This is a genomic window from Micromonospora sp. NPDC002575, assembly GCF_042889525.1.
In the GTDB taxonomy this organism is placed as follows: domain Bacteria; phylum Actinomycetota; class Actinomycetes; order Mycobacteriales; family Micromonosporaceae; genus Micromonospora; species Micromonospora carbonacea.
Genome location: NZ_JBIARA010000003.1, coordinates 5645 through 62569 on the forward strand (window position 1 = coordinate 5645; position 56925 = coordinate 62569).

General features: G+C 74.1%; 52 protein-coding genes, 1 pseudogene and 1 CRISPR repeat array (1 of these 54 running past the window's edge). Of the genes and pseudogenes, 38 read left to right on the plus strand and 15 right to left on the minus strand.

What is annotated here, in order from left to right; translation table 11 throughout:
* Positions 1-615: 615 nt before the first annotated feature.
* A CRISPR array of direct repeats spans positions 616-881; the repeat unit is 28 nt; unit sequence CTGCTCCCCGCGCACGCGGGGGTGATCC.
* Positions 882-1108: 227 nt separating this feature from the next.
* Positions 1109-1240, plus strand: coding sequence for a hypothetical protein (locus ACFYWL_RS05640; protein ID WP_386967824.1), 132 nt, complete (start codon positions 1109-1111; stop codon positions 1238-1240).
* 54 nt (positions 1241-1294) lie between these two features.
* Here ACFYWL_RS05640 and ACFYWL_RS05645 read toward each other — a convergent pair whose 3' ends face one another.
* The gene (locus tag ACFYWL_RS05645) at positions 1295-1594 is read right to left on the minus strand and encodes a hypothetical protein (RefSeq protein WP_386967826.1); all 300 of its coding nucleotides are present in this window, start codon (positions 1592-1594) and stop codon (positions 1295-1297) included.
* A gap of 475 nt (positions 1595-2069) precedes the next feature.
* On the opposite strand from ACFYWL_RS05645, the gene ACFYWL_RS05650 reads away from it, so the two are divergent.
* A complete protein-coding gene (locus ACFYWL_RS05650) occupies positions 2070-2888 on the plus strand; it encodes an RICIN domain-containing protein (protein WP_386967828.1) in 819 nt (272 codons plus the stop codon).
* Positions 2889-3093: 205 nt separating this feature from the next.
* On the opposite strand, the gene ACFYWL_RS05655 is transcribed toward ACFYWL_RS05650, so the two are convergent.
* Entirely contained in the window at positions 3094-3282 is a 189-nt protein-coding gene (locus ACFYWL_RS05655) for a DUF397 domain-containing protein (RefSeq protein WP_386967831.1), read from the minus strand.
* A pseudogene (locus tag ACFYWL_RS05660) lies at positions 3269-4065 on the minus strand (helix-turn-helix transcriptional regulator). Before ACFYWL_RS05660 ends, ACFYWL_RS05655 begins: the two are co-directional and overlap by 14 nt.
* Before the next feature lie 118 nt (positions 4066-4183).
* Between ACFYWL_RS05660 and ACFYWL_RS05665 the strand changes: the two are divergent.
* From ACFYWL_RS05665 to ACFYWL_RS05695, 7 genes are all read left to right on the plus strand, one after another.
* Positions 4184-4312, plus strand: a complete 129-nt coding sequence (locus tag ACFYWL_RS05665; RefSeq protein ID WP_386967833.1) for a hypothetical protein — start codon at positions 4184-4186, stop codon at positions 4310-4312.
* Positions 4309-6246, plus strand: coding sequence for an amino acid permease (locus tag ACFYWL_RS05670; protein ID WP_386967836.1), 1938 nt, complete (start codon positions 4309-4311; stop codon positions 6244-6246). The genes ACFYWL_RS05665 and ACFYWL_RS05670 overlap by 4 nt, the downstream gene beginning before the upstream one ends.
* 23 nt (positions 6247-6269) lie before the next feature.
* Positions 6270-7634: a glutamine synthetase family protein gene (locus ACFYWL_RS05675; protein ID WP_278132990.1), complete on the plus strand. Its 1365-nt coding sequence runs from the start codon at positions 6270-6272 to the stop codon at positions 7632-7634.
* A gap of 137 nt (positions 7635-7771) precedes the next feature.
* The gene (locus ACFYWL_RS05680; RefSeq protein WP_386967840.1) at positions 7772-9136 is read left to right on the plus strand and encodes an aldehyde dehydrogenase family protein; all 1365 of its coding nucleotides are present in this window, start codon (positions 7772-7774) and stop codon (positions 9134-9136) included.
* 1 nt (position 9137) lies between these two features.
* The gene (locus tag ACFYWL_RS05685; protein WP_386967843.1) at positions 9138-9905 is read left to right on the plus strand and encodes a 3-oxoacyl-ACP reductase; all 768 of its coding nucleotides are present in this window, start codon (positions 9138-9140) and stop codon (positions 9903-9905) included.
* Positions 9906-10004: 99 nt separating this feature from the next.
* A complete protein-coding gene (locus ACFYWL_RS05690; protein WP_386967846.1) occupies positions 10005-10553 on the plus strand; it encodes a pyridoxamine 5'-phosphate oxidase family protein in 549 nt (182 codons plus the stop codon).
* A gap of 150 nt (positions 10554-10703) precedes the next feature.
* Positions 10704-14438, plus strand: coding sequence for a SpoIIE family protein phosphatase (locus ACFYWL_RS05695; RefSeq protein ID WP_386967849.1), 3735 nt, complete (start codon positions 10704-10706; stop codon positions 14436-14438).
* A gap of 64 nt (positions 14439-14502) precedes the next feature.
* On the opposite strand, the gene ACFYWL_RS05700 is transcribed toward ACFYWL_RS05695, so the two are convergent.
* Positions 14503-14817, minus strand: coding sequence for an STAS domain-containing protein (locus ACFYWL_RS05700; RefSeq protein ID WP_386967852.1), 315 nt, complete (start codon positions 14815-14817; stop codon positions 14503-14505).
* Between the two features lie 127 nt (positions 14818-14944).
* On the opposite strand from ACFYWL_RS05700, the gene map reads away from it, so the two are divergent.
* Entirely contained in the window at positions 14945-15802 is an 858-nt protein-coding gene (map, locus tag ACFYWL_RS05705) for a type I methionyl aminopeptidase (protein WP_386967855.1), read from the plus strand.
* Positions 15799-16512: a VIT1/CCC1 transporter family protein gene (locus ACFYWL_RS05710; protein ID WP_386967858.1), complete on the plus strand. Its 714-nt coding sequence runs from the start codon at positions 15799-15801 to the stop codon at positions 16510-16512. The genes map and ACFYWL_RS05710 overlap by 4 nt, the downstream gene beginning before the upstream one ends.
* 66 nt (positions 16513-16578) lie before the next feature.
* On the opposite strand, the gene ACFYWL_RS05715 is transcribed toward ACFYWL_RS05710, so the two are convergent.
* From ACFYWL_RS05715 to ACFYWL_RS05745, 7 genes are all read right to left on the minus strand, one after another.
* Positions 16579-17289, minus strand: coding sequence for a nucleotidyltransferase domain-containing protein (locus tag ACFYWL_RS05715; RefSeq protein ID WP_386967861.1), 711 nt, complete (start codon positions 17287-17289; stop codon positions 16579-16581).
* Positions 17290-17392: 103 nt separating this feature from the next.
* Positions 17393-17857, minus strand: a complete 465-nt coding sequence (locus tag ACFYWL_RS05720) for a nitroreductase/quinone reductase family protein (RefSeq protein WP_386967864.1) — start codon at positions 17855-17857, stop codon at positions 17393-17395.
* A 28-nt stretch (positions 17858-17885) separates the two neighbouring features.
* Entirely contained in the window at positions 17886-20615 is a 2730-nt protein-coding gene (locus ACFYWL_RS05725) for an FtsX-like permease family protein (RefSeq protein WP_386967867.1), read from the minus strand.
* Positions 20612-21493: an ABC transporter ATP-binding protein gene (locus ACFYWL_RS05730; protein ID WP_386967870.1), complete on the minus strand. Its 882-nt coding sequence runs from the start codon at positions 21491-21493 to the stop codon at positions 20612-20614. The genes ACFYWL_RS05725 and ACFYWL_RS05730 overlap by 4 nt, the downstream gene beginning before the upstream one ends.
* Positions 21490-22089, minus strand: coding sequence for a PadR family transcriptional regulator (locus ACFYWL_RS05735; protein WP_386967873.1), 600 nt, complete (start codon positions 22087-22089; stop codon positions 21490-21492). Before ACFYWL_RS05735 ends, ACFYWL_RS05730 begins: the two co-directional genes overlap by 4 nt.
* 91 nt (positions 22090-22180) lie before the next feature.
* Positions 22181-22630 carry a ferritin-like domain-containing protein gene (locus ACFYWL_RS05740; RefSeq protein WP_282324609.1) on the minus strand — a complete coding sequence of 150 codons (450 nt, stop codon included), beginning with the start codon at positions 22628-22630 and terminating at the stop codon, positions 22181-22183.
* Entirely contained in the window at positions 22627-23136 is a 510-nt protein-coding gene (locus ACFYWL_RS05745) for a hypothetical protein (protein ID WP_386967876.1), read from the minus strand. The genes ACFYWL_RS05740 and ACFYWL_RS05745 overlap by 4 nt, the downstream gene beginning before the upstream one ends.
* A gap of 173 nt (positions 23137-23309) precedes the next feature.
* Here ACFYWL_RS05745 and rimP point away from each other — a divergent pair, with 173 nt between their 5' ends.
* From rimP to ACFYWL_RS05830, 17 genes are all read left to right on the plus strand, one after another.
* Entirely contained in the window at positions 23310-24026 is a 717-nt protein-coding gene (rimP, locus tag ACFYWL_RS05750) for a ribosome maturation factor RimP (protein WP_386967878.1), read from the plus strand.
* Entirely contained in the window at positions 24023-25066 is a 1044-nt protein-coding gene (nusA, locus tag ACFYWL_RS05755) for a transcription termination factor NusA (RefSeq protein ID WP_386967881.1), read from the plus strand. Before rimP ends, nusA begins: the two co-directional genes overlap by 4 nt.
* Positions 25067-25082: 16 nt before the next feature.
* Positions 25083-25415, plus strand: coding sequence for a YlxR family protein (locus ACFYWL_RS05760; protein WP_386967884.1), 333 nt, complete (start codon positions 25083-25085; stop codon positions 25413-25415).
* A 93-nt stretch (positions 25416-25508) separates the two neighbouring features.
* Entirely contained in the window at positions 25509-28529 is a 3021-nt protein-coding gene (gene infB, locus ACFYWL_RS05765; RefSeq protein ID WP_386967886.1) for a translation initiation factor IF-2, read from the plus strand.
* Positions 28530-28619: 90 nt separating this feature from the next.
* Positions 28620-28913, plus strand: coding sequence for a DUF503 domain-containing protein (locus tag ACFYWL_RS05770; protein ID WP_074473882.1), 294 nt, complete (start codon positions 28620-28622; stop codon positions 28911-28913).
* 136 nt (positions 28914-29049) lie between these two features.
* On the plus strand, positions 29050-29547 hold the full coding sequence (gene rbfA, locus ACFYWL_RS05775; protein WP_386967889.1) for a 30S ribosome-binding factor RbfA: 498 nt from the start codon (positions 29050-29052) through the stop codon (positions 29545-29547).
* Positions 29544-30584, plus strand: a complete 1041-nt coding sequence (locus ACFYWL_RS05780) for a bifunctional oligoribonuclease/PAP phosphatase NrnA (RefSeq protein WP_386967891.1) — start codon at positions 29544-29546, stop codon at positions 30582-30584. Before rbfA ends, ACFYWL_RS05780 begins: the two co-directional genes overlap by 4 nt.
* 64 nt (positions 30585-30648) lie before the next feature.
* Positions 30649-31056, plus strand: coding sequence for a hypothetical protein (locus ACFYWL_RS05785; protein ID WP_386967894.1), 408 nt, complete (start codon positions 30649-30651; stop codon positions 31054-31056).
* Positions 31056-31265 carry a DUF6186 family protein gene (locus tag ACFYWL_RS05790; protein WP_386968749.1) on the plus strand — a complete coding sequence of 70 codons (210 nt, stop codon included), beginning with the start codon at positions 31056-31058 and terminating at the stop codon, positions 31263-31265. The genes ACFYWL_RS05785 and ACFYWL_RS05790 overlap by 1 nt, the downstream gene beginning before the upstream one ends.
* Positions 31266-32000: 735 nt before the next feature.
* Positions 32001-33347, plus strand: a complete 1347-nt coding sequence (locus tag ACFYWL_RS05795) for an MATE family efflux transporter (RefSeq protein WP_386967897.1) — start codon at positions 32001-32003, stop codon at positions 33345-33347.
* Between the two features lie 86 nt (positions 33348-33433).
* Entirely contained in the window at positions 33434-34318 is an 885-nt protein-coding gene (gene truB / locus ACFYWL_RS05800; protein WP_386967900.1) for a tRNA pseudouridine(55) synthase TruB, read from the plus strand.
* Between the two features lie 82 nt (positions 34319-34400).
* Complete coding sequence (locus tag ACFYWL_RS05805) at positions 34401-35336, plus strand: bifunctional riboflavin kinase/FAD synthetase (RefSeq protein ID WP_386967902.1); 936 nt, start codon at positions 34401-34403, stop codon at positions 35334-35336.
* 318 nt (positions 35337-35654) lie between these two features.
* Complete coding sequence (gene rpsO / locus ACFYWL_RS05810; protein WP_043962418.1) at positions 35655-35924, plus strand: 30S ribosomal protein S15; 270 nt, start codon at positions 35655-35657, stop codon at positions 35922-35924.
* A gap of 364 nt (positions 35925-36288) precedes the next feature.
* Positions 36289-38670: a polyribonucleotide nucleotidyltransferase gene (locus tag ACFYWL_RS05815; RefSeq protein WP_386967906.1), complete on the plus strand. Its 2382-nt coding sequence runs from the start codon at positions 36289-36291 to the stop codon at positions 38668-38670.
* An 85-nt stretch (positions 38671-38755) separates the two neighbouring features.
* Complete coding sequence (locus ACFYWL_RS05820; protein ID WP_386967908.1) at positions 38756-40171, plus strand: M16 family metallopeptidase; 1416 nt, start codon at positions 38756-38758, stop codon at positions 40169-40171.
* 101 nt (positions 40172-40272) lie between these two features.
* The gene (dapB, locus tag ACFYWL_RS05825; protein ID WP_386967911.1) at positions 40273-41040 is read left to right on the plus strand and encodes a 4-hydroxy-tetrahydrodipicolinate reductase; all 768 of its coding nucleotides are present in this window, start codon (positions 40273-40275) and stop codon (positions 41038-41040) included.
* Positions 41041-41155: 115 nt separating this feature from the next.
* Entirely contained in the window at positions 41156-41638 is a 483-nt protein-coding gene (locus ACFYWL_RS05830) for a GNAT family N-acetyltransferase (protein ID WP_386967913.1), read from the plus strand.
* Here the strand turns inward: ACFYWL_RS05830 and ACFYWL_RS05835 are convergent.
* Positions 41619-43733 (minus strand): glycogen debranching N-terminal domain-containing protein, encoded by a 2115-nt coding sequence (locus ACFYWL_RS05835; RefSeq protein ID WP_386967916.1) that lies wholly within the window; start codon positions 43731-43733, stop codon positions 41619-41621. The two genes, ACFYWL_RS05830 and ACFYWL_RS05835, sit on opposite strands and share 20 nt — an antisense overlap.
* 121 nt (positions 43734-43854) lie before the next feature.
* Here ACFYWL_RS05835 and ACFYWL_RS05840 point away from each other — a divergent pair, with 121 nt between their 5' ends.
* The 4 genes from ACFYWL_RS05840 (at position 43855) to ACFYWL_RS05855 (ending at position 48209) form a co-directional block, all read left to right on the plus strand.
* The gene (locus tag ACFYWL_RS05840; RefSeq protein WP_386967919.1) at positions 43855-44883 is read left to right on the plus strand and encodes a LacI family DNA-binding transcriptional regulator; all 1029 of its coding nucleotides are present in this window, start codon (positions 43855-43857) and stop codon (positions 44881-44883) included.
* Between the two features lie 24 nt (positions 44884-44907).
* A complete protein-coding gene (locus tag ACFYWL_RS05845; protein ID WP_386967921.1) occupies positions 44908-46152 on the plus strand; it encodes an extracellular solute-binding protein in 1245 nt (414 codons plus the stop codon).
* A 73-nt stretch (positions 46153-46225) separates the two neighbouring features.
* Positions 46226-47305: a carbohydrate ABC transporter permease gene (locus ACFYWL_RS05850; protein ID WP_386967924.1), complete on the plus strand. Its 1080-nt coding sequence runs from the start codon at positions 46226-46228 to the stop codon at positions 47303-47305.
* Position 47306: 1 nt separating this feature from the next.
* Entirely contained in the window at positions 47307-48209 is a 903-nt protein-coding gene (locus ACFYWL_RS05855) for a carbohydrate ABC transporter permease (RefSeq protein ID WP_386967927.1), read from the plus strand.
* A gap of 19 nt (positions 48210-48228) precedes the next feature.
* Here ACFYWL_RS05855 and ACFYWL_RS05860 read toward each other — a convergent pair whose 3' ends face one another.
* Together ACFYWL_RS05860 and ACFYWL_RS05865 are read right to left on the minus strand one after the other, a co-directional pair.
* Entirely contained in the window at positions 48229-49263 is a 1035-nt protein-coding gene (locus tag ACFYWL_RS05860; RefSeq protein ID WP_386967929.1) for a sigma-70 family RNA polymerase sigma factor, read from the minus strand.
* An 82-nt stretch (positions 49264-49345) separates the two neighbouring features.
* The gene (locus tag ACFYWL_RS05865; RefSeq protein WP_386967932.1) at positions 49346-49939 is read right to left on the minus strand and encodes a GNAT family N-acetyltransferase; all 594 of its coding nucleotides are present in this window, start codon (positions 49937-49939) and stop codon (positions 49346-49348) included.
* A 35-nt stretch (positions 49940-49974) separates the two neighbouring features.
* Between ACFYWL_RS05865 and ACFYWL_RS05870 the strand changes: the two genes are divergently transcribed.
* On the plus strand, positions 49975-51219 hold the full coding sequence (locus ACFYWL_RS05870; RefSeq protein WP_386967934.1) for a glycosyltransferase family 87 protein: 1245 nt from the start codon (positions 49975-49977) through the stop codon (positions 51217-51219).
* On the opposite strand, the gene ACFYWL_RS05875 is transcribed toward ACFYWL_RS05870, so the two are convergent.
* The gene (locus ACFYWL_RS05875) at positions 51141-51692 is read right to left on the minus strand and encodes a GNAT family N-acetyltransferase (RefSeq protein WP_386967936.1); all 552 of its coding nucleotides are present in this window, start codon (positions 51690-51692) and stop codon (positions 51141-51143) included. The genes ACFYWL_RS05870 and ACFYWL_RS05875 overlap by 79 nt on opposite strands.
* Positions 51693-51771: 79 nt before the next feature.
* Here ACFYWL_RS05875 and ACFYWL_RS05880 point away from each other — a divergent pair, with 79 nt between their 5' ends.
* The 5 genes from ACFYWL_RS05880 to ACFYWL_RS05900 form a co-directional block, all read left to right on the plus strand.
* Positions 51772-53001: a winged helix-turn-helix domain-containing protein gene (locus ACFYWL_RS05880; protein WP_386967939.1), complete on the plus strand. Its 1230-nt coding sequence runs from the start codon at positions 51772-51774 to the stop codon at positions 52999-53001.
* Positions 52998-53558, plus strand: coding sequence for a DUF2752 domain-containing protein (locus ACFYWL_RS05885; RefSeq protein WP_386967942.1), 561 nt, complete (start codon positions 52998-53000; stop codon positions 53556-53558). Before ACFYWL_RS05880 ends, ACFYWL_RS05885 begins: the two co-directional genes overlap by 4 nt.
* 228 nt (positions 53559-53786) lie before the next feature.
* The gene (gene thyX / locus ACFYWL_RS05890; protein WP_043964186.1) at positions 53787-54530 is read left to right on the plus strand and encodes an FAD-dependent thymidylate synthase; all 744 of its coding nucleotides are present in this window, start codon (positions 53787-53789) and stop codon (positions 54528-54530) included.
* Between the two features lie 46 nt (positions 54531-54576).
* Complete coding sequence (gene dapA, locus ACFYWL_RS05895) at positions 54577-55500, plus strand: 4-hydroxy-tetrahydrodipicolinate synthase (protein WP_386967945.1); 924 nt, start codon at positions 54577-54579, stop codon at positions 55498-55500.
* A 57-nt stretch (positions 55501-55557) separates the two neighbouring features.
* A protein-coding gene (locus ACFYWL_RS05900) for a ribonuclease J (RefSeq protein WP_386967948.1) crosses the window boundary here: on the plus strand, positions 55558-56925 show its 5' portion. Its footprint extends 321 nt past the window's final position; only the first 1368 of its 1689 coding nucleotides appear in the window; it begins with the start codon at positions 55558-55560; the stop codon falls past the right edge of the window.

Here is a 56925-nt window from a genome sequence, read left to right on the forward strand (position 1 = left end):
CGCGCGGCCGGGGGGGGGGGCCGGGGGGGGGGGGGGGGGGGGGGGGGGGGCCGGGGGGGGGGGGGGGGGGGGGTTCGCCGGGGCCCGCCCGCTCCGGGCGGTCAGGCTTGATCCCTCCGCGGGCGGGCCCCGGCGAACCCCTGACGTGCTTGCGGTCCGTACGAGCACGCACGGTCCCAGTCGACGGGTGCTTGGCTGCCGGGGGAGCAAGATCGTGCTCGATCAGGGAAAGAGTCCCCACGCTGCGAGCGGGAAGCCACTCTTTCATTGATCGAGCACGATCTTGCACGCTTGCCCCGCCCAACGGCGGCGTCGGGCAGCCGCCCGACGCCGCAACTGCGAGATCTTGGAAGCTGATGGCCCCTCCAGGGGCCCGAATCTTCCAAGATCTGAGCGGCCCTCGCTTGTCGGCAGCAACGCGATCCGTCTCTTGTGGCGGCGATCCTGCCGCCCGCTGTCTCAGGGCGGGTGCCGTGCTTCTCCGGACATCGACATGCCTATTAGGCTGCCTTCGGCTCCACTTGCCTCGAAAGTCGTCTCTCGCAGGAGGCGATCTTGCCGCGCAAAGTGAAGGAAAACGAGATAGTTGATCTTTAGCGCCCCAGGTCAGGAAGTCTGCTCCCCGCGCACGCGGGGGTGATCCGGTGCAGAAAAAGCCCCTCAAGAGAGCTTTTTCCTGCTCCCCGCGCACGCGGGGGTGATCCCGCCGTGACTGCGCCGTGTGCGCCCACGGCCGGCTGCTCCCCGCGCACGCGGGGGTGATCCGGTGCCGCCATCGCGCTTCGACGGGCACCACACCTGCTCCCCGCGCACGCGGGGGTGATCCCACGGTGGCGACATCACCGCGGCGGAAACCCTGCTGCTCCCCGCGGGGGTGATCCGAGGGCGGTCACGATCTGCTGAGCGCGCCACGCCTGCTCCCCGCGCACGCGGGGCCATCCGTGCATGACGCTGGTAGCGGCAGCAGCCGGCACCTGTTCCCCGCGTACGGGGTGATCCTGGCGGCGGCGTCGGCGCTGGTTGTACTTTCTCGTGCCGGCATCGCTGATGTGCCTTTCAAGTCTCGATGTCTCCATCAAGCTTGTGCGGGACACTCAGTCTCGATGCGGTGCTGAAGGGCATGGCTGGCAGCGCCAACCGAACGATCGGTGGGGTCGACGTCGACCAGGACGAGTTGCCGAACTGGTCGACGTCGACGAACACCAGGACACGCAGCCGCATCGATGAGCTGAGCCACTGACCTCGACGTGCGGGCCGTATGGACAGCCGTCTCAGAGCGGCTGGTAGCGGCGTGTCAGCAATCGTAGGCGTACTCCGCCCTGCCGTAAGTCGAGTCCCAGGTGAAGGTGACGGTCCGCCCAGGGGCGATGGCCTTGCAGTCGGGGTCCCACGCCCAGTCGACCGAGACGGTGGCGTGGATGTTCGAGCTGCAGATGTTCTTGACCGTCGCCCTGCCGTTGGAGTTGCCGGTCAGCGACGCGCAGCCGACGAACGACGAGATAGGGGCGGTTCCGGACTGGGCGGGGGTGGCCGCTGCTGCCGGGGCCGCGCCGGTCACGGCGAGGGTTCCCGCCACCACCGCGCCCATGGCCAAGGGCGTCAGGATACTGCGAGTACGAGACATTCTCTGGGTTCCTCCCGTTGAGGTCGCAGGATGAAGTGGTTCGTCCTGCGTTGGCTTACATCGATCTGGTGGTAAGCCTGACCTGCGGTTGGTGAGGCGGAACAGGGTCTGAGCTGTGCGGAACAGTTTCGCTCACGCCGCCCCGACGGCCGCCTCCGGCGCGGGCGAGCGATGTGATGGTGGTCACAACGAGTTCGAATGTCGATAATCTGAAAGCGTGGATGTGTAGCTGTCTGAATGCTGGTGGTCTCGGCTGAACCGAAGCGCCTTCGAGGTGAGGGAGCGGCCTGTGATGCGACCACCGGAACCCGATCCGTCCATGAACGCTGGAGAGTTTGTCGGGGCCCTGAGGGCGCTACGCCTGTGGTCGGGGCTGTCGTACCGAGAGTTGGGCGCAAAGGCGAAGGCATCGGGAGGATCGCTCCCGCCGAGCACGATCACCTCGATGCTTGGCCGCAACACCCTGCCGCGCGCCCCACTGATCGCGACGTTCGTCCTGGCCTGCGGCCTCGATCAGGACGCCGCTGACCGATGGACCGTAGTACGTAACAGCATCGCCATGAGGTCCGAACACCCGGTATCGAGTCCTCCCGAGCAACTGCAACCACCGTCCGACGGCGGAACCGAGCGGACACCAGCGGATCCCCAGGTGAAGCTACACCGCCGGTTGCGACCAATGGCGATCGGCTTGGGGGCTGTCGGGTTGGTGATCAGCATTGCGGCGTTTCTGCTGCTCAAACCGACTGGCAGCAAACATGAAGGCGTCGTCGCTGAGCCTGAGTTGCCGGCTGAAGGCTGGTTCCTCATCCAGCCTGCCCACATTCCTGACCGCGGCTTCTGCATCGGCGAGGGCCGTGAGCGCAACCGTCGTACCGATCGGCCCCTCGCCGTCCAGCGCTCATGCGCCGCGATCGTTCCGGACACGTACCTCGCCGCGACGAGCATCGGCGGCGTCTATGAGATCCGGTGGCATCACCCAGTGGAAGGCGTTGGGTGCCTCACGGTCGACGACGCGCTCACCGAGGACGAAACGCTGGTAGCGCCTACTGACTGCATCGGTGCGGCGCACCAGCGTTACCAGCTAGAGCCGACCCGGACACCGACATCGACCGGATACCGGATTCGACCAACCCACAGTGGGCTCTGCCTCGGCATTCTCGGCGGGCTGGCGGACGTCGACCAGGGAGCCGAGTTAGCTCAAGCGACATGCACCGGAGCTTTGGATCAAGTGTTCCTATTGCAGCCGACGACACGTTCCATGTGAACGAGGCTGAGCCCTGGGCTAGCTGTACTGCCCCGGAGCAGCGGCGCGAATCGCCACCGTCAGCAGCGTCTGCCCCGGGGCGCAGTGCCACCCGCGCCCCGGACAGCCTGGCAGGCGGCACGCCCCCCTGCGTGTTACGACTGTTCGGCGGCGCACGCGAGGCTGCGGTGTCGCCGGGCGGCCATGCGTGCGAGCCCGAGCGAGGCTAGGGGTGCTTGGTGTGCTCGATGAACGCGTGCCAGGTCTGCGGGGTGAAGGCGAGCACCGGACCGGAGGGGTGCTTGCTGTCGCGGACGGCGATCACATCGGTCAGGTTGGCAGCCACCTCTACGCAGTCGCCGCCGCTCGTACCGCTTCGGGTGGACTTCCTCCATCGCGCGCTACTGAGGTCCATGTTGGCTCTCCACTTCCTTCATCAGAGCGAGGGACAGGTCGCGCGGCAGGGCGAGTCCTCTCACACCCTCCCATCGTCCCAGAAGCGTAGCCATCTCATCCTCGCTGTCGGTGACCAAGCCGGAGAGTTGGTTCTCCAGGTGTCCCACCCAGCCCCCATCGGCGGACCTGGCCAGAGCGAGCGGGCCGGACAGGCCGACGTGCAGGCCGGTGTAGCTCGGGATGACGTGGCTGTGGACGTGGGAGAGGTCGGCCATTCGCAGCAGGTGGGCGAGTTGTTCGGCCATGATGGCGTCGGTGCGGCGTAGGGCTGCCTCGTCGATCACGGCGACGACCTGGGGCGGGTGTTCGCGTACCAGAATCTCCTGTCGCTCCAGGCGGGCCGCGACCTGCCGCTCGACCTCCGCCTCGGGCTTGGTGTCGTCGAAGCGCAGCACGGCGCGGGCGTAGTTCTCGGTCTGGAGCAGGCCGGGGACGAGCGTGGGGTTGAAGTATCGGAGCTGCGTGGCGTTGCGTTCGGCCTCCAGCCACGGGCGGAACCACGAGGGCTGGCCGTCCCGTTCGGCCATCCGCAGCAGGGACTCGAACAGGCCGCCCGTGTCGAGACCTCGTCCATCCGCTTGACGTGCGGCTTGTCGAGCGGCCGGGTGCCGGTCTCCACCGCCGAGATCGTCGACGCGGAGTAGTTCGCGCGTCGGCCGAGTTCCTCCTGGTTCAGGCCGGCGGTTGTGCGGATGCGACGGAGCTGCGTGCGTATCGGATCGGCGGTCTGCTCGCTTCCCATGCCTTCTCCAGATTGTCGTCGTGATCGCCAGGCGTCGCCCGGTCCTGCCGGGCGTCGTCGAGGGCTGCCGAGCGCGGCGCGGTGAGTCCGGTACGCGAACTTCCTGGCGTCGCGGTGGGTGCGGCTGGAGGGGCTGGAGCTGCGCCCCGACGGCACGCCGGGCCGGGAGCGCGTCGTCATGGTCCGGGTGCAGGCGATCCGCGACGCCGCGCCGGTCCGCCCGGGGCCGGAGGTGCGGGGGCGGTGACGGGCCAACACCCGCCGAGGTACGCGGGCGGTCCCTGCTTCACCTGCGGCAGGCCGTGGCCGTGCTTCGAGCGGCAGGTGGCGAGCCTCGTCGAGTTCGCCGGGATGGGGGACCTGATCGTGGCGTACATGGGGGACTGGCGTCGGCTCGGGGTCGAGGAGCGCAGGCGGCGCGGCCTGCCGTTCGACCCGGAGTTGGAGGCGCGGCACCTCGGGTGGCTCGACATGGTGCTGCCGGCGCGGCGCGCCCGGGGCGACAGGCCGTGGCGTATTGACCGTTGTGATCGGCGGGACGAGACTCGGGCGCACGCGTTTCCGGCAATCCTCGCCAGGAGGTGTGCAGTGGCCACGACGCCCGCGCCGACCGCCGATCAGCCGATGGACGACGACGCCCGCCGGCTCGCCGAACTCGGTTACCAGCAGGAGCTGCGCCGCAAGTGGAGCGGCTTCTCCAACTTCGCGATCTCGTTCTCGATCATCTCGATCCTGGCCGGCTGTTTCACCACGTTCGGCCAGGCGTGGAACAACGGCGGGCCGGTCGCCATCTCCTGGGGCTGGCCGCTGATCTCGCTGTTCATCCTGGTCATCGGATTTTGCCTGGCCGAGCTGGTGTCGGCGTACCCGACGGCGGGCGGCATCTACTGGTGGGCGGCGAAGATGGGCCGGCCGGTGCACGGCTGGTTCACCGGCTGGCTCAACCTTATCGGCCTGGTGGCGGTCACCGCGTCGGTCGACTACGGCTGCGCCACGTTCCTCAATCTCACCCTGTCGGCGCTGTTCGACGGCTGGGCGGGGACGCTGCGGCAGGCGTTCGTGCTGTTCGTGATCATTCTGGCGCTGCACGGGCTGATCAACATCTTCGGGCACCGGATCATCGACGTACTCCAGAACGTCTCGGTGTGGTGGCACGTGGCCGGCGCGGCGGCGGTGGTCGCCATCCTGGCGTTCGTCCCGGATCGGCACCAGAGCTTCCAGTTCGTCTTCACCGAGCGGTTCAACAATTCCGGCTTCGGCGACGGCGGCACCGGCGGGTGGACCTTCTGGTTCTACGTGCTGCCGCTGGGCTTCCTGCTCACCCAGTACACGATCACCGGCTTCGACGCCTGCGCGCACGTGTCGGAGGAGACCCGGGGCGCGTCGAAGGCCGCCGCGCAGGGGCTGTGGCGGTCGATCTTCTATTCGGCGGTGGGCGGCTGGATCCTGCTGCTCGCGTTCCTGTTCGCCGCCACCGACGTGGACGCGATCAACGCGGCCGGCGGGTTCTCCGGCGCGATCTTCGAAACGGCGCTCACCCCGTTCTTCTTCAAGGCCGTCATCATCATCTCCACCATCGGGCAGTTTTTCTGCGGCATGAGCTGCGTGACGTCGATGTCGCGGATGGCGTACGCCTTCAGCCGGGACCGGGCGGTGCCGGGCTGGCGGCTCTGGTCGAGGGTGGACCGCAACGGCACGCCGGTCAACGCGATCGTCGGCGCGACCGTGGCCGGGCTGGCGCTCACCCTGCCGGCGCTCTACGAGAGCCCGTCCGGCATCCCGGTCGCCTTCTACGCGGTGGTCTCGGTCGCGGTGATCGGGCTCTACCTCTCCTTCGTCATTCCCATCGTGCTGCGGCTGCGGATGGGCGACCGGTTCACCCCGGGACCGTGGACGCTCGGCCGTCGCTACAAGCTGCTCGGCTGGGTCGCGGTGGTCGAGATCGCGATCATCTCGGTCTACTTCGTGCTGCCGATCGTGCCCGCCGGGGTGCCCGGGCACGCCGACTTCAGCTGGTCGGCGGTCAACTACGCGCCGCTCGCCGTGGGCGGGGTGCTGCTCGTCGTCGCCGTCTGGTGGTACGCCTCGGCGCGCAGGTGGTTCACCGGGCCCCGCCGTACCGTCGAAGGGTTTGCCGGCGCGGCCGACGCGGGCATTGACGGTGATCCGGTCAGGCAGTAGACCTTGGTGATGGAGGCCCGCGCATGAGCAGAGCACCGCTGTCCCTCGAAGAGTTACGGGCGGCGGTCGCCGCCGGCAAGCTCGACACCGTGGTGCTGGCCCTGGTCGACATGCAGGGCCGGTTGCAGGGCAAGCGGTTCCACGCGCCGTTCTTCCTCGACCAGGTGGCGGAGCACGGCAGCGAGGGGTGCAACTATCTGCTCGCGGTCGACGTCGACATGAACACCGTCGACGGCTACGCGATGTCGAGCTGGGAGCGCGGGTACGGCGACTTCGCCATGGTGCCCGACCTGGAGACGCTGCGCCGGGTGCCGTGGCAGCCGGGGACGGCGATGCTCCTGGCCGACCTGGCGTGGCTGGACGGGTCCGGCCCGGTGGCCGCCTCGCCCCGGCAGATCCTGCGCCGCCAGCTCGACCGGCTCGCCGCGCACGGGCTGACCGCGTACGCGGGCACCGAGCTGGAGTTCGTCCTCTACCGCGACTCGTACGAGGACGCCTGGCGGCGCGGCTACCGCGAGCTGACCCCGGCAAACCAGTACAACGTCGACTATTCGCTGCTCGGCACGTCCCGGGTGGAGCCGCTGCTGCGGCGCATCCGCACCGAGATGGCCGGCGCGGGGCTGACCCCGGAGAGCGCGAAGGGCGAGTGCAACCTCGGCCAGCACGAGATCGCCTTCCGCTACGACGAGGCGGTGGCCTGCGCCGACCACCACGTGATCTACAAGAACGGGGCGAAGGAGATCGCCGCCCAGGAGGGCATGTCGATCACCTTCATGGCCAAGCCGAACGCGCGGGAGGGCAACTCCTGCCACATCCACTTCTCACTGCGCGACGCCGACGGGCGCTCGGCGATGCTCGGCGACGGGCCCGCGCACCTGAGCGTCACCGGGCAGCGGGTGCTGGCCGGGCTGCTGGACACGATGCGGGAGTTCAGCCTGTTGTTCGCCCCGAACGTCAACTCGTACAAGCGCTACCAGCCGGGCTCGTTCGCCCCGACGGCGCTGCGGTGGGGCACCGACAACCGCACCTGCGCGCTGCGGCTGGTCGGCCACGGCCAGGGCATGCGGGTGGAGAACCGGGTGCCCGGGGCGGACGTCAACCCGTACCTGGCGATCGCCGCCCTGGTGGCGGGGGCGGTGCACGGCATCGAGCGGGAGCTGGAGCTGGGCGAGGAGTGCACCGGCAACGCGTACGACGATCCGGCCGCCGAGCGGGTCCCCGGCACCCTGCGCGACGCCCTGGGCCTGTGGGAGTCGTCGACGATCGCCCGCGCGGTCTTCGGCGACGAGGTGCACGCCCACTACGCCAACATGGCGCGCGTGGAGCTGCGCGCCTTCGACGCGGCCGTGACGGACTGGGAGCTGCAACGCGGCTTCGAACGCCTCTGACCCACCCTTTTCTCTCCCGCGATCTTGCAGTTGGGGCCCCTGCTATGGGAGCTTGGCGGCATTTGTGGGGGCCGAAACTGCAAGATCGCGGGAGCGGGAGCGGGAGCGGGAGCTGGAGAGGGAGGGGGAGGGGCAGGGTGGGGGATGTGACGTCGGTGGTGGATCCCGCCAGCGAGACGGTGCTGGGGGAGGTCGTCGCCACGGCGGTCGAGGAGGTCGATGCCGCCATCGGGCGGGCCGCCGCCGCGTTTTCGCGGTGGCGCGGCGTCGCGCCGGGGGAGCGGGCGCGGCTGCTGCGGCGGTTCGCCGCCCTGGTCGACGCGCACCTGGAGGAGCTGGCGCTGCTGGAGGTGCGCAACTCGGGGCACACCATCGGCAACGCCCGCTGGGAGGCCGGCAACGTCCGCGACGTGCTCGACTACTACGCGGGCGCGCCGGAGCGGCTGACCGGGCGGCAGATCCCCGTGCCCGGCGGGCTGGACGTCACCTTCCACGAGCCGCTGGGCGTGGTCGGGGTGATCGTGCCGTGGAACTTCCCGATGCCCATCGCCGCCTGGGGGTTCGCCCCGGCGCTCGCCGCCGGCAACACGGTGGTGCTCAAGCCGGCCGAGCTGACCCCGTTGACCGCGCTGCGCCTGGCCGAGCTGGGCCGCGAGGCCGGGCTGCCCGAGGACGTGTTCACCGTGCTGCCGGGCCGCGGCGACGTGGTCGGCGAGCGGTTCGTCACCCATCCGGCCGTGCGCAAGGTGTGCTTCACCGGGTCCACGGAGGTCGGCACCCGGATCATGGCCGGCTGCGCCGCCCAGGTGAAGCGGGTGACCCTGGAGCTGGGCGGCAAGAGCGCGAACGTCGTCTTCGCCGACGCGGACCTGGAGCGGGCGGCGGCCACCGCGCCGTACGCCGTGTTCGACAACGCCGGCCAGGACTGCTGCGCGCGGTCGCGAATCCTGGTGCAGCGCCCGGCGTACGACCGGTTCCTGGAGTTGCTGGAGCCGGCCGTGCGGGCGCTGCGGGTGGAGGACCCGGCGCGGGAGACGGCCGAGATGGGCCCGCTGATCTCCGCCGCCCAGCGGGACCGGGTCGCCGGGTACGTCGACGGGGCGCGGGTGGCCTTCACCGGCTCCCGCCCCGACGGCCCCGGCTTCTGGTACGCCCCGACGGTGCTGCTCGCCGACTCCCCGGCCGACCGGCACTGGCGGGAGGAGATCTTCGGCCCGGTCGTGTCGGTGCTGCCGTTCGACGATGAGGCGGACGCGGTCCGGCTGGCCAACGACACCGAGTACGGCCTGTCCGGCTCGATCTGGACCCGGGACGTGGGCCGGGCGCTGCGGATGGCGCGGGCGGTCGAGGCGGGCAACCTCAGCGTCAACTCGCACTCCTCGGTGCGGTACTGGACCCCGTTCGGCGGGATGAAGCGCTCCGGGCTGGGCCGCGAGCTGGGCCCGGACGCGCTGCACGCCTTCACCGACGTCAAGAACGTCTTCGTCAGCACGGAGGAGTGAGATGCAGGGACGGCTTCAGGACCGGGTCGCGGTGGTGACCGGGGCGGGCAGCGGGATCGGGCTGGCCACCGCGCGGCGGTTCGCCGCGGAGGGGGCCCGGGTGGTCTGCGTCGACGTCGACGCGGCGGCGGGGGAGCGGGCCGCGCAGGAGGTCGACGGCGAGTTCGTCGCCTGCGACGTGGCCGACGAGGCGGCCGTGCGGGACCTGTTCGACGGGGTGGCGCAGCGGCACGGGCGGGTGGACGTGGCGTTCAACAACGCCGGCATCTCCCCGCCCGACGACGACTCGATCCTGGAGACCGGGCTCGACGCCTGGGAGCGGGTGCTGCGGGTCAACACCACCAGCGTCTACCTGTGCTGCAAGTACGCGATCCCGCACATGCGCCGGCAGGGCAGGGGGTCGATCATCAACACCGCGTCGTTCGTGGCGCTGATGGGGGCGGCCACCTCGCAGATCGCGTACACGGCGAGCAAGGGCGGGGTGCTGGCGATGACCCGGGAGCTGGGCGTGCAGTTCGCCCGGGAGGGCATCCGGGTCAACGCGCTGTGCCCCGGGCCGATCGCCACCCCGCTGCTGATGGAGCTGTTCGCCGCCGACCCGGAGCGGGCCGCCCGCCGGCTGGTGCACGTGCCGATGGGCCGGTTCGGCCAGCCGGAGGAGATCGCCGCCGCGGTGGCGTTCCTGGCCAGCGACGACTCGTCGTTCATGACGGCCGCGCAGTTCGTGGTCGACGGCGGGATCACCGGCGCGTACGTCACCCCGCTGTGAGCCCGGGCCGGGGTCGGGCGGCGGTGCCCGCCCGATCCCAGCCTTCCACAATGCGGACGGGTTATCCCACTTTTCGGTAAGCGGTGCCAGGATGGGGGCATGCAGGTTCACGAGGCCATCGACGGGCGGCTGCGCGAGTTCATCGAGGAGCAGCCCGTCTTCTTCGTCGCCACCGCGCCCTCCGGGGCCGACGGGCACGTCAACGTCTCGCCGAAGGGCATGCGCGGCACCTTCGTCATCCTCGGCCCGCACCGGGTGGCCTGGGTCGACTTCCACGGCAGTGGCGCGGAGACGATCGCCCACCTGCGCCAGAACGGCCGCATCACGCTCATGTTCTGCGCCTTCGCCGGGCCGCCGAACATCGTCCGGCTGCACGGCCGGGGCACGGCGGTGACGGTGGAGGACGCCGGCTTCGCCGAGCGGCTCGCCGACTTCCCCGACCCGCCGGACCTGCACTCCGCCCGCGCGGTGATCACCGTCGACGTCGAGCGGGTCAGCGACTCCTGCGGCTTCGCCGTACCCCTGATGCGGTACGAGGGCGACCGGGACCTGTTGATCCGCGCGCACTCCCGCCGCACCGCCGAGGACCTGGTGACCTACCGGGCCACGAAGAACGCCGCGAGCATCGACGGGCTGTCGGTCTTCTGACCCCCGGCGGCGTCCCGCCCGGGTGAGACGCGGCTAACCAGCGCATCACGGCGGCGATGCGTTACGTTGCTGATCCGTCTGGGTACAAGGCGGGGCACGGCGGCGCCGATCATGCGGTCGCCGGGGGTGACGGCCGGCGCGGGAGGATGCATGAGCTCGGCCCAGGGGGGCGAGGACGGGCAGCATCCGTCCGTCGGAACCGCCGACGGGGCATTCCCGCCGCTGCTCACGGCCGCGTGCGCCGCCGGTGGCGAGATGGGGGAGCGCCTGCTCCGCTTCGACTGGGCGGCCACCCCGCTCGGCGTCCCGTCCGGCTGGCCGCCGGCGCTGTGCCACGCGGTCGCCATGATGCTCTCCTCCCGGGCGCAGATCGTCATGTTCTGGGGCCCCGAGCACCGCGCCTTCTACAACGACGCCTACCTGCCGACCATCGGCGACAAGCATCCGCACGCCATCGGCCAGCCGGCCCACGAGCACTGGGTGGAGACCTGGGACGTGCTCGGGCCCCTGCTGGACTCGGTGCACAAGACCGGCGAGCCGTACCGGGGCGAGAACCACCCCTTCGTCCTGCGCCGGCACGGCTTCCTCGAGGACGTCTACTTCGACATCTCGTACGACCCGATCCGCGCCGCCGACGGCGGCATCGACGGCGTCCTCTGCCTGGTCAACGAGACCACCGGGCGGGTGCTCGGCGAACGCCGGCTGCGCGCCCTGGCCGAGCTGGGCTCCGACCTGGCCGAGGCGGAGGACGTCGCCGCCCTGGGCCGGGCCGCCGCCGGAGTGCTCGACCGGCACCGGGCGGACGTGCCGTTCGCCCTGGTCTACCTGCGCGACGACGCCGGGCACCTCACCCTCGCCGGGCGCAGCGGCACCGGGCTGCCCGAACCCGTCGGGCGCAGCGACGCCGACGGGGCGGCCGAGCCGCTGCCGCTCGGCGAGGCGGCCACGGCGACGGTGAGCCGGGTCGCCGACGGCGGGTCCGCCGCCACCGTCGACGTGGCCGACCTGCTGCCGCACCTCGACGCCGGCGCCGCCGCGCAGGCGCTGGTGCTGCCGGTCACCGCGACCCACGAGCCGGTGGGGGCGCTCGTCGTGGGCGTCTCCGCCCGGCTGCCGCTCACCGACGAGTACCGCACCTTCTTCGACCTGGTCGCCGCCCAGCTCTCCCGCGCCGTCGGCCGGCAGCGGGCGTACGAGCAGGAGCGGGACCGGGCCGCCGAGCTGGCCGCGCTCGACCGGGCCAAGACGAGCTTCTTCGCCAACGTCAGCCACGAGTTCCGCACCCCGCTGACCCTCGTGCTGGGCCCGCTGGAGGAGCTGCTCGCCGACCCGACGCTGCCCGATCCCCACCTCGACCGGCTCACCATGATGCACCGCAACGCGCTGCGCCTGCTCAAGCTGGTCAACACCGTGCTCGACTTCTCCCGCCTGGAATCGGGCCGGCTGGCCGCCCACTACCAGCCCACGGACCTCGCCGACTACACCGCCCGGCTGGCCAGCACCTTCCGCTCGGCCACCGAACGCGCCGGCCTGCGCCTGGTCGTCGACTGCCCGCCGCTGCCCGCGCCGGTCCACGTCGACCGGGACATGTGGGAGAAGATCGTGCTCAACCTCGTCGCCAACGCGGTGAAGTTCACCTTCGTCGGCGAGGTGCGGGTCCGCGTCCGGGCGGTGGACGGCGCGGCCCGGCTGGAGGTCGCCGACACCGGCGTCGGCATCGCGCCCGAGGAGCTGCCGCACGTCTTCGAGCGGTTCCACCGGGTCCCCGGCGTCCGTTCCCGCACCCACGAGGGCACCGGGATCGGGCTGGCGCTGGTGCGGGAGCTGGTGGAGATGCACGGCGGCCGGGCCGAGGCGCGCAGCGTCGTCGACGGGGGCAGCACGTTCACCGTGACCGTGCCGTTCGGCACCGCCCACCTGCCCGCCGACCGGGTGGCGGCCGACGCGCCGGTCGCGCCGCAGGAGCCGGGGCAGGCCCGGCTGTTCGCGGCCGAGACCGCGCTGTGGACCGGCGCGCCGGGACAGCCCGGCGCCGGGGCGGCGGGCGCGCCGGCGGTGCCGGCCGGCGGGGGTGAGCGGGCCGCGGCGGGCCGCATCCTGCTCGCCGACGACAACGCCGACCTGCGCGAACACGTCACCCGGCTGCTGCGCCCGTCGTGGGAGGTGGTGGCCGTGCCGGACGGCGTCGAGGCGCTGCGCCGGGCCGTGGAGACACCCTTCGACCTGGTGCTCACCGACGTGATGATGCCCCGGCTCGACGGCTTCGGCCTGGTGACCGCGCTGCGCGCCGACCCGCGTACCCGGCACGTGCCCATCGTGCTGCTGTCGGCCCGGGCCGGCTCGGCGGAGGCCGTCGCCGGCCTCGCCGTCGGCGCGGACGACTACCTGACCAAACCGTTCTCCGGCGAGGAGCTGATCGCCCGCGTCCGGGCGAACGTCGAGCTGGGCCAGCTCCGGGGGCAGATCATCCGGCGGCTGCGGGCCCTGGCCGACGCCGCCGTCGCCGTGAACACCGCCCGCACCACCGCGGAGGTGCTCCAGGTGGCCGCCCGGCACGCGCTCGGCCTCGCCGAGGCCGCCCGGGTGGTGGTCACCTCCACCGGGGCCCGCTTCGAGGCCGACGGTGGCGGGACGGCCGCCGTCGAACCGTCCGTCGTGCTGCCGCTGACCGGCAGCGCCGGGGAGACGCTGGGCGAGCTGCGGGTCTGGGGCCGCGCCCAGGACGCCGCCGACCCCGGCAACGCCGCGCTGACCCAGCTCGCCCGGCTGGTCGGCGTGCGGCTGGAGAACGCCCAGCTCTACGAGGCCGAGCACCGCATCGCCACCACCCTCCAGCACAGCCTGCTGCCGCGGTCGCTGCCCCGGCTGCCCGGCGCGGTGGTGGCCAGCCGCTACCTGCCCGGCAGCGCCGACGTCGAGGTCGGGGGCGACTGGTACGACGTGATCCGGCTCGACGGCGACGAGCTGGTCCTGGTCATCGGCGACGTCGTCGGCAAGGGCGTGCGGGCCGCCGCCTCGATGGGCCAGCTCCGCAACGCGCTGCGGGCGTACGTGCTGGAGGGCTACGACCCGGGCGAGTCGCTGACCCGGCTCAACCGGCTGGTCGGCTCGGCGGAGCAGCCGTCCTTCGCGACCGTGGTCTGCCTGCGGTTCGCGCCCCGCACCGGCCGGCTCCGCTACGCCAGCGCCGGGCACCCGTCCCCCCTGCTGATCCGAGGAGACGACGTGGCGTTCCTGCACGACCGCGCGCTCGGGCCGCCGGTCGGCGCGATCCCCGGCGCGTCGTACCGGACCGTGGACGACGCGCTGGCCCCGGGGGCCCGGCTGCTGCTCTACACCGACGGGCTGATCGAGGACCGGCAGCTCGGCCTCGACGCGGCCCTGGCGCAGCTACGCGCCGACGCCGCCGGTGGCGAACACGTCGCCGACCTGGTCGACGCGGTCGTGGCGCGGGTCGCCGCGCGTCCCCGCCGCGACGACGTGGCGGTGCTCGCGCTGGAGGCGGCCGAACCGAACCGGTTCGCGCTGCGGCTGCCCGCCGACCCGACCCGGCTGAGCGTGCTGCGCCGGCGGCTGGAGGACTTCCTCACCGCCCACCGGGTCGGCGAGAACGACCTGTTCGACCTCACCGTCGCGGTCTCCGAGGCCGCCGCGAACGCCATCGAGCACCCGATCGCCCCGGCCGAGCCGACCATCGGCGTGGAGGTGACCATCGCCGACGGCACGGTGGTGGCGACGATCCGGGACAGCGGGCAGTGGCGGGAGTCGACCGGCGCGGGCTTCCGCGGGCGCGGACTGGCGCTGATCAGGGCGCTCGGCGACCTGACGGTCAGCCGTACCGCCGAGGGCACGCAGGTGACGCTGCGCCGGCGGCTGCGGGACTGAGCGCGCCCGGCGGGGCGCTGCGGGGTGAGCGACCGGCCGGCGGCCGACGCGGCCGGGCCGGGGCTCAGGCGGGGGCGACCCAGCCCTGACCGGCCAGGCCGGAGATCTCCAGCACCCGGCGGACCTGCCGCGACGGCAGCACGGTGAGCGCGCCCGGGAAGCGCCGGGAGAGCCGGACCACGGCGTGGATCGCCGCCGAGTCGAAGAACGTGACCCCCCGCAGGTCGAGGGTCACCCGGCCGGCCGGCTCGCGCAGCGCGGCCTGGAGCATCGTGTCGGCGGTGGCCATGTCCACCTCGCCGGCGATCACCACGCGGACGTGGTCGCCGTCGGTCTCCGTGCGGGCGGAGAAGACGGGAGCGGCACCCCCTTGATCCACGCAGAACACGATGGCACAGCGAAAGTGGGTCGGCAACAACCGGTCGGCCGAGGTCACGGGCCGGATCGCCGCCATCGCCGGACCCCGGCCGCGCCGCCCGGCGTCGGGCCGGCGATAGGCTTGCGCCATGACCGTCCGTGCGCCGCTGACCCCCGGCACGCTCACCCCGACGCGACCGGTGCCGCCCCACGTCGTCCGACCGGAGTACGTGGGCAAGAAGCAGCCCCGCCAGTGGACCGGCTCGCACGTGCAGACCCCGGAGACGATCGAGCGGATGCGGGTCGCCGGCCGGCTCGCCGCCCAGGCCACGCAGCTCGCCGGCGAGCACTGCAAGCCGGGGGTGACCACCGACGAGATCGACCGGGTGGTGCACGAGTTCCTCTGCGACCACGGGGCCTACCCGTCGACGCTGGGCTACAAGGGCTTCCCGAAGTCCTGCTGCACCAGCCTCAACGAGGTGATCTGCCACGGCATCCCCGACTCCACCGTGCTGCTCGACGGCGACATCGTCAACGTCGACGTGACCGCGTACATCGGCGGGGTGCACGGCGACACCGACGCCACCTTCTGCGTCGGCGAGGTCGACGAGGAGGCCCGGCTGCTGGTCGAGCGGACCCGCGAGGCGATGCTGCGGGGGATCAGGGCGGTCGCCCCGGGCCGGCAGATCAACGTGATCGGCCGGGTCATCGAGTCGTACGCCAAGCGGTTCGGCTACGGGGTGGTCCGCGACTTCACCGGCCACGGCATCGGGGAGGCGTTCCACAGCGGCCTCTACGTGCCGCACTACGACAGCCCCCGACCCACCGACGTGATGGAGCCGGGAATGACGTTCACCATCGAGCCGATGATCACCCTCGGCACCCACCAGTACGACATGTGGGACGACGGCTGGACGGTCGTCACGAAGGACCGGAAATGGACCGCCCAGTTCGAGCACACGATCCTCGTCACCGAGGACGGCCACGAGATCCTGACCCTGCCGTGACCGACACACCGGCGGCGCTGCGCGAGGCGCACCACGCGGACGTGTCCGGCGGCTGGCTGCGGCCGGCCGTGTTCGGCGCGATGGACGGCCTGGTCACCAACATCGCCCTCATCGCGGGCGTCGGCGGCGGCGGGGTGTCGCCGCGCAGCATCGTGCTCACCGGCGTCGCCGGCCTGGTCGCCGGCGCGATCTCGATGGGCCTCGGCGAGTACACGAGCGTCCGGTCGGCCAACGAGCAGGTCGCCGCCGAGGTCGCCAAGGAACGCCGCGAGCTGGAACGGCACCCGGAGGCGGAGGCCCGCGAACTGGCCGACGCGTGGGTGGCCCGGGGCCTGTCCCGGGACCTCGCCACGCAGGTCGCCGAGGCGGTGCGGGCCAACCCGGAGGAGGCGCTGCGGGTGCACGTCCGGGAGGAGTTGGGCGTCGACCCGGACGACCAGCCGAGCCCGTGGGCGGCGGCGATCTCGTCGTTCCTGTTCTTCTCGGTCGGCGCGCTGATCCCGCTGCTGACCTACCTGTTCGGCGCGACCAGCCTGTGGCTCGCGCTGGCCGTCGGCGGGGTCGGCCTCTTCACGGCCGGGGCGATCGTGGCCCGGTTCACCAACCGCCCCTGGTGGGGCAGCGGCCTGCGGCAGCTCCTCCTGGGCGCGGCGGCAGCCGCCGCGACGTACCTGGTCGGCAGCCTCATCGGCATCCAGGGCGGCCTGTAAGGAGGGGCCCCCTGTTAACGCCTACGGTCGAGAAGGGTTCCCTTCTCACACCCCGAAGGGGGCCGGTCAGCCGGCCAGGAGGTCGTCGACGGTGCCGTCCACGGGGCGGCCCCGGGCGGCCAGCTCCTCGGCCTGCCGGGCCAGCACCGCGCCGACCTCGGTCATGTCCGCCCCGGCCAGGCCGGTGCGGCGCACCGCGTCGCCCGGGTCGCGGTAGTAGGTGCGGCTGAGCAGCCCGTTGACCGTGGCCGCCGCGAGCCGGGCCTCGCCGAGCATCAGCAGCGCCTGGTCCGTCTCGTACCACTGCGCGAGCCGGGCGGCCCGGGCGTGCGCGGCGCAGCCCCGGTACCACGCCTGCCGGGCGGCGCCGGTGAACTCCGCCGGCCGGGCCCGGGCCAGCGTGGCCAGGTGCTCGTCGCGCAGGGCCGGCAGCCATCCGGTCGGGTCGTGCAGCGCCCGGGTGGTGACGTACCGGTCGGCGACCAGCGGCCACAGCGCCGTGATCGACCGGGCCCGCTCCAGGTGGTCGTCGGCGGCCGTGACGGTCAGGTCGACCAGCACCCCGTCCACCCGGCGGGTCGCCGGTCGCGGCCCCGCGCCGGGCCGGTAGGTGGCGATCAGCAGCCCGACCTCGCCGTCCCCGCCGCCGTCGTCGTCGCCGTGGGCCAGCGGGCCGTGCGCCGCGACGGCTAGGACGTCGGCGGGGAAGCGCCGCCGGGCCGCCGCGGCGACCCGCTCCGCCACCGACCACCGGGGATCGTCCTGGTAAGGGTCCACGCGCCACCTCTGCCTCGCCGCGGGCTCCACCCTAGCCACCCGGCGGCGGGACCGCCCGGACCGCCGCGCCCGGCCGGCGCCACCCGCCCGGCGTCGGCCCCGGTCAGCGGGGCACCAGCCGGAAGACCCGGATCTCCCGTCCGCCGGCCCGCTCGACGTACGTCTCGTACGCCGGCCACTCGGTGGTCAGCAGCTCCCAGAGGCGGTCGCGTTCCGCGCCGGTGGCCACCTCGGCCCGCACCGCCAGCCGTCGCCCCCGCACGTCGACCTCGGCGGTCGGGTCGGCGAGCAGGTTGAGCGCCCAGGCGGGCTGGTGCTGCTGCCCCCAGTTGGAGCCGACCACCACGAAGGCGTCGCCGTCCGGCACGTACAGCAGGGGGTTGCTGCGCGGCAGGCCCGAGCGGCGTCCGGTGGTGGTGATGACCAGCGAGGGGACCAGGCCCAGCGCGACCACCCGCCCCCGGGTGAGCCGGCCGACCGCCCGGTCGACGGGGACGAGCAGCCGGATCGTGGCGCCGAACCAGCGGTGATGGCCGAGGCGGCGGGTCAGGGTACCGATAGCGGACACGCCGCCAGTGTGCCGCCTGGCCGTGCTGTCAGTCGAGGCGGCGCTCGACCGCCAGCCCGGAGCGGGTGAACAGGGCCGCGCCGACCATCGCCACCAGCGGCACCACCACCAGCACGCCCAGGGTGAGCCAGGGGACCACGATCGGGTACGGCTCCGGCACCGGCCAGGCCGTGGCGAACCGGCGGTTCATCGCGACCAGGATGATCACCGCCGTGCCGAGCCCGACCACGATGCCCAGCACCGAGCCGAGCACGGCGATCACCCCGGCCTGGCACAGCGAGAGCACCCGACGCATCCGGGGGCTGGCGCCCACGGCGCCGAGGGTGGACAGGTCCGCCCGCCCCTCGGCGGCGGCGAGGCCGGTGGCGACGGCCGCCGCGCCCACGGTGATCAGGCCGGAGCCGACGGCCAGCACCAGCAGCAGGGAACGCTGGTCGCTGCCCGCGGTCCCCCGCTCGAAGACCACGTCGAGCTGACCGAGCCGGCGCAGCTCGACGTCGAGGCGGTCCTGCTGGGCGGGGGTCGGGGCGGCAGCGGTGGCCAACGCGTACCCGATCTGCCGGGTGCCGAGGCCGAGCCGGGCGGCGGCGGCGCGGGACACCACCAGCCGGTCGCCCTCGATGCCGCCGCGCAGCGCGTACCCGGGGACGCTGTCGGTCGCGGTCACCACGGGTTCCGGGTCGTTGCCCGTCCGGGTCGCCGTGAGGGTGAGCCGGCCGGCGAGGAGATAGCGCTCGTCGGTCACGACCGCGCCGCCGGCCGCCAGTACCCGCCGGGCGGCGGCCACCTCCGCGGGGCCGGCCCCGGTCAGCGCCGCCAGCGCGTCGCCGTCGTCGATCGAGACGGGCACCACGAACCCCGAGGTGGAGGTGCCCTCCACCCACCCGTCGCAGCGCGGGTCGGTGCGGGCGCGGGCCCGCACGGCCGCGTCGCGCAACTGCGCCACCTGGTACGGGCAGGCCCGGCCGGCCGGCAGCTTCGCCCGGACGTCGCACCAGTCGTTCTCCCCGGACGGCGCGGGGCAGGCCGGGGTGTCGAGCCGGGCCACCGTGCTGCCCGGCAGCGCCGCGGCGGCCACCTCGGCGACCCGGGACACCGGCGGCAGCGCCGTCCGGTCGCCGACGATCATGGCGTGCCCGACCGGCATGGCCGGCACGTAGCTGGCGTCGGTGCGGGCGCTGTCGCTGGCCACGTAGACGCCGAGGGCGACGCTGCCGGCGACCGCGGCCATCACCGCCGAGATCGCCGGCGCCGCCGACGAGCGGTTGCGGCTGGCGTCGCGTAGCGCGATCCGGGGCGCGAGCGGCAACCACCGGCCGGCCCGGGCGAGCGCCCCGACCAGCGTCGGGGTGACGAAGACCAGCCCGAGCTCGCCCAGGACCACCCCGGCGAAGAGCACGACCGTGGCGTCCCGGGTGGCGCCGAGGGCGGCCACCGCCACGCCGAGGGCGGCCAGCAGCGCGCCGATCAGCGGCCAGCGCCGGCGGCGCCCCGGCGGGGTGCGCCGTCCGGCGAGCCCCGCCACCACGTCCTGCCGCGCGGCGGTCCAGGCGGGCGCCAGGGCCGCGAGCACCCCGGCCAGCACCGCGACCGCCGCGATCGCCGCCAGCGCGGCCGGAAAGACGCGGTACGCCCCGAAGCGCGCCCCGAAGACGTACTCCTCGATGAGCGGGCGGGCCGCGAACGCGCCGGCGACACCCAGCGTCAGCCCGGCGGCGGCCCCCGCGCAGCCCAGCACCACCCCGTCGGCCAGCACGATGCGGCGCAGGTGCGCGGCGTCGCCACCGGCCACCGCGACCAGGGCGAGGTCGCGGCGTCGCCGCCGCACGCCGACGGCGAACGCCGGCCCGACGAGCAACACCACCTCGAGCAGGCCGAGACCGGCGACCAGGAGCGTGATGCTGGTGTCCTCGACGCTGAGCGCGGTGCGCACGACTCCGGGCTGCGCCGTGGGGTGCCGCGCCGGGGCGCGGGCGACCACTATGATCCCGCGCGCGTTGAGCCGCTCCGTCAGCCCGGGGTCGGCGTCGGCCGGCAGGTCGACGAGCCAGCTCGACTCGTTGCGCGGCTCGGTCGACGGGCCGGCCGAGGGAGGCAGCGTGACCATGGGCCGCAGGTTGTCCGGGAACTCCACCTCCCCGACGACGGTCCGTTCGGCCGAACCGTCGGCCGGGACGATCCGGTCGCCGAGCCCCGCGCGCAGCCGGCGCAGCGCCGCGCGGTTGAGCCCGACCTCGTCGGCTGCGGTCGGGGGGCGGCCGGCGAGCACCCGGGCCTGCCCGCGCAGCACCGGGTCGGTCAGGTCCAGCAGCCGCCCCTCGACGGGCTCGCGCCTGCCCCCGGCGCGGGCCTCGAACGACATCCACCACCGCACCTCCGCGACGCGGCTGCCGGCGGGCAGCAGGGCGGTCAGCTCGCCGGCGCTGACCGGGCGGGTCCGCTCCGGCACGCCGTCGCGCTGGTACGCGATCTCGCCCCAGGCGTCCTGCGCCACCGGGCCCTCGGCGATCCAGCGCAGCTCCGCGTCGGCGGTGCCGAGCCGCCGGTCGATCCGCTCGGCCCGGCTCAGCTGCGCCATGTCGTAGCTGACGGCCGAGAGGGTCAGCCCCAGCACCGGCAGCGTGATCATCGCGAGCACCAGCGCGGTCCGGCCGCGGGCGCGGCGCGCCTCCCGCCGAGCGATGCGCAGGGCGGCCCGCCAGGAGCGCAGCGCCGCCAGCACCCGCCGGCCGCGGGCGAGAAGGCGCTTGCTGCTCACCGACCGCTGCCGGCCAGCAGCTGCTCGACGCTGCCCAGCGGGGCCGTCGAGTCCACCATGACCCCGTCGCGCAGGAACACGACCCGGTCGGCCCAGCCGGCGTGCCGGGCCTCGTGGGTGACCAGGACGGCGGCGACGCCCGCGTCGACCCGGCGGCGCAGCAGGCGCAGCACCGCCTCGCCGGTCTGCGAGTCCAGCGCTCCGGTCGGCTCGTCGGCGAGCACGAGCCGCCGCTCGCCGACCAGGGCCCGGGCGATGGCCACCCGCTGCTGCTGCCCGCCGGAGAGCTGGTCGGGGAAGCGGTCGCCCAGCTCGGCGAGGCCCACCTCGGCGAGCGCGGCCCGGGCCGCCCGCCGGCCCTGGCGTACGCCGACGCCGTCCAGTTCGAGGGGGAGCGCGACGTTCTCGGCGGCGGTGAGGCTGCCCAGCAGGTTCAGGTTCTGGAAGATGTAGCCGATCCGCCGGCGGCGCAGCCGGGCCAGCGCCCGGGGGGCCAGCGCGCCGAGCGCCTGACCCTCGACGCGGATCTCGCCCGCGGTCGGGCCGTCCAGGCCGCCGGCGAGGGCGAGCAGGGTGGACTTGCCGGAGCCGGAGGGCCCCATCACGGCGACCAGCTCGCCGGGGGCGACGGTGAGGCTCACCCCGCGCAGGGCGTGCACGGCCGCCTCGCCGCTGCCGTGGGTGCGGTGCACGTCGCGGACGTCGAGCACGACCGTCCCCGCCGGCTCGCGGGGGTCGTCGCCGGGGCGGGAAGCCGCGCCGGGGCCGGCCCGGTGGCCGGTCGTGGCGGGGCCGGGCTGGTCGCCGGTGGTGCCGGGCCCGGAGGGCGGGCCGGGCGGGTCGGGGCGGGTCGTCGGCGCGCCGCCCGTCCCGCTCATCGCCGCGCCTCCTCGCCGTCCCGGTCCGCCTCCGCCTCCGCCGGGCGCCCGGGACCCGCCCGACCGCCGGGCCCGGGAGCCGGCCGGTGCCGGACCAGGCTCGTCTCGCAGTGGTCCAGCCAGCGGATCTCCGCCTCGGCCTGGAACACCATCGCGTCCAGCACCAGCCGCCAGGGCAGGTCCTCGGGGCGGTCGCTGGCGTACTTCAACCGGGTGAACTCCTGCAACGCCCGCATGGTCGCGGTGCGCTGGGTCTGCACCACCGCCCGCACGTCGACCCCCGGGGTGGTCAGGGCCAGGGCCAGCTTGATCGCCAGCTCGTCGCGGGGGCGGTCGGTGCGGCTGATCGGGGTCGCGAACCACAGCGCCAGGTCCGCCCGTCCGGCGTCGGTGATCTCGTACGGCCGCTGCCCCGCCTCGCTCTCCGGCAGCGGCCGGACCAGCCCGTCCCGTTCGAGGCGGGAGAGGGTGGTGTAGACCTGCCCGATGTTCAGCGGCCAGGTCGAGCCCGTCGACTCCTCGAACGCGGCCCGGAGCTGGTAGCCGTACATCTGGCCGCGTTCGAGGAGCGCGAGCAGGCCGTGACGGATGGACATGGCTCCGAAGTATGCATACCTGGTATGCCGCCCGCAATCGCGGGTCCCGGTGGAGCGACCAGCGCAAACGCTCCGGTCCCGGTCAGTGTGGTCAGGTGGGGCGGCCGGGGAAGGCCACGGTGACGGGAGTCACCCCGGCGGTGCGCCGCCACCGGGTGGCCCGCACCGCGCAGTCGGTCAGCGCCGCGAGGGCCCGGTTGCGGTCCTCGCCCGTGGTGTGCGGCAGCGCCACGCGCCAGAAGGCGGCGGTGCGTTCCTCCACCTCCACCGCCAGCCGCAGCGCGCTCGCGGCGTCGGTGACGGGGAACGGCAGCGTGTAGCCGGCCTTGTCGGCGGGGACGGTGCCGCCGGCCGCGCTGAGCTGGAGCACCAGCGCGTCCCGCCGGGACCGGTGCGCCGCCTCGGCGCGGCGGGCGGCCGTGCGGGCGGCGTCGGCGAGGCGCACGCCGATCACCCCGTACGCGAAGACCGCGGCGTACTCGGCGGTGAGCGCGCCGCCGAGGGCCTCGGCCGGCCCGGACGGCGCCTGTCGGTGTCTCATCGCAGCGCCTCCACGTGGGTCGCCCGGGCGGCGGCGATCGAGCCGACCAGGGCGGCCCGCTCGGCCGGGGCCTCGGCGCAGAGCTTCGCGGCTGCCTCGCGCCCGCCCTGCTCGGCCTCGCGCAGCGCGGCCAGCACCGTGGCCCGGTCGCCGCCGGTGGCCTCCGGCGACGGCGACGGCCCCGGCGAGGCCGCCGGGCGGCCCGTCAGCTTGGCCAGCTCGGCGGCGTGCGCCTCGTGGGCGTCGGCGATCGGGGTGAGCAGCGGGGCCAGGCCCGGGTCGGCGGCCAGGGCGGCGCGGTGCCGGGCGGCCAGCTCGCGGGCCTGCGCGGCGAGGGGTTCGAGCGGGTCGGGGGCCTGGTGCTGCCCGTCGCCCCGGTCGAGAAGATCACAGCCGGTCAGCGGCGCGACGGCCCCGCCGAGCGCCAGGAGCGCGCCCGCGCGCAGGAGGTTTCGCCGGGAATGCCCGAGTGCTCGGTCGTGCGGTGTCGTTCTGCCCCTCGCCACCGGACAAGTCAACACCATCGGAGCGGACACGTGGGTCAGGGGCGTCGGTGCGCCGCCCGGCCCGCCGCGCCGCAGGCGCGTTACGCTCTGCGCAGCCACCGGCGCGTCTGCCCCGGTGGCGTGCCGGCATGGCGTCCCGACCGGGCGTCGTCGTTCACGAAGGGGTGCGCCAGATGACGCAGCGGGGCCGTACCACCAGGTCGACGGGGCCGACGGGGAGACCCCGGCGCGCCGACGGCCCTCGTGGCGGTGACCGCGTCGGCGGCCCCCGGGTGGACCTCGCCGCGCGGCGGGCCCGGTTGCGCGCGGTGATCGAGCCGGTGGTCAACGGGGCCGGGTACGACCTGGAGGACGTCTCCGTCTCCCGGGCCGGCCGCCGGCACGTGGTGCGGGTGATCGTCGACGCCGACGGCGGGATCAGCCTGGACGCCGTCGCCGACGTCTCCCGGGCCGTCTCCGCCGCGCTCGACGCGGCCGAGGAGTCCGGCGGCGACATCCTGGCGGGCGAATACCAGCTGGAGGTCAGCTCCCCCGGGGTGGACCGCCCGCTCACCCTGCCCCGGCACTGGCGGCGCAACGTCGGCCGGCTGGTGAAGGTGACGGTCCGGGCCGCGCTGCCCGGGCAGCGCTCCGAGCAGCCCGGCGGCGACCGGCAGGTCACCGGCCGGGTGGTCGAGGCCGACGACGAGCGCGTGGTGCTGGAGACCGACTCCGGCCGCGCGGAGTTCGCCCACGCCGAGCTCGGCCCCGGCCGGGTGCAGGTGGAGTTCCACCGCCTCGACGAGGTGGCCGACGACGAGCTCGACGAGGTCGCCGACGACGCCTCCGGCGACAGCTCAGACACTGACGACATCGACGACGAAGATGATGTGGAGGACGAGGAGAGGTGAACATCGACCTCGCGGCGCTGCGCGCACTCGAGCGCGAGCGGGAGATCCCGTTCGACACGATCCTCGCGGCGATCGAGACCGCGCTGCTGACCGCCTACCGGCACACCGACGGTGCCGAGCCGCACGCCCGGGTCGAGATCGACCGCAAGACCGGCGCGGCCCTGGTCTACGCCCAGGAGCTGGACGACGACGGCACGGTGGTGCGGGAGTGGGACGACACCCCGCACGACTTCGGCCGGATCGCGGCCATGACCGCCAAGCAGGTGATCCTCCAGCGGCTGCGGGAGGCCACCGACGAGGTGCACTTCGGCGAGTACGTCGGCCGCGACGGCGACCTGGTCACCGGCGTGGTGCAGGCGCACGAGGCGCGCAGCGAGAAGGGCATCGTCAGCGTCGACCTGGGCAAGCTGGAGGGCGTGCTGCCGCAGTCGGAGCAGGTCCCCGGCGAGCGGTACGCCCACGGCGAGCGGATCCGCTGCGTCGTGGTGCACGTCGCCAAGGGCATGCGCGGCCCCCAGATCACCCTGTCCCGGTCCCACCCGGCGCTGGTGAAGAAGCTCTTCGCCCTGGAGGTGCCGGAGATCGCCGACGGCACCGTGGAGATCGGGGCCATCGCGCGGGAGGCCGGCCACCGCACGAAGATCGCGGTGCGCTCGACCACGCCGGGCGTCAACGCCAAGGGCGCGTGCATCGGGCCGATGGGCCAGCGGGTCCGCGCCGTGATGAGCGAGCTGCACGGCGAGAAGATCGACATCATCGACTGGTCGGACGACCCGGCCACCTTCGTCGGCAACGCGCTCTCGCCGGCCAAGGCGCTGCGGGTCGAGGTGGTCGACCTGGCCACCCGGACCGCCCGGGTGACCGTGCCGGACTTCCAGCTCTCCCTCGCGATCGGCCGGGAGGGGCAGAACGCCCGGCTTGCCGCCCGATTGACCGGTTGGCGGATCGACATCCGCTCGGACGCGGAGCAGGCGACGACCTCCGCGCGGGGCGGGGCTGATCACGTCCGGGAGCCGGGCGGCGCGATCTCGGGCGGCTAGGGGTAGACTTCTTCCAGTGGTACGACGCGCGCTGCCGGAGCGCACCTGTGTGGGCTGCCGGCGACGTGCGCCGGCCAGCGAATTGCTGCGGATCGTCGCGGTCGGCGACGGGGCTGGTCACAGTCTCCGGCCCGATCCGACTCGCAGGCTGCCGGGTCGGGGAGCGAACATGCACCCGGATCCGGCCTGCTTCGCGCTGGCAGTGCGCCGCCGTGCCTTCGGGCGCGCGCTGCGCGTCACCGGGGTCGTCGACCACGGTGTGCTGGCCGAGCACGTCGATGCGCCAACCACTACGTCCGGTCATCCCGACCGGGCGAGGGTCGCTAGCAAGGTAGGACGACCGACATGAGCACACGATGAAGTCCCTGAAATGACCAGGCTTCAAGTGCAGGAGTGAGGTCGCTGCGGGTGCTGCCCGCACGACCTCGGAGTGAGGAGTGCAGTGGCAGGTAAGGCCCGCGTACACGAGCTTGCCAAGGAGCTCGGGGTCGAAAGCAAGACAGTTCTCGCCAAGCTGAAGGAAATGGGCGAGTTCGTGAAGTCCGCGTCCAGCACCGTCGAGGCGCCCGTCGCCCGTCGGCTGCGCAACGCCTTCGTCGCCTCCGCCGGCTCGCCGGCGCCGTCCGCCCCTCCGGCGGCCACCCAGAGCCCGACGTCGACCCCGACTCCGACGCCGTCCCCGACCCCGGGCGCCCCCCGGGTCACGGCGAAGCCGATGCCGCCCCGGCGGCCCGGCCCGCCGGCCCCCGGACCGAAGCCCAAGGGCCCGGTCCCCGGCCCGCCGCAGCCGGCGACCCCGGTCGCCAAGCCGGCGAGCGCCCACGACATCGAGGTGGCCGCCGCCGAGGCGCGCGCCGCCGCGCTGAAGGCCGAGCAGGAGGCCGCGGTCAAGGCCGCCCAGGCCGCCCGCCAGCAGCAGCGTGAGAACGTCCGCCGGGAGCCCCCGGCGGAGGGTGGCCCCCGTCCCGGCCCGCGTCCCGGTCCGGGCACGATGCCGCCCCGCCCGGGTTCCCCGGCCGCCGGTCGTCCCGGTGGACCGGGCCAGGGCCAGGGCCCCGGCGCCCGGCCGGGCGGTCGTCCGCCGGCGCGCGGCGCCGGTAACAACCCGTTCGGCATCCAGGGCGGTCAGCAGCAGCGGCCCCCGGCCGCCGGTGCCGGCGGTCCCCGGCCCAGCCCGGCGGGGATGCCGCCGCGGCCCAGCCCGGCGTCCATGCCGCCCCGGCCCAGCCCGGCGTCCATGCCGAGCCAGCGCCCCGGCCGGCCCGGTGGCCCCGGTGGCCCCGGCGCGGGTCGTCCCGGCGGTGGCGGCGGTGCCGGTCGTCCCGGTGGCGGCGGCGGCTTCCGTGGCGGTCCCGGTGGCGGCGGCGGTGGCGGTGGCTACCGCGGCGGTCCCGGTGGCGGCGGCGGTGGCGGTGGCTACCGTGGCGGCCCCGGTGGCGGCGGCGGCGCTCCCGGCGCCGGTGGCGGTTTCCGGCCGGGTGGCCCGGCCGGCGGCGGTGGCCGTCCGGGTGGTGGCGGTCGCGGCCGTGGCGGCGGCGCCGCGGGCGCCTTCGGGCGTCCGGGCGGCAAGCCGACCCGGGGTCGCAAGTCCAAGAAGCAGCGCAGACAGGAGTTCGACAACCTGTCGGCCCCGACCATGAGCTCGGGTGCCCCCCGGGGTCAGGGTCAGGTCGTCCGGCTCTCCCGTGGCGCCTCGCTGTCGGACTTCGCCGACAAGATCAACGCCAACCCGGGTTCGCTGGTCCAGGAGATGTTCAACCTGGGCGAGATGGTCACCGCGACCCAGTCCTGCTCCGACGAGACCCTGCTGCTGCTGGGTGAGCACCTCGGCTTCGACGTGCAGATCGTCAGCCCGGAGGACGAGGACCGCGAGCTGCTCGCGCAGTTCAACATCGACCTCGACGCCGAGGTCGCGGAGGACCGCCTGGTCAGCCGTGCGCCGGTGGTGACCGTCATGGGTCACGTCGACCACGGTAAGACCAAGCTGCTCGACGCGATCCGCAAGGCGAACGTCGTGGCCGGCGAGGCCGGCGGCATCACCCAGCACATCGGCGCCTACCAGGTCCACGTCCCGCACGAGGGCGAGGACCGGGCGGTCACCTTCATCGACACCCCGGGTCACGAGGCGTTCACCGCCATGCGTGCCCGTGGCGCCCAGGTCACGGACATCGTGGTCCTGGTGGTGGCGGCCGACGACGGCGTGATGCCGCAGACCATCGAGGCGCTCAACCACGCCAAGGCGGCGGACGTGCCGATCGTGGTGGCGGTCAACAAGGTCGACAAGCCGGAGGCCAACCCCGACAAGGTCCGCCAGCAGCTGACCGAGTACGGGCTGGTCGCCGAGGAGTACGGCGGCGACACCATGTTCGTCAACGTGGCCGCGAAGCCGGGCATCGGCATCGACGACCTGCTCGAGGCCGTCCTGCTCACCGCCGACGCGTCGCTGGAGCTGACCGCTCCGATCGACGGGCCGGCGCAGGGTGTGGCCATCGAGGCCCACCTGGACAAGGGCCGGGGCGCGGTGGCGACGGTGCTGGTGCAGAAGGGCACCCTGCGGGCGGGCGACTCGATCGTCGCCGGCGGGGCGCACGGCCGGGTCCGGGCGATGCTCGACGAGAACGGCAACCAGGTCGCCGAGGCGGGCCCCGCCCGTCCGGTGCTGGTGCTCGGTCTCACCGCGGTCCCCGGGGCGGGCGACACCTTCCTCGCGGCGGCGGACGACCGCACGGTGCGGCAGATCGCCGAGCAGCGGCAGGCACGGCGGCGGGCGGCGTCCTTCGCCAACTCCCGTGGCCGGGCCACCCTCGAGACGCTCATGGAGCAGCTCAAGGAGGGCGAGAAGACCTCGCTCAACCTGGTGCTCAAGGGCGACGTCTCCGGTTCCGTGGAGGCGCTGGAGGACGCGCTGTTCAACCTCGACATCCCCGAGGAGGTCCAGCTCAGGATCATCCACCGGGGCGTGGGCGCGATCACCGAGAGCGACGTCATGCTCGCGAGCGCCTCGTCCGAGGCGGTCACGATCATCGGCTTCAACGTGCGGGCCGCCAACAAGGTCCGCGAGATGGCCGACCGCGAGGGCGTGGAGATCCGGTACTACACCGTCATCTACCAGGCCATCGAGGAGATCGACGCCGCGCTCAAGGGGCTGCTCAAGCCGGAGTACGAGGAGGTCGAGCTGGGCAGCGCGGAGATCCGCGACGTGTTCCGCTCGTCCAAGGTCGGCAACATCTCCGGCTGTATCGTCCGGTCGGGCGTCATCCGCCGCAACGCCAAGGCGCGGCTGCTGCGCGACGGGTCGGTCGTGGCGGACAACCTCACGATCAGCTCCCTCAAGCGGTTCAAGGACGACGCGACGGAGGTCCGCGAGGGCTTCGAGTGTGGTCTGACGCTGGGCGGTTACAACAACGTCCAGGTCGGCGACGTCATCGAGACCTTCGAGATGCGGGAGAAGCCGCGCGCCTGACGCGTCCGACGCACTGATCGAGGGGTTTACGCCCGCAATGGCGTAAACCCCTTGATCATGCGGGGGTCACCGAGGGTATCGTCCGGGGCGATGTTCACCGGAACCGTGGTCTTCGACCTGCTGCTGCCGGGCGACTCCCGGTCGCTCAAAGCCAAGAGATCCTACGTACGGCCGATCGTGGCGGCGCTGCGCCGCTTCGAGGTGTCGGCCGCCGAGGTGGGTGCGCTCGACCTGCACGGTCGGGCGGAGATAGCCGTGGCCGTGGTGGCCGCGGAGGGCGCGCACGTGCGCGAGGTGCTCGACTCCTGCGAGCGCCTGGTGGCGGGCCGCCCGGAGGTCGAGCTGCTGTCGGCCCGCCGACGCCTCTACGGCGACGACGACTGACAGTGCGGGCGGGTGCCGCCCGGGACCGGCGGCCGGCCCGATCGCGAAGGTAGTGTTCGAACTGTTGGCCGGTCGGATCCGGCGGCGCCCCGCGCCGCCGGCCGGCCGGGAGTCCGACGCCGTGGAGGTGGGCGAGATGACGGATCCGGCCAAGGTACGCCGGCACGCGGAGCGCATTCGCGAACTGGTCGCGTCGGTGGTGCGGAGTCAGATCAAGGACCCGCGCCTCGGCATGATCACCATCACCGACGCCCGGATCACCGCCGATCTGCGCGACGCCACGGTGTTCTACACCGTCCTCGGTGACGCGGCGGCCCAGTCCAGCACGGCGGCGGCGCTGGAGAGCGCCAAGGGGATGCTGCGCAGCACGGTCGGCAAGGCCCTCGGGCTGCGCCACTCGCCGAGCCTGACGTTCGTCCTCGACGACGTGCAGGACCAGGTCAAGCAGATCGACGACCTGCTCGCGGCGGCCCGCCACGCCGACGCCGAGGTGCAGCGCCTCGCCGCCCAGGCCAAGTACGCGGGCGACGCCCAGCCGTACCGGCTCGACGAGGGCGAGGACGACGACGAGGCCGACGAGGTCGCGGACTCCGCCGCCGAGCCCGACGCACCGCGCGGCGCGGACCGGCCGTGACCGACCCGGCGGCCGGCGCGGCCGGCACCGGGCCGGGGGAGGCCGACTGGGCGGCGGCCGTGGCGGCCGTACGCGACCTGCCGGCCGACGCGCAGGTCCAGCTCATCTGCCACGTCAACCCCGACGGCGACGCGCTGGGCAGCATGCTCGGCTTCGGGCTGGGGCTGCGCCAGCTCGGCGTACGCCAGCTCCGGGCGACCTTCCCCGGCCCGCCGGAGGTGCCGGAGCCGTTCCGCGCGCTGCCGGGCCTCGACCTGCTGGTCGCCGAGGAGGACGCCTTTCCCGCGCCGCACCTGGTCGTCTGCTTCGACGCGGCGAGCGAGTCGCGGCTCGGCGGCCTGGTCGACCGGCTGGCCACGGCCGGCACGGCCCTGGTGCTCGACCACCACGCGTCGAACACCATGTTCGGCGGGATCAACCTCGTCGACCCCCGGGCCGCGGCCACCTCCGTGGTGGCCGAGGAACTGCTGGCCCGCCTCGGGGTGCGGCTCGACGCGGGGATCGCCGAGGGCCTCTACGTCGCCCTGACCACCGACACCGGGTCGTTCCGGTTCGAGGCGACCACCCCGGCGGTGCACGAGCTGGCGGCCCGGCTGCTGGCCACCGGCATCCGCCCCGGCGACATCTCCCGCCGGGTCTTCGACACCCGGCCCTTCGGGGCGGTGCGGCTCTTCGGCGAGGTGATGTGCCGGGCCCGCCTGGAGCCCGCGGCGGCCGGGGGCAACGGCCTGGTCTGGACGTACGCCACGCTCGACGACCTGGCCCGGCACGACCAGCGGCCGTACGTGCTGGAGGCCCTGATCGATTCGGTGCGGTGCACCGCCGAGGCGGACGTGAGCTGCGTGGTCAAGCAGGTCCGCACCGACGAGTGGGCGGTCTCGATGCGGAGCAAGGGCGCGGTGGACGTCAGCCGGGTCGCGGTCGCCCTCGGCGGCGGCGGCCACCGGTTCGCGGCCGGCTTCACCGGCCGGGGCAGCGCCGACGACGTGGTGGCGAGCATCCGCGCCGAGCTGGACAAGGCGTTGATCGGGGCGTAGATCAGGGGCGACTCCGGGGGGTGTCGGCCTTTCCGCGCTGCGTGACGGCGGGGAGAATCGGGGAATGGAGCACCCGAGCGAGTTCTCCGTTGCGGAGACCCGGGCGTGGGAGCGCCCCGTGGTCACCGTGCCGGTGCTGGTTTGTCTCTCCCTGGTCGGCGGGCAACTGCCCTCGTTCTCCGCCTCGGCGAACCTCTACACCCTCGGCACCGGGGGCGCGTTGATCTGGCTGGGCCTGGGCAACCGGGTGCCGCGCCGGCCGGCGCCGCGCCGGCTCGGCCCGGGGGCGGTCTGGTGGGTGTTGCCGGTGGCCGTGTTCGGCGTCTTCGAGGGGGTCACCTTCGTGCTGGCCGTCGGCGACGAGTTTCCCACCTTCTCCCGGCTGGCCGACCCCCTGCTGGAGGACGAGCTGGTCCGCTCCGCGGCCTGGTTTGCCTGGCTGGCCGCGTTCTGGGGACTGGTGCGGCGATGATGCGGGCCCTCGCCATCGCCGGCTTCCTCACCGCCCTGGCGCTCTTCGCCGCCGTCGAGTGGGCGGCCCGCCGCCCGGGCTCGCGCATCCCGTCGCTGGCCGACGTCTGCGCCTACGTCATGCGCTACGAGGTGGGCCCGGTCCCCGTCGGCCGGATCGGCCTGTTCGGCTTCTGGTGGTGGCTCGGCTGGCACTTCCTCGCCCGCTGACCGGGTGCCGACCGCGAGGGCCCGGTGACCGGGGGCGGCGGCCCGGCCGGCGCTTCGCGGGGCACCCCCGCTGTGTCCAGATGGCGGGAACAGTAGGCAGCATGTGGACCTGAACGATAGCTTGGGAATCGATCGGCGCCGTGGCTGCGGCGCTGGTCCGCAGGCGGTGGCGTCGCACCCGACGCCGCCTCCCCCCAGGGTCGGACCGACCCGGGCGCACGCGTCCAGACCGGCCGCTCCGGTGATCCCGGGCCGCCGACGGGCGTCCAGCACGACCGGCCGTCGGGCCACCGTGTCCCCGTGACCCGCATCCCTGGAGGGAATCGCCATGCCCAGCAAGCCCAAGCCCGAGAACACCGACGAGGCGCGCGAGCAGGCCCGCCGCGCGCTCCAGACGTCGATGGACACCCGTCAGTGACCCACGTCGACCGGCGGTGATGCCGCCGAGGTCTCGCGCCGCCGGCATCACCGCCCGACCGGTCCCGCCCGACCGGTACGCCCCCTGAGCCCCCTCGCCCCGCCCGCCTTGAGCGTGCCCGTGCCCCGCTCGCTTCCGCGGCGAAGATCGTGCTCGATGCCGGAAAGAGTGGCATCCGGCCGGCTGTGACACCACTCCTTCCGCGTTCGAGCGCGGTCGCCTCGGCGGGGCACCCTGCCGGCAGTCGGCGTGGGGCGCAAAGGTAAGGGATCGGTGCTCTTGCGGGCCTTACTTCCGCCGTGCCAGGATCGGCGGCGATGACTCAGCCCGCCCCCGCCCCGCCCGCCGACCCCGCCCGGCCGGCGGTCGCCCCGCCGCGCCGGATCGCCACGCTGGCCCTGCCCGCGCTCGTGGTGCTCGCCGCCGAGCCGCTGTACGTGCTGGTCGACACGGCGGTCATCGGCCACCTGGGCCGGGTGCCGCTGGCCGCGCTCGCCGTCTCCGGCACCGTGCTGACGTTGATCGCCTGGCTGGGCACCGTCCTGGCGTACGGGATCACCGGGCGGGCCGCCCGCCGCTTCGGCGCCGGCGAGCGGGCCGCCGCCGTCGCCGAGGGTGTCCAGGCGTCCTGGCTCGCGCTCGGGGCGGGGGTGCTGGTCGCGGCCGGGATGCAGCTCGGCGCGGGCCCGCTGGCCGAGGCGCTCGCCGGCCCCGGGGAGGTCGCCGACGCGGCGGCGCAGTGGCTGCGGGTCGCCGCGCTCGGCGCGCCCGGCCTGCTGCTCGCCGCCGCCGGCAACGGCTGGCTGCGCGGCGTGCAGGACACCCGCCGGCCGCTGTGGTTCGTGCTCGGCCCCAACCTGCTCTCCGCGCTGCTCTGCGTCCTGCTGGTCTATCCGGTCGGCTGGGGGCTGACCGGCTCGGCGGTGGCCAACGCGCTCGCGCAGACCCTCTCCGGCGTCCTGTTCGCCGCCGCCCTGGCCCGCGAGCGGGTACCGCTGCGGCCCCGCCCACGGGTGATCCGCCAGCAGCTGCTGCTCAGCCGGGACCTGCTGGTGCGGGGCGTCGCCTTCCAGGCCAGCTTCCTGTCCGCCACCGCCGTGGCCGCCCGGTTCGGGGCGGCGGCCGTCGGCGCGCACCAGATCGCCGTACAACTGTGGTTCTTCACCGCCCTGGTGCTCGACGCCCTCGCGATCGCCGCGCAGGCGCTGGTCGGGGCGGCGCTCGGGGCCGGCGACGCCGCCGTCGCCCGGGCCCTGGCCCGCCGGATGGCGCTGCTCGGCGCGGTCTGCGGCGTGGCGTTCGCGGTGCTCATCGCCGCCGGGGCCGGCGTCGTGCCCGGCCTGTTCACCCCGGACGCCCAGGTACGCGAGCAGGCCATGGTCGCCTGGCCGTGGCTGGTGGCGTTGCAGCCGGTCGGCGGCGTGGTGTTCGCCCTCGACGGGGTGCTGATCGGCGCGGGGGACGTGCGCTACCTGCGCAACCTCACGATCGTCGCCGCGTTCGGCGGGTTCCTGCCGGCGATCTGGCTGACGTACGCGTTCGACCTGGGCCTCGGCGGCATCTGGGCCGGGCTGACGCTGTTCGTGCTGCTCCGGCTGGCGGCCCTGCTGCTGCGGCTGCGCTCCGGCGGCTGGGCGGTCGTCGGCGCGGTGCGGGGGAGGTGAGGAAGGGCACCCCTCTCGCCAGGGGTGCGCCGCATTGTGCCGTGCGGTGGCGGGGGGCGTGACGCCGTCTGGCAGGCTTGGCGGTCGTGAGCGCAGACGGTCTGATCGTGGTCGACAAGCCCGGCGGCATGACGTCGCACGACGTGGTGGCGCGCATCCGTCGCCTGGCCCGGACGCGGCGGGTCGGGCACGGCGGCACCCTCGACCCGATGGCCACCGGCGTGCTGGTGATCGGGGTCGGCCGGGCGACCCGGCTGCTGACGTACGTCATCGGCGCCGGCAAGAGCTACGCCGCCACCGTGCGGCTCGGGCAGGCCACCGTGACCGACGACGCCGAGGGGGACGTGATCGCCGTCACGCCAGCCGACGCCGTCGCCGACGAGGCGGTCCGGGCGGCGTTCGCCGCGCTCACCGGCGACATCGACCAGGTGCCGAGCGCGGTGAGCGCCATCAAGATCAACGGTGAGCGGGCGTACAAGCGGGTGCGCGACGGCGAGAGCGTCGACCTGCCCGCCCGCCGGGTCACCGTCAGCCGCCTCGACGTGCTGGCCGTTCGCCGGGACACGCCCGGCGTGGTGGACGTGGACATCGACGTGACCTGCTCGTCCGGGACGTACATCCGGGCGCTGGCCAGGGACGCGGGCCTGGCGCTCGCGGTCGGCGGCCACCTCACCGCGCTGCGCCGTACGGCCGTCGGCGGGTTCGCCCTCGACGAGGCCGCGACCCTCGACGACCTGGAGCGGCGCGCCCCCGAGGTGGTGAACCTGCCCCTCGACGCGGCGGCCGACCGGTTCTTCCCGCGGCGGGAGGCCACCGCCGACGAGGCCAAGGTGCTCTCCCACGGCGGCCCGCTCGACCCGGTCGGGATCGCCGGGCCGTACGCCGTCTTCGGCCCCGACGGCGCTCTGATCGCTATCGTCAGCGAGCGGGGCGGCCGGGCGCGCGCGGAGATCGTGCTCGCCCCGGCGTGACGGCGGGGACAGGTGACCGCCGGCCCGGCCGGCGGGGTACGACCGGCCGAGGCCGGCAGGGCAACGACAGGGGAGGAGCGTCATGCAGCGGTGGCGGGGGTACGACGCCACGCCCGACGGCTGGGGCAGTTCGGTCGTCACCATCGGCGTCTTCGACGGCGTGCACAGGGGCCACCAGGCGACGATCGGGCACACCGTGGCCCGCGCCCGCGAGCTGGGGGTGCGGTCGGTGGTGGTGACGTTCGACCCCCATCCGGCCGAGGTGGTCCGCCCCGGGTCGCACCCAGCGGTGCTCACCGAGCTGGCCCGCAAGGCCGAGCTGATCGAGGCGCTGGGGGTGGACGTGCTCTGCGTGGTGCCGTTCACCCCGGAGTTCTCCCGGCTGCCCGCCGACGCGTTCGTGCACGACATCCTGGTCGAGCACCTGCACGCCACCCTCGTGGTGGTGGGCCAGAACTTCCGGTTCGGGCACCGGGCGGCCGGCGACGTGGCGCTGCTGGAGGAGCTCGGCCGAAGGTTCGGGTTCGCCGTCGAGGACGCGCCGTTGGTCGCGGAGGACGACACCGTCTTCTCGTCCACGTACATCCGGGCCCGCGTCGACGCCGGTGACGTCGCCGCGGCGGCGGCCGTGCTCGGCCGTCCGCACCGGCTGGAGGGGGTCGTGGTCCTGGGCGACCAGCGCGGCCGGGAGCTGGGCTTCCCGACGGCCAACCTGCTCTGCCACCCGCACGCGGCGGTGCCCGCCGACGGCGTCTACGCCGGCTGGTTCCTGCGCAAGGACGGCCGGGAACGGCTGCCCGCCGCGATCTCGGTGGGGACCAATCCGACGTTCTCGGGCCGGGAGCGGCGGGTCGAGGCGCACGTGCTCGACTTCTCCGGCGACCTGTACGGCGAGCGGGTGGCCCTCGACTTCACCGAGCACGTGCGCGGCCAGGTGCGGTTCGACGGGGTGGAGCCGCTGATCGCCCAGATGAACCAGGACGTGGCGCGGATCCGCCGGATGCTGGGCATCGCCTGACCGCCCCGCCCCGGTCGGGTGTGCCCCGCCATGTCGGCGACATCGCGGTTTCCCCGCCACGGGACACCCCCATGTCGCCGACATGGTGGCCGCCTCGGCCGCCTCGGCCAGCCTCCGCCACCTCCGCCCCGCTCCGCGCGGCTCGGCCAGCCTCGGCGGGCGGTTCCGCCGGGGGCTGGTAGGCTGGCGGGGACGTCGGCTGACCGACGTGGGGCCTCGCGTGCCTGCACGACGCCGCGGGTGCGAGGAGCCGGTCCGTTTCCGGTCCCCTGACCGATCCGACGGACATCACCGAACAACCCACGAAACAGGGAGAATATGGCGCTCGACCAGGAAGCCAAGGCCAAGATCCGCGCGGAGTACGCGACCGCCGAGGGCGACACCGGTTCGCCGGAGGTCCAGGTCGCGGTCCTCACCAAGCGGATCGCCGAGCTCACCGAGCACCTGAAGGTGCACAAGCACGACCACCACAGTCGCCGTGGGCTGCTGCTGCTGGTCGGCCGTCGCCGTCGGCTGCTCAACTACGTCCAGAAGAAGGACATCAACCGCTACCGGTCGCTCATCGAGCGGCTCGGCCTGCGCCGATGACGTCACGGGGGAGCGGCCCACGCGGGTCGCTCCCCCGTTCGGCTTCCACCACCTGAACGCCCGTTCGGCGCCCAGGGAGTGCAGGAGCAGGCCGCCCGGTCCGCGAGGAACAGCCTTCGGGGACCACAGGAACGGGCCCTCAGGGTCTGGGGCAACAAGAACGGGCCCTCAGGGCTGAAGGCAACAAGGAACAACAGGGGCCGCGCGACCACCCGACAGGGAGCCGGTCAGCGTACCGGTCTCCGGTAGTGGCCCCCGGGAGCCCCGGCAGTCGCCGGCGCCCCGGGCGCTTCGATCGAAGACCGGCCGTCTGAGCAGCTCCCCGCGTCGCGGACCCCCCGATGCGAAGGAGCACCACCGCACCATGACCGAGCACAACCTCGGCACCGAGTCCCGCACCGCCGTGATCGACAACGGGTCCTTCGGCACCCGTGAGATCACCTTCTCCACCGGCCGGCTGGCCCGCCAGGCCGCCGGCTCCGTCGTCGCCCAGCTCGGCGAGACGGTCGTCCTGTCCGCCACCACCGCCGGCAAGCAGCCGAAGGAGCAGTTCGACTTCTTCCCGCTGACCGTCGACGTCGAGGAGCGGATGTACGCCGCGGGCCGGATCCCCGGCTCGTTCTTCCGCCGCGAGGGCCGGCCCAGCGAGGACGCGATCCTCACCTGCCGGCTGATCGACCGGCCGCTGCGCCCGTCGTTCGTCAAGGGCCTGCGCAACGAGGTCCAGGTCGTCGAGACCGTCCTCGCGCTCGACCCGCAGCACCCGTACGACGTGGTCGCGATCAACGCCGCGTCGATGTCGACCAAGCTCTCCGGCCTGCCGTTCTCCGGCCCGATCGGCGCGACCCGGGTCGCGCACGTCGACGGTCAGTGGGTGGCCTTCCCGACCCTGGAGGAGCTGGCCCGGGCCACCTTCGACATGGTCGTGGCCGGCCGCACCCTCGCCGACGGCGAGGTCGCGATCATGATGGTCGAGGCCGAGGCGACCCCGCACGCCGTGACCCTGATCGCGGGCGGCGCCACCGCGCCGACCGAGGAGGTCGTCGCCAGCGGCCTCGAGGCCGCCAAGCCGGCCATCCGCGAGCTGTGCCGCGCGCAGAGCGAGCTGGCCGAGGTGGCCGCCAAGCCGGTCGCCGAGTTCCCGGTCTTCCTCGACTACCAGCCCGACGCCTACGACGCGGTGGCCGACGTGGCCCGCGCCGAGGTCGCCGAGGCCCTCAAGATCGCCGGCAAGGCCGACCGCGAGGAGGCCCTGGACCGGATCAAGGCCAAGGTCGCCGAGGAGCTGGGTGGCCGCTTCGAGGGCCGGGAGAAGGAGCTGTCCGCGGCGTTCCGGTCGCTGACCAAGTCCGAGGTCCGCAACCGGGTGCTGCGCGAGCAGGTCCGGATCGACGGCCGGGGCCCGCGCGACATCCGCCCGCTGACCGCCGAGGTCGGCGTGCTGCCCCGCGTGCACGGCTCGGCGCTGTTCGAGCGCGGCGAGACCCAGATCCTGGGCGTGACCACCCTCAACATGCTGCGCATGGAGCAGATGGTGGACACCCTCTCCCCGGAGAACCGCAAGCGCTACATGCACAACTACAACTTCCCGCCGTACTCGACGGGTGAGACCGGCCGGGTCGGCTCGCCGAAGCGGCGGGAGATCGGCCACGGCGCGCTCGCCGAGCGGGCGCTGATCCCGGTGCTGCCCTCGCGCGAGGAGTTCCCGTACGCGATCCGGCAGGTCTCGGAGGCGCTGGGCTCCAACGGCTCCACCTCGATGGGCTCGGTCTGCGCCTCGACGCTGGGCCTGCTCTCGGCCGGTGTGCCGCTGAAGGCGCCGGTGGCCGGCATCGCCATGGGCCTCATCTCCGACGAGGTCGAGGGCAAGACGCGGTACGTGACGCTGACCGACATCCTCGGGGCCGAGGATGCGTTCGGCGACATGGACTTCAAGGTCGCCGGCACGCCGGAGTTCGTCACCGCCCTCCAGCTCGACACCAAGCTCGACGGCATCCCGTCGGACGTGCTGGCCGCCGCGCTCCAGCAGGCGTACGAGGCCCGGCAGACCATCCTCGACGTGATGCAGCGGGCGATCGAGGCGCCGGCCGAGATGTCGGAGTACGCGCCGCGGGTCACCACCGTGAAGATCCCGGTCGACAAGATCGGCATGGTGATCGGCCCGAAGGGGCAGACGATCAACGCCATCCAGGACGAGACCGGCGCCGAGATTTCCATCGAGGACGACGGCACCATCTACGTCGGCGCGACCAACGGCCCGTCGGCACAGGCCGCCGTCGACCGGATCAACGGGATCGCCAACCCGACCCTGCCGAAGGCGGGGGAGCGGTTCCTGGGCACGGTGGTCAAGACCGCCGCGTTCGGCGCGTTCATCTCGCTGCTGCCGGGCCGCGACGGCCTGCTGCACATCTCCAAGGTGGGCGACGGCAAGCGGGTCGACAAGGTCGAGGACTTCCTCAACGTCGGCGACAAGGTCGAGGTGGAGATCGCGGACATCGACGCCCGCGGCAAGATCTACCTGGACAAGGTCCGCCCGGAGGGCGCCGAGGCGCCGGCCGCCACCGGTGAGGTCGCCGGCGACGAGCGCCCGGCCGGCCGGGGCGGCGACCGGGGCCCGCGCGACCGCGGCGACCGCGAGCGCGGCGACCGGGGCGGTCGTGGCCCGGGCGGCGGCGAGCGCGGCCAGGGCGGCGGCGAGGGTGGCGAGGGCGGCGAGCGTCCGCGCCGCCGGACCCGGCACAGCTGACGTTCCCACCACCGCCGGCCGCCCGTCCCCGGGCGGCCGGCGGCACCGCACCACCCACCCCTCGTCGAACTGAGAGCAGGTTTCCGTGAGCCGGGCCCAGCGCGCGTCTTTCCCTGCGGGTCGACGGGGGGTGGTCCCGTCCGGGGCCGTCCGGCACGCCGCCGGGGGGCAGCCCGGGCGGGCCGGCGGGTCGGCCCGCGCGGTCACCCGCACGCTGAGCGACGACCCGCTGGGCGGGACGGTACGCCGTACCGTGCTGCCCAGCGGGCTGCGCGTGCTCACCGAGGCGATCCCCGCGATGCGCAGCGTGTCGTTCGGCATCTGGGTGTCCGTGGGCTCCCGCGACGAGACCGGCCCGCAGGCCGGGGCCGCGCACTTCCTGGAGCACCTGCTCTTCAAGGGCACCCACAAGCGCACCGCACTGGAGATCTCCGCCGAGATCGAGGCGGTGGGCGGCGAGACGAACGCCTTCACCACGAAGGAATACACCTGCTACTACGCCCGCGTGCTGGACGAGGACCTGCCGCTGGCCATCGACGTCATGTGCGACGCGGTCGCCGACTCGCTGTTGGAGCCGGCCGACGTGGAGACCGAGCGCGGCGTCATCCTCGAAGAGATCGCCATGCACGACGACGAGCCCGGCGACGAGGTGCACGACCTGTTCACCGGCGTCGTCTACGGCGACCACCCCCTCGGCCGGCTGATCTCCGGCACGGAGGAGACGGTCACCCCGATGACCCGCCGGCAGATCCAGGGCTTCTACCGCCGCCACTACACCGCGCCCCAGATCGTGGTCGCCGCCGCCGGCAACCTCGACCACGCCGTCGTGGTCCGGCTGGTCCGCGAGGCGCTGCGCGGCACCCCGCTGGACACCGACCCGGCCGCGCCGGGCACGCCCCGGCCGAACACCCCGGCGGTACGCACGAAGCCGGCCGCCGTCCTGGTCGAGCCGAAGGAGACCGAGCAGGCGCACGTCGTCCTCGGCTGCCCCGGCATCGACCGCGTCGACGGGCGGCGCTTCGCCCTCGGGGTGCTCAACAACGTCCTCGGCGGCGGCATGTCCAGCCGCCTGTTCCAGGAGATCCGGGAGCGGCGCGGCCTGGCCTACTCGGTCTACTCCTACGCCAGCCAGTACGCCGACAGCGGCCTGTTCGCCGTGTACGCCGGCTGTGCCCCCGGCAAGGTCGACGAGGTGCTGGAGCTGACCCGCGCGGAGTTGCGCCGGGTGGCCGCCGACGGGCTGACGGAGGCCGAGGTGGCCCGGGGCAAGGGGATGAGCAAGGGCTCGTTCGTGCTCGGCCTGGAGGACACCGGCTCCCGGATGAGCCGGCTGGCCAAGGGCGAGCTGCTCTACGGCGACCTGATGCCGGTGGACGAGCTGCTGGCCCGCGTCGACGCGGTGACCGTGGCCGACGTGAACACCCTCGCCGCCGAGCTGCTGGCCCAGCCGATGTCCCTGGCCGTCGTCGGCCCGTTCGGCGAGCGCGACTTCTCCGCCTGACCGGCGGCCCGGCCCGTGGCGGCGGGCGGCGTCGCCGTCCGCGCGTGGGACGGCCGCCGACCGGCCCGGTGCGGCCGGTGCGGCTGGGATAGGTTGTGGCCGTGACTGACGAGCAGGGGAAGGGCCCGCAGGGGCCGATCCGGGTCGCCGTGCTGGGGGCCCGGGGCCGGATGGGCGTCGAGGTGTGCCGGGCCGTCGACGCGGCCGCCGACATGGAGCTGGTGGCGGCGATCGACCAGGGCGACGACCGTTCCGCCGCCGCCGGGGCCGAGGTGGCCGTCGACTTCACCACCCCCGACGTCGTGCTGGACAACCTGCGCTGGTGCGTCGAGGCGGGCATCCACGCCGTGGTCGGCACCACCGGCTTCACCGGGCCGCGGCTCGACCAGGTGCGCGACTGGCTGGCCGCCCGGCCGGAGGTCGGCGCGGTGATCGCCCCCAACTTCGGCATCGGCGCGGTGCTGATGATGCAGTTCGCGGAGCGGGCGGCCCGCCACTTCGAGTCCGTCGAGATCATCGAGCAGCACCACCCGCGCAAGCTGGACGCCCCCAGCGGCACCGCCACCCACACCGCCCGCCGGATCGCGCAGGCCCGCGCCGAGGCCGGCCTGGGCCCGGCCCCGGATGCCACGAAGGACGAGGTGCCGGGCGCGCGGGGGGCCGACATCGACGGGGTACGCGTGCACGCCGTCCGCGCCACCGGCCTGGTCGCCCATCAGGAGGTGCTGTTCGGCACGGCGGGCGAGACGCTGACCATCCGGCACGACTCGTACGACCGGGCGTCGTTCATGCCGGGCGTGCTGCTGGCGGTGCGCGCGGTGCGTACCCGCCCGGGTCTGACCATCGGCCTGGACCCGCTGCTCGACTGACGGGCGGCGCGACCGCCGGGGCGATGCCGCGCGGCCGGGCCGGCCCCGGTGGGGATGACCTGTCCCGGCGGGGAAAGCGGTCGCCGGCCGGCCCCGCGGCCCCTAGGCTGCCCCGGTGATCGACTCGAAGCTCCGCGACCGCGCCGGCCGGCACGTCACCCTGCGTCCGGTCGACGACGACAACTGGCGGGCCGTCGCCGACGTCGCGCCCCGCGACGACCAGCGCGCCTGGGTCTACCCGATGGCGGCCCGTTACCTGCTGACCAGCCTGCGCGGCGACGTGTGGACGTCCCTGGCCGTCTGCGCCGACGACACCGTCGTCGGGCACGTCATGTGGGGCGTCGACGACGGCGGCGTCCGCTGGATCGGCGGGATGGTCGTCGACGCCGCCGAGCAGGGCCGGGGGGTCGGGGCGGCCACGGTGGCGACCCTGGCGACGTGGCTGCGCGCCCAGCCCGGCTGCGCCGCCGTGCGCCTGTCGTACCACCCCGACAACCCGGCCGCGGCCACCCTCTATCCCCGCCTGGGCTTCGCCCTGACCGGCGAGCGGGAGGACGACGAGGTGGTCGCCGAGCTGGTCACCCCGCCGACCCCCTGACGCCCGCCTCGGCGGCGGGGCGGGGAGCGGGGACCGGGGTGGCGGTCAGGGTCGACGGGAGCTGGTCGACGGCGGCCTCGCCGGCGGCGGTGACCGTGACGTCGACCCGGGCGCCGGCGACGCGCAGGTTGCGCGCGGTGAGGGCGCCGAGCCCCGGGCCGGCGAGCGGGGCCAGGCGCACCCGGCCGGCCGGCACGTCGGGGTAGAGCCCGACGCCGGCCTGGAGCAGCAGCACCGCCGACGCGGCGGACCACGCCTGCGGCCGGCACGCCGCCGGGTACGGCACGGGCCGCCCGAGCAGCGCCCGGTCGTCGCCGCCGTACAGCTCGGGCAGCCGGTGGTCGAACGCCTCGGCGGCGGCGAGCAGCCCGTCGGCCAGGCCGAGCGCAGCCGTGCGGAAGCCGGCCCGGGCCAGCCCGGCGAGCACGATGGCGGTGTCGTGGGTCCAGATCGAACCGCAGTGGTACGACAGCGGGCTGAACCCGGCGTCGCCGGTGGACATGGTGCGCAGCCCGAAGCCGCCGGCCAGGGACTCTGTGGTGAGCAGCCGGGCCACCTGCGCCGACTCGTCGGCGGTGAGCAGCCCGGTGCCGAGCAGGTGGCCGATGTTGCTGGTCAGCGAGTCGACCGGGCGCTTGTCCCGGTCCAGCGCCAGCGCCGGCTGGGGGCCGTGCGGCCCGTCGACCCAGAAGGTGGCCCGGAACCGTTCGGCCAGCCGGGCCGCGTGCTCGCGCCACCGGTCCCCGCCGGGGCGGTCGAACGCGTCCAGCAGGGCCGCACCGGCGACGGCCGCCTCGTACGCGTAGCCCTGCACCTCGGCCAGGACGATCGGTGCCTGCGCCTGCCGGCCGTCGCGGAATCGGACGGCGTCGCCGGAGTCCTTCCAGCCCTGGTTGGCCAGGCCGTGGCCGGTGGTGTCGACGTACTCGACGAGGCCGTCGCCGTCGGCGTCGGCGTGCTCGCCGAGCCAGGCCAGCGCGGCCTCCAGGTGCGGCAGGAGCGGCTGCACCTGCTCGGCCGGCAGCCCCCAGCGCCAGGCGTCGTGCAGCAGCGCGACCCAGAGCATGGTGGCGTCGACGGTGCCGTAGTACGCCGGGGGCAGCCGCATCCCCGAGCCGGCGGCGAACTCGTGCCGGCGCAGCTCGTGCAGGATCTTGCCGGGGGCCTCGCCGGTGGCCGGGTCGATTCGCGTGCCCTGCCGGCGGGCCAGCACCCGCAGCGTGCCGGCGGCCAGCTCGGTGCCCAGCGGCAGCAGCATCCGGGCCGCCCACAGGCTGTCGCGCCCGAAGAGGGTGAGGAACCAGGGCACCCCGGCGGCGAGGAAGACGTCGCCGGGGTGGGCGGGCTCGGCCAGGCGCAGGGCGTGCAGGTCGTCCAGGGAGCGGTCGAGCAGGCGCACGAGCCGCCGGTCGTCGGCGGTGACCTCGGGGCGGGCCCAGGTGGGTGCGGCGGGCGGGGCGGTCACCACGGCGCGGGGGTCGTTGACGGCGAGCCGCCAGCGCAGCGTGACCGCGCCGCGCGGGGGCAGCTCGACCGGCCAGCTCAGCCGGGGCGCGGTGGCCCGGTCGCCGGTGGCGTCGACGGTCGCGCCCTCGCCGGTGACGGTGACGGTGGTGCCGCCGCCGGACCAGGCGAGGCGGCCGGGGCCGTCGGCCCGGGCCGCCAGCGGGTCGGCGGCGTCGCCGGACTTGACCAGCTCGATCGGGGCGAGGTCGCAGCCGAGGTCGACGCTGACGGTGGCCCGGACCGAGGTGGCGGCGGTGGAGACGACGTGGATCTCCTCGGCGAGGCCGGCCGGTGCGAGGCGGCGGACCCGGTCGACCCGGACGGTCGGGTCGGGCCCGGGGTCGCCGAGCCACCGGGCGAGGCCGGCGAAGCGGGCGGCGTGCGGACCGACGGGGCCCCGGGTCAGCGCCTCGGGCTCGCGGTCGTCGACGCGCAGCTCGGCCCGGGACAGCACGCGGGCGTCGGCGTGGAAGACGCCCTGCACGCCGGACGGGCGAACCTGTCCGGCCGCGTCGCCCAGCGCGCTGGTCGGGGCGTGGACCAGCCCGACGAGGTCGTGCAGCAGGGGTTGCAGGGGGCGTGGGGTCACGACGGGGCTCCAGTCTTGACAGATCGTCCGGGGCGGTGCAATGTTCGAAACATTCCGGCAACTTGAACGATCTAATTCTGCCGGATCGGCATTTGATCGTTCAAGACCGCGAGGGGGATTTATGTCGCAGAAGGTGACCATCTCCACTGTGGCCCAGCGCGCCCGGGTGAGCCGCCAGACGGTGTCCAACGTGCTCAACGCGCCGCACGTCGTCCGCGAGGAGACCCGACGCCGGGTGCAGGAGGCGATCACCGAACTCGGCTACCGCGCCAACCAGGCCGCCCGGCAGATGCGCACCGGCCGGTCCCGGCTCATCGCCGTGCGCATCGAGCCGACCCGGGACGGGATTAACGGCTCCGTCCTCGACCGCTTCCTGCACGGGCTCACCGAGACCGCCGAGGGCGCCGGCTACCGGGTCATGCTCTACACCGCCACCGACGCCCACCAGGAGATCGACGCCTTCGACGACCTGCTCGGCGCGTACGACCTGGACGCGTTCGTGCTCACCGGCACCGAGCGCGGCGACCCCCGTACCGCCTGGCTGGCCCGGCGGGACGTGCCGTTCGTGACGTTCGGCCGCCCGTGGGACGCGCCCGACCCACACCCCTGGGTCGACGTCGACAACGCCGCCGGGACGGCCCAGGCCACCCGGCACCTGCTGGCCACCGGCCACCGGCGCATCGGCTACATCGGCTGGCCGCTGCCCGCCTCGGCGGTCGGCGGCGAGCGCCGCTCCGGCTGGCACGAGACGCTGCGCGAGGCCGGCGTCGACCCCGGCGGGCTCGACCGCGAGACCGTCGACGGCATCGCCGAGGGCGAATGGACGATGCGCGAGCTGCTCGCCGGGGCCGAGCCGCCGACCGCCGTCGTCTGCGCCAGCGACTCGCTCGCCCTCGGCGCGCTCCAGGCGGTGCGGGGCAGCGCCGCGTACGCCCCGCCCGCCGGCCCCCCGACGCCCGGCGGTCCCGTCGCCGTCGTCGGCTTCGACGACACCCCCGTCGCCGCCGCCATCGGCCTGACCAGCGTCAGCCAGCCCCTCGGCGTGGCCGCCGCCCGCTGCGTCGACCTGCTCACCGGCGTGCTCGACGGGCAGCCCGTCGACTCCTGCGTGCTGCTCCAGCCCTCGCTGGTGCGACGCCAGACCGCGTGACCCCACCACCCCCAGGAGAGTGAGATGACAACCCGATCCCTGCGCCGCGCGACAGTCGCCGGCGTCGCCGCCGTGGCGCTGCTCGGCTCCGCCGCCTGCGGCAGCGGCTTCGACGACTCCACCGACGCCGCCCAGTCCACCGGCCCGGCCAGCCTCCAGATCCTGATCGGCTCCTCCGGCGACGCCGAGACGAAGGCGGTCCAGGCCGCCGCCGCGACGTGGGCCGCCGGCTCCGGCAACAGCGCCACCGTCACCCCGGCGCAGGACCTCACCCAGCAGCTCGGCCAGGCCCTCGCCGGCGGCAACCCGCCCGACGTCTTCTACGTCGACGCCACCCGGTTCGCCGACTACGCCAGCGTCGGCGCGCTGGAGCCCTACGGCGACCGGATCAGCAGCCCGGACGACTTCTACCCCAGCCTGCGCACCACGTTCACGTACGACGGCAAGCTCTACTGCGCGCCCAAGGACTTCTCCACCCTCGCCCTCCAGGTCAACACGGACCTGTGGGCGAAGGCCGGCCTGACCGACGCCGACCTGCCGACCACCTGGGACCAGCTCACCGCCGCCGCCCGGAAGATCAAGGCCAGGGGCCTGGTGCCGCTGGCCCTCGGCGACACCCGGGACCGGATCGGCGCGTTCCTCGTGCAGAACGGCGGCTGGCTGGTCAGCCCCGACGGCAAGCAGGCCACCGCCGACACCCCGGAGAACCTGGCCGCCCTCCAGTACGTGCGCACGATGCTGGACGAGGGCCTGGCCCGGTACCCGAAGCAGCTCGACGCCGGCTGGTCCGGCGAGGCGTTCGGCAAGGGCAAGGCCGTCATGACCATCGAGGGCAACTGGATCAAGGGCGCCCTCCAGAACGACTTCCCCGACGTGAAGTACCGCGTCGTCGAGCTGCCCGCCGGCCCGAAGGGCAAGGGAACGCTCTCCTTCACCCAGTGCTGGGGCATCGCCGCCAAGAGCCGGCACAAGGAGCAGGCGATCAAGTTCGTCGAGGCGATGACCGCCGGCGACCAGCAGATGACGTTCGCCAAGGCGTTCGGCGTGATGCCGTCCCGGCAGTCCGTGCGCGACCAGTACACCGCCGCCTTCCCGGCCGACAAGCCGTTCATCGACGGCGCGCAGTACGCCCAGGGCCCGGTCAACGCGCCGAAGATGGACAGCGTCCTCGGCGACCTCGACACCGGCCTGCAGGGGCTGGCCAACGGCGACCCGAAGGCCGTCCTCGCCCGCTTCGACGCCAACGCCAAGGCGGCGCTCGCCGGCTGAGGCGCAAGGAAGGGCCCCCTATTAACCGTATGCGTTAACAAGGGGCCCTTCCTTCCAGGGAGGAGGGAAGCAGATGGCGAACCGCGTCGCCCGCGGCGTACGCAGCAACGAGAACCTCGCCGGGTGGCTCTTCGTCGCCCCGGTGGTCGTCATCCTCGGGTTGTTCCTGCTGCTGCCGATCCTGATGGCGCTCTGGGTGAGCCTCACCGACTGGAACGGCCAGGGCAGCCCGTTCACCGGTCGGGTCCCGTTCGTCGGGGCCGACAACTACACCCGGCTGTTCGCCGAGGAGGGGCTGGCCCGCCGCGACTTCATGACCAGCCTGCGCAACAACGCCTACTACGTGGCGATCGTGGTGCCGGCCCAGACGGCGCTGGCCCTCGGGCTCGCCCTCGTCGTCAACAACCGGATGCTGCGGGGCCGGGGCTTCTTCCGCACCGCGTTCTACTTTCCCTCGGTGACCAGCTCGGTGGCGATCAGCGTGGTCTTCCTGTTCCTGTTCGCCAACTCCGGCGCGGTCAACGCCCTGCTCGGCATGCTCGGCGTCCGAGGGCCGCAGTGGTTCGCCGACTCCCGGGGCGTGCTGCACCTGCTGCTCGGCGCGGTCGGGGTGGACGCGCCGCCGGCCGCGCTCGCCGACGGCGGGCCGTTCGGGCTGAGCTGGTGGGACTGGCTGTCCGGGCCGAGCGTCGCCATGATCTCGATCATCACGCTCGTCGTCTGGACCACCTCCGGCACGTTCATGCTGATGTTCCTCGCCGCGCTCCAGAACGTCCCGGTGGCCCTCGACGAGGCGAGCACCCTGGACGGGGCCGGCCGCTGGCAGCGGTTGCGGCACGTCACCCTGCCGATGATCAAGCCGACCACGTTCCTCGTGCTCACCCTCGGCCTGATCGGCTCCTGGCAGGTCTTCGACCAGGTGTACGTGATGAGCCAGGGCGAGCCGGCCAAGACCACGCTCACCCCCGCGTACCTGTCGTACCGCACCGCGTTCCGGGACTTCGACTACGGCTCCGGCGCGGCCATCTCGTTCGTGCTGTTCCTGATCATCATCGCGCTCACCCTGCTCCAGCGCCGGCTCATGGCCGACCCGGAGCCCGCCGCGCCCCGCCGCGGCCGGTGGTGGCGTCGGCGCGTACCGGAAGGGGGTTGAGATGGCCGTGCTCACCGACCGGCCGGCAGCACCCGCGCCGCCCGCCCGGCCGCGCCGCGCCCACGACCGCGGGGCCCGCACGCTGGCGAGCCGCCTCGTCGGGTACGCGATCCTGGTCTTCTTCGCGCTGGTGTTCCTCTACCCGTTCGTCATCCAGATCGGCAACTCGCTCAAGACCGAGCCGGACGCGGCGGCCAACCCGCTCTCGCCGGTGCCGGACCCGCTGTCGCTGGCCGGCTTCGAACGGATCTTCGCGGGCACCGCCTTCCCGCTCTGGCTCGGCAACTCGCTGCTGGTCACCGTGCTGGTCACCCTCGGCCGGGTGTTCTTCGACTCGCTCGCCGGCTACGCCCTGGCCCGGCTGCGCTTCCGGGGCCGCGCCGGGCTGTTCGCCGCGATCGTCGCGGTGCTGGCGGTGCCCGGCGTGGTGCTGCTGATCCCGAAGTTCCTCGTGCTCAACCAGCTCGGCATGTACGACAGCTACGCCGGCCTGGTGGTGCCGCTGCTCGCCGACGCGGCCGGCGTGTTCATCATGAAGCAGTTCTTCGAGTCGATCCCGGTCAGCGTGGAGGAGGCCGCCCGCATCGACGGGGCGAGCGTCTTCCGCACGTTCTGGTCGGTGGTGCTGCCGATGGCGAGGCCGGCGCTGATCACGCTGACCATCCTGTCGTTCCAGGGCTCCTGGAACGAGTTCCCACACAGCCTGGTCGCGGTGCAGGACCCGGACCTGTTCACCCTGCCGCGCGGCCTGGCCGACCTGGTCAGCGGCTCGCTCGGCAAGGGCACCCAGTATCCGCTCAAGCTCGGCGCGGCGCTGCTGGCCACCATCCCGGTCGCCGTGCTGTTCGTGGTCTTCCAGCGGCACTTCGTGCGGGACGCCAACGACGGCGCGGACAAGGGCTGACCGGGGCTGCCGGGCCGGCTCAGGGCAGCCGGCCCGGCAGCCCGAACAGCGGGAACAGGGCCGGGTCGAGGAAGTAGTTGAGCCGGGCGACCCGGCCGCCCCAGCAGCCGACGAGCTGGATCGAGAACGGTCGGTGCCCGCCCGCCGGATCCCGCCGGTACTGCGCGAACCCCGGGCTGCCGTTGACCGCCACCGGCACCAGCCGGGAGCCCGCGCAGCCGGCCCCCGGGCCGGTCATCCAGCGCCCGATGTCGCCCGCGCCGCGCAGCCAGAGCCGGTAGGGCGGCATGGTCTGCACGGCGTCGGCCCGCAGCAGCGCGACCAGCGCGTCGATGTCGTACCGCTCGAAGGCCCGCACGTAGCGGTCGAGCAGCTCGCGGTGCGCGGCGTCGAGGGTGGCGGCCGACGGGTCGGCGTCGACTCCCCGGACGGCCAGCGTCGCCCGGGCCCGCTGCAACGCGCTGTTGACCGCCGCCACGCTGGTGTCGAGCAGGCCGGCGACCTCGTCGGCCCGCCAGCGCAGCACGTCCCGCAGGAGCAGCACCGCCCGCTGCCGGGGCGGCAGGTGCTGCAACGCGGCGACGAACGCCAGGCGCACCGACTCCCGGGCCACCGCCACCTCCGCCGGGTCCCCGCCGGCGGGCAGCACCCGGGCGTCGGGGACCGGCCCGACCCACTCCCCGGCGGGCCGGGGCTCGCCCAGCGCCGCCAGCACCGGCGCCGACGGCCCGGCGAGGTCGGTCGGCACCGCCCGGCGGGACCGCCCGCGCAGCAGGTCCAGGCACACGTTGGTGGCGATCCGGTAGACCCAGGTGCGCACGCTGGACCGCCCGTCGAAGCCGGCCAGCCCCCGCCAGGCGCGCAGCAGCGTCTCCTGGACGGCGTCCTCCGCGTCGAAGGCCGAGCCGAGCATCCGGTAGCAGTAGCCGGTGAGCTCCACCCGGTGCTCCTCCAGGTGCCGCTCCGACGGCGGGTGCTCCTGCGGCCCGTGCTCCTGCGGGGCGGCCGGGGCCGGGGCCGGCGTCGCGCGGTCACGACTCGTCGACACGCTCATCCCGCCACCGTAGGCGGCACCACCGACATTCCCGGCAACCCCGACGCGCCGGCAGGCGGGCCCCGGTCGGCGCGGCGATCGGTCAGCCGGTGGCGTCGCCCTCCGCCGGGGGATCGGCGGGCACCGCCACGTGCAGCCGGAGCTGGTTCACCAGCATGTCGTCCACGTCGAGGGCCCGGGCCGCGCCGTCAGGCTCCCAGCCCGCGCCGGTGAGGAACTTGCGGGTCGCCGCGTCGGCGTCGAAGGCCCACGCCACCGCCCGGTCGAAGCCGTCGGCGCGCCACAGGTCGACGCTCGCGGCGAGCAGCCGGCTGCCGTGCCCGCGCCGGCCCCAGCGCGGCTCGACCAGCAGGTCCGTGACGGCCACCACGCCCGCGCCCAGCGCCTCGGCCGGCTCGTTCGGGGCAAGGGACTCGGCGTCGGCCGGCCCGGACGCGGCAAATCCCACCAGATACGATTGTTCGGCCTGTTCGACGGCGACGAGCACCCGGTGCGCGCCCGAGGGCGGCTCCTGCACCGCCGCGCTCCACCGCCGGGCGAGATACTCCTCGTCCAGGTTGTCGAGCACGTGCCGGGGCAGGATCCGGCGATACGCGACCCGCCAGGTCGCGAGCTGGATGCGTGCGATCTCGCCGGCGTCTTCCGGACGCGCCGGGCGGACGTACCCGAGAGCCATGGGACGGAAGCCTACGCAGGGCGAGGGAGGCCACGGTGGCGCAGGGTGCCAAACGGACGATCGGGCAGGTCGCCGCGGTGGCCGGGCTCGCCGTCGCGGTGACCGCGTTCCTGTCCGTGGCGGCCGTGCGGCACGGCTTCTTCGACCTGAAGGTCTACTACGGCGCGCTCCACTTCTGGGTGCACGACGGCGGGGAGATCTACGACTTCCTCAAGCCCGGCACCCAGTACGGCTTCACCTACCCCCCGTTCGCCGCCCTCGCCATGCTGCCGATGGCCCTCCTGCCGTGGCCCGCCGCGATCGCGGTGAGCGTCACCGCGTCGGTCGTGGTCAGCGCCGTGGTGATCTGGTGGCTGCTCGCCCCGGTCGCCCGCCGCTGCGGCTGGACCGGCTGGTTCGCCCTCGCCGTGGCGCTCTGCCTGGCCGCCGCGTTCGAGCCGATGCGCGAGACGGTCAACTTCGGCCAGGTCAACATGCTGCTGCTGTTCCTCGTCGCGGTGGACCTGCTGCGGCTGCTGCCGGCGGGCAACCGCTGGGCGGGAGTGGGCATCGGGCTGGCCACCGCGATCAAGCTGACCCCGGGGATCTTCCTCGTCTACCTGCTGGTCACGGGCCGCTGGCGGGCCGCCCTGACCGCCGCCGGCACGGCCGCCGGCGCGACCCTCGTCGCCGGCGCGCTCTTCCCCGACGCGTCCCGCGAGTTCTGGACCTCCGCGCTGTGGAACACCGGCCGCGTCGGCGAGCTGGCGTTCGTGTCGAACCAGTCGCTGCAGGGCGTGGTCGCCCGGCTCAACCCCGAACATCCCAGCACCGTGGCCTGGCTGGCGCTGGCGCTCGTCACCCTCGCCGCCTGGGCGTGGCGCTCACGGGCCGCCGCCCGGGCCGGCGACGAGGCCACCGGCCTGGCCCTGACCGGCGCGCTGATGTGCCTGGTCAGCCCCGTGACCTGGGTGCACCATTTGGTCTGGCTGCTGCCGGGGCTGATCCTGCTGGTCGACAACGGCACCGCGGCGCCCGCGCGCAGCCGCCGACGCCGCGTCCTGCTGGCCGCCGCGCTCATCGGGTACGCCCTGCTGTGCAGCCGGATCGTCTGGGCCTGGGAGAAGGACTTCACCGGCGTCGACGGCTTCCTCGGCAGCAACACCTACGTCTGGATCAGCCTCGCCCTGCTGCTGTTCCTGCCGGTGCGCCGCCCGGCGGATCAGCCGTCGAGGGGCCCCGCGTACCTCAGCTCGACCAGCCCGAGCGGGGGCGCGCCGCCGGCCAGCGGCACCGGGTAGGTCGTGCGGTCGCCGTCCGGCGACAGCCCGGACCGCTCGTAGAAGCGCCGGGCCCGCCGGTTGTCCCGCAACACCCACAGCCGGTACGCCGTCCAGCCCCGCCCCGCCAGCCGCTGCTTCGCCGCCGCCAGCAGCCGTCCGGCGGTCCCGTCGCCCCAGTGCGCCTTCTCGACGTACATGGCGAGGACCTCGCCGAGAGTGTGGTCGAGGTCGGCCCGGTCCTGGTTGTTGCGGTACGGGCCGAACGTGGTGAAGCCGACCACCGCGCCGTCGCGCTCGGCGAGCAGCGTGGTGAACGGGTGCTCCGGGTCGGCCGTGCCCAGGTCCCGGCGGCGCTGCGCCCAGGCCGCCACGTTGAGCCGGGCCAGCACCTCCGCCGGCATGATGTCGGCGTAGCCGTCCTGCCAGCCGTGCACGTGCACCCGGGCCACCGCCTCGGCGTCGTCCGGCTCCTCGGGGCGGATGATCAGCATGCGTCCGTTGTATGCCCCGCCGGGCGTGAGGTCCAGCCAGGCGCACCGGTGTCGTACCCCTGAATTAGGGTGCCCGACGATGGCCGCACCGGAATCGCTCTCGCTCGCCCAGGCCCGCCGGGTCGCCCTGGCCGCCCAGGGCTTCGCCGACCCGCCGCCTGCCGGCGTGCCCACCCGCCGGCACCTGCGCCGGGTGCTCGACCGGGTCGGGCTGATCCAGATGGACTCGGTCAACGTGCTGCAACGCGCGCACTACCTGCCGCTCTACAGCCGGCTCGGGCCCTACCCGACGGCGCTGCTCGACGCCGCCGCCTACCGTCGCCCCCGGGAGCTGTTCGAATACTGGGGGCACGAGGCGTCGCTGGTGCCGGTCGGGCTGCACGCGGCGCTGCGCTGGCGGATGGCCAAGGCGCGCGACGAGGCGTGGGGTGGGATGCGCCGCATCGCGCAGGAGCAGCCCGAGCTGGTGGCGTGGGTGCGCGACGAGGTGGCCGCCCGGGGGCCGCTCACCGCGGCCGAGATCGAGCACGACGCGCCCCGGGAGACCGGCAACTGGGGCTGGAACTGGTCGACCGTCAAGCGGGCGCTGGAGTTCCTCTTCTGGGCCGGCGAGGTCACCGCCGCCGACCGCACCCCCTCGTTCGCCCGCCGCTACGATCTGCCCGAGCGGGTGCTGCCGGCCGCCGTGCTGGACGCGCCCACCCCGACCGACGCCGACGCGCACCGCGCCCTGGTCGCGATCGCCGCCCGGTCGCTGGGCGTCGCCGCCGAGCCGGAGCTGCGCGACTACTTCCGGCTGCCCGTCGCCGGGGCCCGGCGGGCGGTCGCCGAGCTGGTCGAGGCCGGCGAGCTGACCCCGGTGACCGTGCAGGGCTGGCGGCACCCCGCCTACCTGCACGCCGCCGCCCGGCTGCCCCGCTGGGTGCGGGGCAACACCCTGGTCAGCCCGTTCGACCCGCTGGTGTGGGAGCGGGGCCGCACCGAGCGGCTGTTCGGCTTCACCTACCGCATCGAGATCTACGTCCCGGCCCCGCAGCGGGTCCACGGCTACTACGTGCTGCCGTTCCTGCAGGGGGAGCGGTTCACCGCCCGGGTCGACCTCAAGGCCGACCGCAAGGCCGGCGTGCTGCTGGTGCCGGCCGCCTGGGCCGAGCCGGGCGTCGACGAGGGGGAGACGGCGGTGGCCCTGGCCGCCGAGCTGCACCGGCTGGCCGGCTGGCTGGGGCTGAGCGCGGTCGCCCCGCCCGCCGCCGGCGACCTCGCCGCCCCGCTGGCCGCCGCCCTGAGGAGCGTGGCCGGTGTACCGTGAGCGGCGTGACGAGCGTCGACGGCCCGGCGGCCCCGCACCCACACCCGCATTCTGACGCGCAGCCGCCCGCGCCGGGGGAGTGGCCGCCGGGGGCGTACCCGGCGGTGGAGTCGGACCGGCTGACCCGCCTCGTGATGCGGGTGCACGCCCGGTCGCCGCGCTGGGCGGCCCCCCTGGCCGCGCTCGGCTGCGTCGGCCTCGGCATGGCGTACGCGCTGCTCAGCGACCCGACCCGGGCCGCGCCCGACGCCGCCCCCAGCTGCCTGCTGAAGCTCACCACCGGGCTGGACTGTCCGGGCTGCGGCGGCACCCGCGCGCTGTGGTACGTGCTGCACGGCGACCTGCCGGCCGCCGCCCGGCACCACTTCGTCTTCGTCTTCGCGCTGCCCTTCCTGGCCTACCTCTTCGTCGCCTGGGCGGGCCGGCAGGCGTTCGGCTGGCGGCTGCCGCAGCCCCAGGTCAGCTCGAAGGTGATCGGCGGCTTCCTGGCCCTGTGGCTGGCCTTCTCGGTGGCCCGCAACCTGCCCTGGGCCCCCTTCACCTCCCTCTACGTCTGACCCGGCCCCGACCCGCCCCCGCCCCCGCCCCCGACCTCATCGGTGACCTGATCCTGATGTGGTAGGTGACCTGATCCTGATGTCGTGAACGACTCAGCTCCATAGGCGGGAGACCGGGACGGTCCCGCCCCGTGACGACGCGCCAGGGCCGGGTGACCGTCGTTGCACCGGGCGCGCCCGGCTTGGGCGGCCGGCCGGCGGGCCACTACAGTCCCTGGCATGCCGGAGATGGTGCAGCCCCAGGTCAAGCTCGTCGCGTGGACCCAGTTCCAGGCCCCGGACGACGTGCCGTGGTCGACCGACGCCGAGGGCGGCCAGGCGCTCGCCGAGTTCGCCGGCCGGGCCTGCTACCAGAGCTGGTCCAAGCCGAACCCGGCCACCGCCACCAACGCCGGCTACCTCGCGCACATCCTCGAGGTGGGGCACCTGTCGGTGCTGGAGCACGGCTCCGTGAGCTTCTACTTCACCGGGGTGTCCCGCTCGTTCACCCACGAGCTGATCCGGCACCGGCACTTCTCCTACTCCCAGCTCTCCCAGCGGTACGTCCCCGAGCGCGACGCCGCGATGGTCGAGCCGGCGGTGATCGCCGACGACCCGGAGCTGCACAAGAGGTTCGTCGAGGCCGCCGAGGCGAGCGTGCGGGCGTACACGGAGCTGTTGGAGGGCCTGGAGCAGCGCTTCTCCGACGAGCCCAACCCGACGTTGCGCCGCAAGCAGGCCCGGCAGGCGGCCCGCGCGGTGCTGCCCAACGCCACCGAGACGCGGATCGTGGTCACCGGCAACTACCGGGCCTGGCGGCACTTCGTCGCGATGCGGGCCACCGAGCACGCCGACGTGGAGATCCGCGAGCTGGCCGTGGAGTGCCTGCGCCAGCTCCAGCGGGTCGCCCCGAACGTGTTCGCCGACTTCGTCATCTCCACGCTGCCCGACGGCACGGAGGTGGCGGCCAGCCCGCTCGCCGAGCTGTCCTGAACCCTTCCCCACCGGCCCGCCGGTGGTCGTCCGCTAGGTTGTGAGCATGACGCACGACCACCCTGTTGCCGCCGACCGGGCGGTGTCCCGCCCGTTCGGCCGAGTGCTCACGGCCATGGTGACCCCGTTCACCTCCGACGGTTCCCTGGACCTCGACGGTGCCGTACGCCTGGCGAACCACCTCGTCGACGAGCAGGGCAACGACGCGCTCGTGCTCAACGGCACCACCGGCGAGTCGCCCACCACCACCGACGCGGAGAAGGAACGCCTGATCCGGGCCGTGGTGGAGGCGATCGGCGACCGGGCCAGGGTGGTCGCCGGGGTCGGCACCAACGACACCCGGCACACCATCGAGCTGGCCGCGTCGGCCGAGAAGGCCGGCGCGCACGGCCTGCTGGTGGTGACCCCGTACTACAACAAGCCGCCGCAGAGCGGGCTGGTCCGGCACTTCACCGCCGTCGCGGACGCCACCGGGCTGCCGATCATGCTCTACGACATTCCGCACCGCTCCGGGGTGCCGATCGAGACCGAGACCCTGGTCCGGCTCGCCGAGCACGACCGCATCGTCGCGGTCAAGGACGCCAAGGGTGACCTCACCGCGACGTCGTGGGTGACCAGCCGCACCGACCTGGCCTTCTACAGCGGCGAGGACTCCCTCGTCCTGCCCGCGCTGGCGGTCGGCTGCGTCGGGGTCGTCGGCACCTCGACCCACTTCACCGGCGCGCTCACCCAGCGGATGATCGAGGCGTACGACGCGGGCGACCCCGGCACCGCGCTCGCCCTGCACCGGCGGCTGCTGCCCCTGTTCACCGGCATCTTCCGCACCCAGGGCACCATCCTGGTCAAGGCGGGCCTGGCGGCCCTGGGCCTGCCGGCCGGCCCGGTGCGGCCCCCGCTGGTGGACGCCACCCCCGACGAGATCGCCCAGCTGCGCGCGGACTGCGCGGCGGCGGGTCTGGAGCTCCCCTGACATGATCGAACGACACGACGGACGCCGGGCGACGGCGTCGCAGAATGAGGTGGACGCGTGACCGAGGCGCACAACGAGGGCGAGCTGCCCCCGCCGCTGCCGGAGGGCGGCCTGCGGATCATCCCGCTCGGCGGGCTCGGCGCCATCGGTCGGAACATGACCGTCTTCGAGTACGACGGCAAGCTGCTCATCGTCGACTGCGGGGTGCTCTTCCCCGACGTCGAGCAACCGGGCGTGGACCTGATCCTGCCCGACTTCGGGCCGATCCTGGACCGGCTCGCCGACGTGCAGGCGATCGTGCTCACCCACGGCCACGAGGACCACATCGGCGCGGTCCCGTACCTGCTCGCCCACAAGCCGGACATCCCGCTGGTCGGCTCGCAGTTCACCCTCGCCCTGGTCGAGGCGAAGCTGGCCGAGCGGCGCATCCAGCCGTACACGCTGACCGTGCGGGAGGGCGGCCGGGAGCGGCTCGGCCCGTTCGAGTGCGAGTTCTTCGCCGTCAACCACTCGATCCCCGATGCGCTCGCGGTGGCCATCCGCACCCCCGCCGGCCTGGTGCTGCACACCGGCGACTTCAAGATGGACCAGCTCCCCCTGGACAGCCGGATCACCGACCTGGCCGGCTTCGCCCGGCTCGGCGCGGAGGGCGTCGACCTGCTGCTGTCGGACTCCACGAACGCGGAGATCCCCGGCTTCGTCACCCCCGAACGGGAGATCGGGCCGGTCCTCGACTCGATCTTCGCGAAGGCCAAGGGACGGATCATCGTCGCCTCGTTCGCCTCGCACGTGCACCGGGTGCAGCAGGTCTTCGACTCGGCCGTCGAACACGGCCGCAAGGTGGCGCTGATCGGCCGCTCGATGGTCCGCAACATGGGCATCGCCCGGGACCTCGGCCTGCTCAACATCCCCGCCGGCCTGGTGATCAGCATCGAGGAGGCCACGGCGCTGCCGCCCGAGCGGATCGTGCTGATGTCCACCGGATCGCAGGGCGAGCCGATGAGCGCCCTCGGCCGGATGGCCAGCGGCGACCACCGGCACATCACGATCGCCCCCGGCGACACGGTGGTGCTGGCGTCCTCGCTGGTGCCCGGCAACGAGACCTCGGTCTACCGGGTGATCAACCGGCTGGCCCGGGCCGGCGCGGTCGTCGTGCACAAGGACGTGGCGAAGGTCCACGTCTCCGGCCACGCCCCCGCCGGTGAGCTGCTCTACCTGCTCAACGTGACCCGCCCGAGCAACCTGATGCCGGTGCACGGCGAGTGGCGGCACCTGCGGGCCCACGCCCGCCTCGGCATCGAGTCCGGGGTCGCCCCGGACCGGGTGGTGCTCTGCGAGGACGGCGACGTGGTCGACCTGGTCGAGGGCCGCGCCAGCCTCGTCGGCCACGTCAAGAGCCGGTACGTCTACGTCGACGGCCTCGCC

Coding starts and splice junctions, on each gene's coding strand:
- ACFYWL_RS05730 (WP_386967870.1), bottom strand. CDS start 21,493: ATGAGCGGGACGGGCGGCGCGCCGACGACCCGCCCCGACCCGCCCGGC.
- ACFYWL_RS05875 (WP_386967936.1), bottom strand. CDS start 51,692: ATGCTGATCATCCGCCCCGAGGAGCCGGACGACGCCGAGGCGGTGGCC.
- ACFYWL_RS05690 (WP_386967846.1), top strand. CDS start 10,005: ATGCAGGTTCACGAGGCCATCGACGGGCGGCTGCGCGAGTTCATCGAG.
- rpsO (WP_043962418.1), top strand. CDS start 35,655: ATGGCGCTCGACCAGGAAGCCAAGGCCAAGATCCGCGCGGAGTACGCG.
- ACFYWL_RS05850 (WP_386967924.1), top strand. CDS start 46,226: ATGGCGAACCGCGTCGCCCGCGGCGTACGCAGCAACGAGAACCTCGCC.
- map (WP_386967855.1), top strand. CDS start 14,945: ATGACCGTCCGTGCGCCGCTGACCCCCGGCACGCTCACCCCGACGCGA.
- ACFYWL_RS05880 (WP_386967939.1), top strand. CDS start 51,772: ATGGCCGCACCGGAATCGCTCTCGCTCGCCCAGGCCCGCCGGGTCGCC.
- thyX (WP_043964186.1), top strand. CDS start 53,787: ATGGTGCAGCCCCAGGTCAAGCTCGTCGCGTGGACCCAGTTCCAGGCC.
- ACFYWL_RS05675 (WP_278132990.1), top strand. CDS start 6,270: ATGAGCAGAGCACCGCTGTCCCTCGAAGAGTTACGGGCGGCGGTCGCC.
- ACFYWL_RS05740 (WP_282324609.1), bottom strand. CDS start 22,630: ATGAGACACCGACAGGCGCCGTCCGGGCCGGCCGAGGCCCTCGGCGGC.
- ACFYWL_RS05805 (WP_386967902.1), top strand. CDS start 34,401: ATGCAGCGGTGGCGGGGGTACGACGCCACGCCCGACGGCTGGGGCAGT.
- ACFYWL_RS05790 (WP_386968749.1), top strand. CDS start 31,056: ATGCGGGCCCTCGCCATCGCCGGCTTCCTCACCGCCCTGGCGCTCTTC.
- ACFYWL_RS05650 (WP_386967828.1), top strand. CDS start 2,070: ATGCTTGGCCGCAACACCCTGCCGCGCGCCCCACTGATCGCGACGTTC.
- ACFYWL_RS05770 (WP_074473882.1), top strand. CDS start 28,620: ATGTTCACCGGAACCGTGGTCTTCGACCTGCTGCTGCCGGGCGACTCC.
- dapA (WP_386967945.1), top strand. CDS start 54,577: ATGACGCACGACCACCCTGTTGCCGCCGACCGGGCGGTGTCCCGCCCG.
- ACFYWL_RS05685 (WP_386967843.1), top strand. CDS start 9,138: ATGCAGGGACGGCTTCAGGACCGGGTCGCGGTGGTGACCGGGGCGGGC.
- ACFYWL_RS05865 (WP_386967932.1), bottom strand. CDS start 49,939: ATGGCTCTCGGGTACGTCCGCCCGGCGCGTCCGGAAGACGCCGGCGAG.
- rimP (WP_386967878.1), top strand. CDS start 23,310: ATGACGCAGCGGGGCCGTACCACCAGGTCGACGGGGCCGACGGGGAGA.
- ACFYWL_RS05855 (WP_386967927.1), top strand. CDS start 47,307: ATGGCCGTGCTCACCGACCGGCCGGCAGCACCCGCGCCGCCCGCCCGG.
- ACFYWL_RS05815 (WP_386967906.1), top strand. CDS start 36,289: ATGACCGAGCACAACCTCGGCACCGAGTCCCGCACCGCCGTGATCGAC.
- ACFYWL_RS05695 (WP_386967849.1), top strand. CDS start 10,704: ATGAGCTCGGCCCAGGGGGGCGAGGACGGGCAGCATCCGTCCGTCGGA.
- rbfA (WP_386967889.1), top strand. CDS start 29,050: ATGACGGATCCGGCCAAGGTACGCCGGCACGCGGAGCGCATTCGCGAA.
- ACFYWL_RS05860 (WP_386967929.1), bottom strand. CDS start 49,263: ATGAGCGTGTCGACGAGTCGTGACCGCGCGACGCCGGCCCCGGCCCCG.
- ACFYWL_RS05785 (WP_386967894.1), top strand. CDS start 30,649: ATGGAGCACCCGAGCGAGTTCTCCGTTGCGGAGACCCGGGCGTGGGAG.
- ACFYWL_RS05735 (WP_386967873.1), bottom strand. CDS start 22,089: ATGTCCATCCGTCACGGCCTGCTCGCGCTCCTCGAACGCGGCCAGATG.
- ACFYWL_RS05845 (WP_386967921.1), top strand. CDS start 44,908: ATGACAACCCGATCCCTGCGCCGCGCGACAGTCGCCGGCGTCGCCGCC.
- ACFYWL_RS05840 (WP_386967919.1), top strand. CDS start 43,855: ATGTCGCAGAAGGTGACCATCTCCACTGTGGCCCAGCGCGCCCGGGTG.
- ACFYWL_RS05795 (WP_386967897.1), top strand. CDS start 32,001: ATGACTCAGCCCGCCCCCGCCCCGCCCGCCGACCCCGCCCGGCCGGCG.
- ACFYWL_RS05655 (WP_386967831.1), bottom strand. CDS start 3,282: ATGGACCTCAGTAGCGCGCGATGGAGGAAGTCCACCCGAAGCGGTACG.